At 68.2% G+C, this 45,955-nt stretch carries 48 protein-coding genes and 2 tRNA genes; 31 read left to right on the top strand and 19 right to left on the bottom strand.

Annotated elements, in window-relative coordinates; genetic code table 11:
• The 6 genes from VGE49_RS05190 to VGE49_RS05215 all read left to right on the top strand — a co-directional run.
• On the top strand, positions 1-452 hold a 452-nt coding region (locus tag VGE49_RS05190; RefSeq protein WP_331033504.1), incomplete at its 5' end, for a murein hydrolase activator EnvC family protein.
• Between the two features lie 146 nt (positions 453-598).
• The gene (gene yajC / locus VGE49_RS05195; RefSeq protein WP_292082982.1) at positions 599-913 is read left to right on the top strand and encodes a preprotein translocase subunit YajC; all 315 of its coding nucleotides are present in this window, start codon (positions 599-601) and stop codon (positions 911-913) included.
• Between the two features lie 41 nt (positions 914-954).
• Entirely contained in the window at positions 955-2,553 is a 1,599-nt protein-coding gene (gene secD / locus VGE49_RS05200; RefSeq protein ID WP_331033505.1) for a protein translocase subunit SecD, read from the top strand.
• Entirely contained in the window at positions 2,553-3,524 is a 972-nt protein-coding gene (secF, locus tag VGE49_RS05205; protein ID WP_331033506.1) for a protein translocase subunit SecF, read from the top strand. Before secD ends, secF begins: the two co-directional genes overlap by 1 nt.
• Positions 3,525-3,616: 92 nt before the next feature.
• Positions 3,617-4,237: a hypothetical protein gene (locus VGE49_RS05210; RefSeq protein WP_331033507.1), complete on the top strand. Its 621-nt coding sequence runs from the start codon at positions 3,617-3,619 to the stop codon at positions 4,235-4,237.
• 40 nt (positions 4,238-4,277) lie between these two features.
• The gene (locus tag VGE49_RS05215; protein ID WP_331033508.1) at positions 4,278-4,904 is read left to right on the top strand and encodes a squalene/phytoene synthase family protein; all 627 of its coding nucleotides are present in this window, start codon (positions 4,278-4,280) and stop codon (positions 4,902-4,904) included.
• On the opposite strand, the gene VGE49_RS05220 is transcribed toward VGE49_RS05215, so the two are convergent.
• Complete coding sequence (locus VGE49_RS05220) at positions 4,901-5,392, bottom strand: MarR family winged helix-turn-helix transcriptional regulator (RefSeq protein WP_331033509.1); 492 nt, start codon at positions 5,390-5,392, stop codon at positions 4,901-4,903. The two genes, VGE49_RS05215 and VGE49_RS05220, sit on opposite strands and share 4 nt — an antisense overlap.
• Before the next feature lie 68 nt (positions 5,393-5,460).
• On the opposite strand from VGE49_RS05220, the gene VGE49_RS05225 reads away from it, so the two are divergent.
• Entirely contained in the window at positions 5,461-6,666 is a 1,206-nt protein-coding gene (locus VGE49_RS05225) for an MFS transporter (protein ID WP_331033510.1), read from the top strand.
• An 18-nt stretch (positions 6,667-6,684) separates the two neighbouring features.
• Here the strand turns inward: VGE49_RS05225 and trmFO are convergent, their stop codons facing one another.
• Complete coding sequence (trmFO, locus tag VGE49_RS05230) at positions 6,685-8,091, bottom strand: methylenetetrahydrofolate--tRNA-(uracil(54)-C(5))-methyltransferase (FADH(2)-oxidizing) TrmFO (RefSeq protein WP_331033511.1); 1,407 nt, start codon at positions 8,089-8,091, stop codon at positions 6,685-6,687.
• Positions 8,092-8,208: 117 nt separating this feature from the next.
• Here trmFO and VGE49_RS05235 point away from each other — a divergent pair, with 117 nt between their 5' ends.
• A complete protein-coding gene (locus VGE49_RS05235; RefSeq protein WP_331033512.1) occupies positions 8,209-9,135 on the top strand; it encodes a hypothetical protein in 927 nt (308 codons plus the stop codon).
• 22 nt (positions 9,136-9,157) lie between these two features.
• Positions 9,158-10,045: a hypothetical protein gene (locus tag VGE49_RS05240; protein ID WP_331033513.1), complete on the top strand. Its 888-nt coding sequence runs from the start codon at positions 9,158-9,160 to the stop codon at positions 10,043-10,045.
• 39 nt (positions 10,046-10,084) lie between these two features.
• Here the strand turns inward: VGE49_RS05240 and uvrA are convergent, their stop codons facing one another.
• Positions 10,085-13,024, bottom strand: a complete 2,940-nt coding sequence (uvrA, locus tag VGE49_RS05245) for an excinuclease ABC subunit UvrA (protein WP_331033514.1) — start codon at positions 13,022-13,024, stop codon at positions 10,085-10,087.
• Between the two features lie 100 nt (positions 13,025-13,124).
• Complete coding sequence (locus VGE49_RS05250; RefSeq protein ID WP_331033515.1) at positions 13,125-13,649, bottom strand: group III truncated hemoglobin; 525 nt, start codon at positions 13,647-13,649, stop codon at positions 13,125-13,127.
• Between the two features lie 125 nt (positions 13,650-13,774).
• Here VGE49_RS05250 and VGE49_RS05255 point away from each other — a divergent pair, with 125 nt between their 5' ends.
• Positions 13,775-13,924: a hypothetical protein gene (locus VGE49_RS05255; RefSeq protein ID WP_331033516.1), complete on the top strand. Its 150-nt coding sequence runs from the start codon at positions 13,775-13,777 to the stop codon at positions 13,922-13,924.
• The gene (locus VGE49_RS05260) at positions 13,890-15,494 is read left to right on the top strand and encodes an ABC-F family ATP-binding cassette domain-containing protein (RefSeq protein ID WP_331033517.1); all 1,605 of its coding nucleotides are present in this window, start codon (positions 13,890-13,892) and stop codon (positions 15,492-15,494) included. Before VGE49_RS05255 ends, VGE49_RS05260 begins: the two co-directional genes overlap by 35 nt.
• Before the next feature lie 58 nt (positions 15,495-15,552).
• Here VGE49_RS05260 and VGE49_RS05265 read toward each other — a convergent pair whose 3' ends face one another.
• The 4 genes from VGE49_RS05265 to VGE49_RS05280 form a co-directional block, all read right to left on the bottom strand.
• Positions 15,553-17,136, bottom strand: a complete 1,584-nt coding sequence (locus VGE49_RS05265) for an EAL domain-containing protein (protein ID WP_331033518.1) — start codon at positions 17,134-17,136, stop codon at positions 15,553-15,555.
• Between the two features lie 64 nt (positions 17,137-17,200).
• Positions 17,201-17,641 (bottom strand): flagellar basal-body protein FlbY, encoded by a 441-nt coding sequence (locus VGE49_RS05270; protein WP_331033519.1) that lies wholly within the window; start codon positions 17,639-17,641, stop codon positions 17,201-17,203.
• On the bottom strand, positions 17,638-17,943 hold the full coding sequence (locus VGE49_RS05275) for a rod-binding protein (protein ID WP_331033520.1): 306 nt from the start codon (positions 17,941-17,943) through the stop codon (positions 17,638-17,640). The genes VGE49_RS05270 and VGE49_RS05275 overlap by 4 nt, the downstream gene beginning before the upstream one ends.
• Positions 17,943-19,061, bottom strand: a complete 1,119-nt coding sequence (locus VGE49_RS05280; RefSeq protein WP_331033521.1) for a flagellar basal body P-ring protein FlgI — start codon at positions 19,059-19,061, stop codon at positions 17,943-17,945. Before VGE49_RS05280 ends, VGE49_RS05275 begins: the two co-directional genes overlap by 1 nt.
• 181 nt (positions 19,062-19,242) lie before the next feature.
• On the opposite strand from VGE49_RS05280, the gene VGE49_RS05285 reads away from it, so the two are divergent.
• From VGE49_RS05285 to gltX, 3 genes are all read left to right on the top strand, one after another.
• Positions 19,243-19,668, top strand: a complete 426-nt coding sequence (locus VGE49_RS05285) for a flagellar assembly protein FliX (RefSeq protein ID WP_331033522.1) — start codon at positions 19,243-19,245, stop codon at positions 19,666-19,668.
• Between the two features lie 186 nt (positions 19,669-19,854).
• A complete protein-coding gene (gene dksA, locus VGE49_RS05290; protein ID WP_331033523.1) occupies positions 19,855-20,289 on the top strand; it encodes an RNA polymerase-binding protein DksA in 435 nt (144 codons plus the stop codon).
• A gap of 94 nt (positions 20,290-20,383) precedes the next feature.
• Positions 20,384-21,718, top strand: a complete 1,335-nt coding sequence (gene gltX / locus VGE49_RS05295) for a glutamate--tRNA ligase (RefSeq protein ID WP_331033524.1) — start codon at positions 20,384-20,386, stop codon at positions 21,716-21,718.
• Positions 21,719-21,796: 78 nt separating this feature from the next.
• On the opposite strand, the gene VGE49_RS05300 is transcribed toward gltX, so the two are convergent.
• Positions 21,797-22,090, bottom strand: coding sequence for a DUF8200 family protein (locus VGE49_RS05300; protein ID WP_331033525.1), 294 nt, complete (start codon positions 22,088-22,090; stop codon positions 21,797-21,799).
• 117 nt (positions 22,091-22,207) lie between these two features.
• Positions 22,208-22,813 (bottom strand): LOG family protein, encoded by a 606-nt coding sequence (locus tag VGE49_RS05305; RefSeq protein WP_331033526.1) that lies wholly within the window; start codon positions 22,811-22,813, stop codon positions 22,208-22,210.
• A 148-nt stretch (positions 22,814-22,961) separates the two neighbouring features.
• Here VGE49_RS05305 and VGE49_RS05310 point away from each other — a divergent pair, with 148 nt between their 5' ends.
• The 3 genes from VGE49_RS05310 (at position 22,962) to VGE49_RS05320 (ending at position 25,121) form a co-directional block, all read left to right on the top strand.
• Positions 22,962-23,636 (top strand): hypothetical protein, encoded by a 675-nt coding sequence (locus tag VGE49_RS05310; protein ID WP_331033527.1) that lies wholly within the window; start codon positions 22,962-22,964, stop codon positions 23,634-23,636.
• A gap of 261 nt (positions 23,637-23,897) precedes the next feature.
• Positions 23,898-24,551, top strand: coding sequence for a YoaK family protein (locus VGE49_RS05315; protein ID WP_331033528.1), 654 nt, complete (start codon positions 23,898-23,900; stop codon positions 24,549-24,551).
• Positions 24,552-24,713: 162 nt separating this feature from the next.
• On the top strand, positions 24,714-25,121 hold the full coding sequence (locus VGE49_RS05320; protein ID WP_331033529.1) for a DUF2177 family protein: 408 nt from the start codon (positions 24,714-24,716) through the stop codon (positions 25,119-25,121).
• On the opposite strand, the gene VGE49_RS05325 is transcribed toward VGE49_RS05320, so the two are convergent.
• Genes VGE49_RS05325 through VGE49_RS05335 form a run of 3 tightly spaced genes read right to left on the bottom strand, consistent with a single transcriptional unit; the run spans position 25,118 to position 27,131 of the window.
• Positions 25,118-25,921, bottom strand: coding sequence for a DUF1295 domain-containing protein (locus VGE49_RS05325; RefSeq protein ID WP_331033530.1), 804 nt, complete (start codon positions 25,919-25,921; stop codon positions 25,118-25,120). The genes VGE49_RS05320 and VGE49_RS05325 overlap by 4 nt on opposite strands.
• Positions 25,918-26,556: a cadmium/peroxide/UV radiation responsive anti-sigma factor ChrR gene (chrR, locus tag VGE49_RS05330; protein WP_331033531.1), complete on the bottom strand. Its 639-nt coding sequence runs from the start codon at positions 26,554-26,556 to the stop codon at positions 25,918-25,920. The genes VGE49_RS05325 and chrR overlap by 4 nt, the downstream gene beginning before the upstream one ends.
• A complete protein-coding gene (locus tag VGE49_RS05335; RefSeq protein WP_331033532.1) occupies positions 26,553-27,131 on the bottom strand; it encodes a sigma-70 family RNA polymerase sigma factor in 579 nt (192 codons plus the stop codon). Before VGE49_RS05335 ends, chrR begins: the two co-directional genes overlap by 4 nt.
• A gap of 163 nt (positions 27,132-27,294) precedes the next feature.
• Here VGE49_RS05335 and VGE49_RS05340 point away from each other — a divergent pair, with 163 nt between their 5' ends.
• The 4 genes from VGE49_RS05340 (at position 27,295) to VGE49_RS05355 (ending at position 31,641) form a co-directional block, all read left to right on the top strand.
• Positions 27,295-28,632, top strand: coding sequence for an NAD(P)/FAD-dependent oxidoreductase (locus VGE49_RS05340; protein WP_331033533.1), 1,338 nt, complete (start codon positions 27,295-27,297; stop codon positions 28,630-28,632).
• A complete protein-coding gene (locus VGE49_RS05345) occupies positions 28,629-29,432 on the top strand; it encodes a DUF1365 domain-containing protein (RefSeq protein WP_331033534.1) in 804 nt (267 codons plus the stop codon). Before VGE49_RS05340 ends, VGE49_RS05345 begins: the two co-directional genes overlap by 4 nt.
• 90 nt (positions 29,433-29,522) lie before the next feature.
• Entirely contained in the window at positions 29,523-30,692 is a 1,170-nt protein-coding gene (locus VGE49_RS05350) for a cyclopropane-fatty-acyl-phospholipid synthase family protein (protein WP_331033550.1), read from the top strand.
• Positions 30,693-30,885: 193 nt separating this feature from the next.
• On the top strand, positions 30,886-31,641 hold the full coding sequence (locus VGE49_RS05355; protein ID WP_331033535.1) for a DUF3313 family protein: 756 nt from the start codon (positions 30,886-30,888) through the stop codon (positions 31,639-31,641).
• Positions 31,642-31,674: 33 nt separating this feature from the next.
• On the opposite strand, the gene chrA is transcribed toward VGE49_RS05355, so the two are convergent.
• Together chrA and VGE49_RS05365 are read right to left on the bottom strand one after the other, a co-directional pair.
• A complete protein-coding gene (gene chrA / locus VGE49_RS05360) occupies positions 31,675-32,895 on the bottom strand; it encodes a chromate efflux transporter (protein WP_331033536.1) in 1,221 nt (406 codons plus the stop codon).
• Positions 32,896-32,998: 103 nt separating this feature from the next.
• On the bottom strand, positions 32,999-34,312 hold the full coding sequence (locus VGE49_RS05365; RefSeq protein ID WP_331033537.1) for a metal-dependent hydrolase family protein: 1,314 nt from the start codon (positions 34,310-34,312) through the stop codon (positions 32,999-33,001).
• A 254-nt stretch (positions 34,313-34,566) separates the two neighbouring features.
• On the opposite strand from VGE49_RS05365, the gene VGE49_RS05370 reads away from it, so the two are divergent.
• Positions 34,567-35,136: a cytochrome b gene (locus VGE49_RS05370; protein ID WP_331033538.1), complete on the top strand. Its 570-nt coding sequence runs from the start codon at positions 34,567-34,569 to the stop codon at positions 35,134-35,136.
• Between the two features lie 73 nt (positions 35,137-35,209).
• Here the strand turns inward: VGE49_RS05370 and VGE49_RS05375 are convergent, their stop codons facing one another.
• Entirely contained in the window at positions 35,210-35,899 is a 690-nt protein-coding gene (locus tag VGE49_RS05375; protein WP_331033539.1) for a VIT1/CCC1 transporter family protein, read from the bottom strand.
• Between the two features lie 171 nt (positions 35,900-36,070).
• Between VGE49_RS05375 and VGE49_RS05380 the strand changes: the two genes are divergently transcribed.
• From VGE49_RS05380 to VGE49_RS05390, 3 genes are all read left to right on the top strand, one after another.
• Positions 36,071-37,666, top strand: coding sequence for an MBL fold metallo-hydrolase (locus tag VGE49_RS05380; RefSeq protein WP_331033540.1), 1,596 nt, complete (start codon positions 36,071-36,073; stop codon positions 37,664-37,666).
• 57 nt (positions 37,667-37,723) lie between these two features.
• Positions 37,724-38,323, top strand: a complete 600-nt coding sequence (locus VGE49_RS05385; RefSeq protein WP_331033541.1) for an NAD(P)H-dependent oxidoreductase — start codon at positions 37,724-37,726, stop codon at positions 38,321-38,323.
• A gap of 131 nt (positions 38,324-38,454) precedes the next feature.
• Positions 38,455-39,873 (top strand): pyridoxamine 5'-phosphate oxidase family protein, encoded by a 1,419-nt coding sequence (locus tag VGE49_RS05390; protein ID WP_331033542.1) that lies wholly within the window; start codon positions 38,455-38,457, stop codon positions 39,871-39,873.
• A gap of 27 nt (positions 39,874-39,900) precedes the next feature.
• Here the strand turns inward: VGE49_RS05390 and VGE49_RS05395 are convergent, their stop codons facing one another.
• Positions 39,901-40,668 (bottom strand): SDR family NAD(P)-dependent oxidoreductase, encoded by a 768-nt coding sequence (locus tag VGE49_RS05395; RefSeq protein WP_331033543.1) that lies wholly within the window; start codon positions 40,666-40,668, stop codon positions 39,901-39,903.
• On the opposite strand from VGE49_RS05395, the gene VGE49_RS05400 reads away from it, so the two are divergent.
• Entirely contained in the window at positions 40,573-41,256 is a 684-nt protein-coding gene (locus tag VGE49_RS05400; RefSeq protein ID WP_331033544.1) for a cation-transporting P-type ATPase, read from the top strand. The two genes, VGE49_RS05395 and VGE49_RS05400, sit on opposite strands and share 96 nt — an antisense overlap.
• A 157-nt stretch (positions 41,257-41,413) precedes the next feature.
• On the opposite strand, the gene VGE49_RS05405 is transcribed toward VGE49_RS05400, so the two are convergent.
• Positions 41,414-41,488, bottom strand: a tRNA-Asn gene (locus VGE49_RS05405).
• Positions 41,489-41,598: 110 nt separating this feature from the next.
• Between VGE49_RS05405 and VGE49_RS05410 the strand changes: the two genes are divergently transcribed.
• On the top strand, positions 41,599-42,408 hold the full coding sequence (locus tag VGE49_RS05410) for a TrmH family RNA methyltransferase (protein WP_331033545.1): 810 nt from the start codon (positions 41,599-41,601) through the stop codon (positions 42,406-42,408).
• A 64-nt stretch (positions 42,409-42,472) separates the two neighbouring features.
• The gene (locus VGE49_RS05415) at positions 42,473-42,658 is read left to right on the top strand and encodes a hypothetical protein (RefSeq protein WP_331033546.1); all 186 of its coding nucleotides are present in this window, start codon (positions 42,473-42,475) and stop codon (positions 42,656-42,658) included.
• Positions 42,659-42,708: 50 nt separating this feature from the next.
• Here the strand turns inward: VGE49_RS05415 and VGE49_RS05420 are convergent.
• Positions 42,709-42,782: transfer RNA gene (locus tag VGE49_RS05420), tRNA-Cys, on the bottom strand.
• A 134-nt stretch (positions 42,783-42,916) separates the two neighbouring features.
• On the opposite strand from VGE49_RS05420, the gene VGE49_RS05425 reads away from it, so the two are divergent.
• The 3 genes from VGE49_RS05425 to VGE49_RS05435 all read left to right on the top strand — a co-directional run bounded on the left by VGE49_RS05425 (position 42,917) and on the right by VGE49_RS05435 (position 45,907).
• Positions 42,917-43,546 carry a protein-L-isoaspartate O-methyltransferase family protein gene (locus tag VGE49_RS05425; protein WP_331033547.1) on the top strand — a complete coding sequence of 210 codons (630 nt, stop codon included), beginning with the start codon at positions 42,917-42,919 and terminating at the stop codon, positions 43,544-43,546.
• 137 nt (positions 43,547-43,683) lie between these two features.
• Complete coding sequence (locus VGE49_RS05430) at positions 43,684-45,165, top strand: TolC family outer membrane protein (protein ID WP_331033548.1); 1,482 nt, start codon at positions 43,684-43,686, stop codon at positions 45,163-45,165.
• A 163-nt stretch (positions 45,166-45,328) separates the two neighbouring features.
• Positions 45,329-45,907 carry a DUF2497 domain-containing protein gene (locus VGE49_RS05435; RefSeq protein WP_331033549.1) on the top strand — a complete coding sequence of 193 codons (579 nt, stop codon included), beginning with the start codon at positions 45,329-45,331 and terminating at the stop codon, positions 45,905-45,907.
• Positions 45,908-45,955 lie beyond the last annotated feature (48 nt).

The raw sequence follows: 45,955 nt of genomic DNA on the forward strand, positions 1-45,955 counted from the left end.
CCCTGCCGCCGCCGCCGCGGACGCCGGCCGCCGCCGCGCCTGCCCAGGGCGCCGCCGTGGGCCAGGCCCTGGCCATGCAGTGGCCCGTGCGCGGCGACATCCTGCGTCGCTTTGGTCCGGTCGGGATGGGCGAGCGCAACAACGGCGTCAATATCGGCGCCGCCGCCGGGACCGAGGTCAAGGCCGCCGCCGCTGGCCGGGTGGCCTATGTCGGCGATCTGGTGGGGCAGGGGCTGACCGTCCTGATCGCTCACCGCGACGGCTGGCGCACCGTTTACGGTCATCTGGGCTCGGCCACCGTGCGCGACGGCGCCGAGGTCCGCGCCGGCCAGGCCATCGGCACGGTCGGCCTGACGGCGGGCGACGGGCGCCCCTCGATCCACTTCGAGACGCGTCAGATGCGCGGCGATGATCCGGTCGCGATCGACCCGCTGACGGTTCTGCCGCGCTGACGAGGACCGCCCGGCGTGTCCGGGCGGCATCGCTTGAGGTCAAGAGACGTCAGGCCGCGTTGCAAATCGGCACGGCGCGCCCTAGTTTCCGCGCCTCAATTTAATGGGGCCCCCGTTTCGAGGTCGGCCCGGTTCGGGGAGTTTCCATGCCTACTGGTTCCGAAGGCGGCCTGATGGCCATCGTGGTGCAGATCGCGCCGATCGTCGCGATCTTCATCCTGTTCTACTTCCTGATGATCCGCCCGCAGCAGAAGCGGATGAAGGCTCACCAGGCCCTGATCGCCGGCGTCAAGCGCGGCGATGAAGTCGTCCTGTCGAACGGCATGGTCGGCAAGGTGACGCGCGTCGAGGACGCCGAGGCCATGGTCGAGATCTCGCAGGGCGTGAACGTCCGCGTGGTCAAGGCGATGATCGCCGAAGTGCGCAACCGCACCGCCATCGCCGCCAACGACAAGGGCTGAGCGGCTCTCGCCGCTGACGCCCGCCCGAAAAGAGCCCTGACATGATTCAGCTTTCGCGCTGGAAAATCGTCCTGGTCGTGCTGTCGCTCGTTTTCGGGCTGCTGCTGGCCTTTCCCAATGTCCTGACGCCCGCGCAGCGCGAGGCTCTGCCCGGCTGGCTGCCCAAGAACGGCCTGAACCTGGGCCTCGACCTTCAGGGCGGGTCCTACCTGTTGCTGGAAGTCGACGTGCCGGCGATGCGCGCCAAGCGCGTCACCAATCTGGTCGAAGACGTTCGCGTCACCCTGGCCGAGCAGAAGATCCCCATCGGCGGCCTGCAGCGCGAAGCCGGCGGCGTGGTCGTGACGATCGGCGAGGGCGCGCAATACGACGCCGCCCTGACGGCGCTGCGGAACCTGGCCCAGGCCGGCGCCCCGCAAGGCCAGGCGGACCGCGTTGTCACCCGCCTGGGCGACAACCGTATCCGCTTCGCCTTCACCGACGCGGCCCTGGCCGCCATGGGCGCGACGGCGGTGGATCAGTCGATCGAAGTCGTCCGTCGCCGGATCGACAGCACCGGCACCAAGGAAATCTCGATCACCCGCCAGGGCGCCGACCGCATCGTCGTCCAGGCGCCGGGCGAGAGCGACCCGGCCAAGCTGGAGGCCGTCATCGGCCAGACGGCTCAACTGACCTTCCAGATGGTCGATGTCAGCCCGAACGGCCTGGCGGACGCCATGGCCGGCCGGGTGCCGCCGGATTCCGAACTGCTGGTGGGCGAAGACGGGGTCACGCCCTATCTGGTCAAGAAGCGGGTGCTGGTGTCGGGTGAAAACCTGACTCGCGCCGGCGTCGGCTCGGATCAGAACGGCCGCCCGGCCATCGACTTCCGCTTCGACGGTCAGGGCGCGCGTCGCTTCGCCGAAGCGACGACCCAGAACATCGGCAAGCCCTTCGCCATCATCCTGGACGGCAAGGTCATTTCGGCCCCGACCATTCAGGTGCCGATCACCAACGGTTCGGGTCAGATCACCGGCAACTTCACCATCGAGTCCGCCGCGACCCTGGTGAACCTGCTCAACGGCGGCGCCCTGCCGGCGCCGCTGAAGGTCGAGGAACGTCGCGTGGTCGGCGCCGAACTGGGCGCGGACGCCATCAAGGCCGGTCAGGTTTCGACCGCGGTCGGCGCGGCCATCATCGTCCTGTTCATGATCCTGTCCTACGGCTTCCTGTTCGGTGGGATCTCGGTCATCGGTCTGATGCTGAACGGCATCCTGATCGTGGCGGCCATGTCGCTGTTCCAGGCGACCCTGACCCTGCCCGGCATCGCCGGTCTGGTCCTGACCTTCGCGGTGGCCGTCGACGCCAACGTTCTGATCTATGAGCGGATGCGTGACGAAGCGCGGGCCGGCCGTTCGGTCATCGCCTCGATGGACGCAGGCTTCAACAAGGCCATGGGCACCATCATCGACGCCAACCTGACCACCCTGGTCGCGGCGCTGATCATGTTCGCCTTTGGCGCCGGCCCGGTGCGCGGCTTCGCCTGGACGCTGACCATCGGCGTGTTCACCTCCATGTTCTCCTCGGTGATGGTCGCCCAGGTCCTGCTCGGGTACTGGCTCAAAGTCGCCAAGCCCAAAAAACTGCCGATCGCGGAGTGATGGCGATGCGTGGATGGCCCCTCATCAAACTGCTGCCGCACAAGACGAATTTCCGTTTTGTCCGGTACGCCCTGCCGGCGGGCATCCTGTCCGCCGTGCTGTGCGTCGCTTCGCTGGTCGCCTGCTTCTACCCCGGCCTTGAAATGGGCATCGACTTCAAGGGCGGCGCGGTCATGGAAATGACCGCCCCGGCCGGCAAGTCGATCGACGCCGGCAAGGTGCGCGAAGCGATGAACAACCTCGATCTGGGCGAGGTCCAGGTCCAGAACATCGACGGCGACCAGCGCGCCATCGTCCGCTTCCAGGTCCCTGAAAACGAGGATCAGACGGCGGTCGTGACGCGGGTTCAGAAGGGCATCACCGACGCCGTCGGTCAGGTGACGTTCTCGGGCACCAGCGTCGTCGGCTCCAAGGTGTCGGGCGAGCTGTTCAGCAGCGGCCTGATGGCGCTGGGCGCGGCGATCGTGCTGATGTTCGCCTATATCTGGTTCCGCTTCGAGCCGCAGTTCGGCTTCGGCGCCGTGGCCGGTCTGGTGCACGACGTGATCCTGACCTTCGGCCTGATTGTCCTGTTCCGGCTGGAGTTCAGCCTGAACATGGTGGCCGCCATCCTGACCGTCATCGGCTATTCGATGAACGATACGGTCGTGGTGTTCGACCGCCTTCGCGAGAACCTTCGCAAGTACAAGACCATGCCCCTGCGCGAGGTGATCGACCTGTCGATCAACGAGACCCTGTCGCGGACCATCATCACTGGCGTCACCGCCGTCATGGTGCTGGCGGCGCTGGCCGTGTTCGGCGGCGAGGCCCTGTTCGGCTTCTCCATCGCCCTGATGGCCGGCATCATCATCGGCACCTATTCGTCGATCTATGTCGGCGCGCCGATCATCCTGCTGTGGGGCGTCAAGCGCGGCGGCTCCATCGACGAGGACGCCAAGCCGGTCAAGTTCGGCATGGCCAGCCGCCCCTAAGGGGCCGGTTCACCTGAAAATGCTCCTCCTTCCCCCCGACGGGGAGGGAGGAGTAAGGTCACGCTTCCTGATTCCGACCCGGGGAGGGGCGCATGGCCAAACTGCTTTCCAACTTCAGAACGACTTTCCTGCTCAGCATCCTGCTGGCGGGGGTCATGATCTTCGCCTTCGGCCGCATCGCGCCGGGCGGTTTCGATCTCGGCTTCGCCCAAGCGGCCTTCCGCTGGGTCCACGTCGTGGCCGGCATCCTGTGGATCGGCCTGCTCTACTATTTCAACTTCGTGCAGATCCGGGTCATGCCTGCGATCCCGGCCGAGTTGAAGCCCGCCGTCAGCAAGCACATCGCGCCCGAGGCCCTGTTCTGGTTCCGCTGGTCGGCGCTGGTGACGGTGCTGGCGGGGATCGCGGTCCTGTTCACGCGCGGCCACGCCTATGCCCACGAAGTCCTGACTTTCGGCCTGGCTGGCGGTCTGAACGCGGGCGACCAGCAGTTCACCCTGATGGGGATCGGCGTCTGGCTAGCCATCGTCATGTTCCTGAACGTCTGGGGCGTGATCTGGCCGAACCAGAAGCGCGCCCTGGGCATCGTCGCCGTCGACGACGACAGGAAGGCCAAGGCCGCGCGCATCGCCATGCTGGGCAGCCGCACCAACCTGCTGCTGTCGCTGCCGATGCTGACTTCGATGGCCATGTATCAGACCCTGTTCGGCTGAGGCTTGCGCCATTGCGCGCAATGGCCGATGGCCTTGCGCAATGACTGTTGATCTCGATGCCCAGGTCCGCGCCGCCGACCCCGACCGCTGGCTGTCCAGCCGGTTCGTGGCCGACGAACAGGCGCGCGCGGACCTGATCGCCCTCTACGCCTTCGAGGCGGAGCTGCTGGCCATTCCCACGCGCGTCACCCAGCCCATGCTGGCCGAGATGCGCTACACGTGGTGGGCCGAGCAGATGGAGGGCGTCTTCGCCAATACGCCGCGCGTCGGCCATCCGGTGCTGGAGGCCCTGACCGCCGCCGTCGCCCGGCATGGTCTGGAGCGCGCGCCGTTTGACGCCCTGATCGAAGCCCATATCGGTCGGGTGCATGGCGAACCACACGACCTGGACGCCTTCTATGTGGGCCCGATGCAGGTCGCTGTGCGGATGCTGGCGGGCGCGGAGCATGAGGCGGCGGTCGTCGAGGTCGGGCGTCTGTGGGCCCTGTCGCAGACCGGCCGAGCCGACGAGGCGAGGGTGCTGCGGCCCGCCGTCAACGCGGCGCTCAAGACTCTGCCGACCTCAGCTTTTCCCGCGACGGCCCACGCTGCGCTCGCGGGCTTTGATCACCCCGAGCCGGTCAAGCGGTTGCGCCTGTTGTGGGCGGTGCTGCGCGGCCGCGTCTAGTCGCAGAGGCCGCCGATCAGGCGGGCCAGCAGGGCGTTCAGGGTCTTCTGCTCATCGAGCGACAGCGGCGCGAGGATGTCTCGCGCCGCTTCTTCATGATGGGGCATGATGGTTTCGATCAGGTCGAAGCCCTTGTCGGTCAGGCGCACCAGGGTGGCGCGACGGTCGGTCGGGTGGGGGCGGCGCTCGACCAAACCCGCCTTCTCCAGCCGGTCGATGCGGGCCGTCATGCCGCCGGACGACATCATGGCGGCCTCGAACAGGGCGGTCGGGGTCAGGCCTTCGGGCGCGCCCGAGCGACGCAGGGTCGCCAGGGCGTCGAACTCGCCCTGTTGCAGGCCGTAGCGGGCGTAGAGCGGCGCCTGGCGTTCCCGCGAGACCAGGATGGAGGCCTCGTGCAAGCGGCCCAGCGCCTCCATCGGCAGCATGTCCATGTCGGGACGCTGGACGGCCCATTGGGCGGCGGCGCGGGAGGCTCTGTCGGGCATGAGTTGTCTTGACATCGAGATACTTGAGGTCGAGAGACTAGCGCGATTTTCCAGTGGAGTCCTGTCTGATGACCGCACGGTCCGAAACCGAACCGGCGCGCGGCGCGTCCTTGCTGCTGCTGGCGGCCATCTTCACCCTGGCGCTGAACCTGCGTCCGGCGATGGCCGCGGTCGGGCCGCTGCTGGACCTGATCGAGGGCGCGACGGGGATGGATTCCACCGCCGCCAGCCTGCTGACCACCCTGCCGGTGGCGATGATCGGCCTCGGCGCCCTGTCGATCCGGCCGCTGCGGCGGCGGCTGGGCGAGCGTCGCGGCATCCTGCTGGGGGCGCTGCTGATCGGCGGGGCCTGTCTGGTGCGGGCGTCGCTTAAAGACACGGCGGGCCTGATCGCCAGCGCGGCGGTCGTGGGCGTGGGCGTGGCACTGATCCAGGCCCTGGCGCCGGTCGTGATCAAGCGGGCCTTCCCGACGCGGTTCGGCACGGTGATGGCCGTCTACACCACGGGCATCATGGGAGGCGCGGCCATTGCGGCGGCCACGGCGGCGGGCCTGGCCGAGACGGTCGGCTGGGCCTGGACGCTGGCGCTGTGGAGTGCACCGGCCTTCGTCGCGGCGGTCGTCTGGCTGATCGCCGCGCGCGATCCGGCGGCCGAGGAGCCCGACCGGGCGGCCGTGGCCGAGACGACGCACCCGGAAATCCCCTTCTGGAAACAGGGCCGAGCGTGGAGCCTGATCCTGATCATGGGGCTGGGGACCTCGGCCTATACGCTGGTGCTGGCCTGGCTGCCGCCCTTCTATGTCGATCTGGGGCAGGCGAGGGCGACCGCGGGTTATCTGCTCAGCGGCATGACCGGGGCCGAGGTGGCGGCGGGGATCATCGTCTCGATGGTCATCGCGCGCTTCCCGGATCGGCGCGGGCCGATCCTGACGGCGCTGGGTCTGGCCCTGATCGGTCTGGCGGGACTGGTGGTTGCGCCGGTCGCTCTGGCGGTTCCGGTCGTGATCGTCATGGGGCTGGGCATCGGGGCCATCTTCCCCCTGACCCTGATCCTGGCCATGGACCAGATCGACGATCCGAGCCGGTCCGGTGATCTGCTGGCCTTCGTTCAGGGCGGGGGCTACATCATCGCCAGCCTGTCGCCCCTGGCTGCGGGCCTGTTGCGCGACCACATGGCCGATTTGACCGGGGCCTGGGTCCTGATGGGCGTCGGCGTCGTCGTTCTGGGCGTGATGACGCTGCAGTTCCGGCCGGGCCTGCCCAGACTGCGCTGAGGCGACCCGGCCTATCGCTCAGGCGTCGCGCCAGGCCTTCAGCGCCTCCATGGCGCGGATGGATTGCAGACGCTTCTTGGCCCGGCCGCGTTCCTTGGGATGGATGCGCTTGCCGTTTTCGTCGACCTTGGGGGCTTCCAGCGGCGGCAGCAGGCCGTAGTTGATGTTCATCGGCTGGAACTTGGAGCCTTCCAGATGGCCGCCGGTGATGTGCTCGACCAGGGCGCCCATGGCGGTTTCCGGCGGCGGGGCGGACAGGTCGCGGCCCAGGGCCTGGGCCGCGGCCAGACGGCCGGTCAGCAGGCCCATGGCGGCGCTTTCGACATAGCCCTCGACGCCCGTGACCTGACCGGCGAAGCGCAGGCGCGGCATGGCCTTCATGCGCAACTGCTTGTCCAGAAGTTGCGGGCTGTTCAGGTAGGTGTTGCGGTGCAGGCCGCCCAGGCGCGCGAACTGGGCGTTCTGCAGGCCGGGGATCATGCGGAAGGTCTCGGCCTGCGCCCCGTGCTTCAGCTTGGTCTGGAAGCCGACCATGTTGAACAGGGTGCCCAGGGCGTTGTCCTGACGCAGTTGGACGATGGCGTGGGCCTTGACCGTCGGGTTGCGCGGATTGGTCAGGCCGACGGGCTTCATCGGGCCGTGGCGCAGGGTCTCGCGGCCGCGCTCGGCCATGACCTCGATGGGCAGGCAGCCGTCGAAATAGGGGACGTTCTCCCAGTCCTTGAACTCGGCCTTGGGGCCCCCCAGCAGGGCGTCGATGAAGGCGTCGTACTGCTCCTTGTCCATCGGGCAGTTGACGTAGGCGGCTGCGTCTCCCCCCGGGCCTTCCTTGTCGTAACGCGACTGACGCCAGGCGATGTCGAAGTCGATGCTGTCGGCGTGAATGATGGGGGCGATGGCGTCGAAGAAGCTTAGGCTTTCCTCGCCGGTCATCTTCAGGATGGCGTCGGCCAGGGCGGGCGAGGTCAGCGGGCCGGTGGCGACGATGACGTTGTCCCAGTCCTCCGGCGGTAGGCCGGCGATCTCCTCGCGCACGACGGTCACGAGGGGGTGGGCTTCCAACTTGGCCGTCACGGCCTGGGAGAAGCCGTCGCGGTCCACCGCCAGGGCGCCGCCCGCCGGGACCTGATGGGCGTCGCCGCATTCCATGATGATCGAGCCCAGCGCCCGCATCTCGGCGTGCAGCAGGCCGACGGCGTTGTATTCCCAGTCGTCCGAGCGGAAGGAGTTGGAGCAGACCAACTCGGCCAGACCGTCCGTCTGGTGGGCGTCGGTCTTGATGCCCGGCACGCCGCGCATTTCATGCAGGATGACGGGCACGCCCGCCTGGGCGATCTGCCAGGCGGCTTCGGAGCCGGCGAGGCCGCCGCCGATGACGTGCACAGGGGCGGGGATGGGCTGGGGAGTGGAAGCTGCGTTCGACATGGCGGCCTTCTAGCCGTCCCGGAGCCGTCCGTCAGCCTGTCTTCCGCACCGAGGCTGCGGCGGGGTGGCGCGTGCTATATGGTCTGGCTTAAAGACGGCGGTTCACAGGAGCCAGTCATGACTACGGCGTTTTCCATCGGCGAGGCCCTGGCCTCTGGGTTCAGGCTGACGCGGCGCAGGCCGCTGCGGGTCTGGGCGTGGGGCGTCGTGTCGGCTGCGCCGTCGCTGCTGTTCGGGGCTCTGATGCTGCGAATGTTCGGCGCGGTTTCGATGGAGGCGATGGCGTCCGAGGAGCCCTCGGCCGCCTTCGTCGGGCAGATGATGCAGTTTCAGGCCTGGTCGGGGCTGGCGAACATCCTGCAGGCCCTGATCTGGGTGGTGGTGACGGCCGCGATCTTCCGGACCGTGTTGTTCCCTGAACGCGCGGCGCGTTTCGCCGGGCTGAAGCTCGGCATGGACGAGGTGCGTGTCGCCGTCGTCGCCTTGGCCATGATCGTCGGCTTCTACGCCGCCGCCATCGTGATCGCCCTGGTCGCCTTCGCGGTCGGCGCCGGCTTGTGGTTCGTGTCGGAGGCGGCGGCGGTGGCCCTGGGCCTGCTGACGGCGCTGGCGGCGGGGCTGGCCGTCTGGGGCGTGCTGCTGCGGGCCTGCCTGATCATGCCGGCCAGCGTGGCTCTGGGCGACTTCGCCTTCGTGCCGGGCTGGAAGCTGTCGAAGGGGCAGGTGTTGCGGCTGCTGGGGCTGAGCCTGGCCATCGTCGCAGTCGTGCTGGCGATTGAAGCGGCGTTGCTGGCGGTCATTGCTGCGGTGCTGTTCCTGCTGGCCGGGATTAACGTCTTCAGCCTGGCGGCCATGCTGGAGCAGGGCGCGCCGCCCGAGGTCGATTGGGGCGTTCTGATCCCCTGGGCGCTGGCGGCCTTCGTGCCCCTGTCCTGGCTGCAAGGCTTCCTGACCACGGTGATGGCGGCGCCCTATGCTCAGGCGTGCCGGTCGCTGCTGGCGCAAGCGCCGCAGGACGAAGCGCGTCCGGTTGCGCTAGGCTGAGCGGGAATCGAGGACGACCTGCATGATCTTTCCCGCCACCGACTGCGCCTTTGAAGGTTTTCGCCTGACGCGCCGCGCGCCCGTCGCCGTGCTGCTTTGGGCGGCGGCCTACGCCGTCTTCTTCGGCCTGCTGTTCCTGCTGGTGGGCTCGCACTTCGCCACCATCCTGTCGATGGTCTCGCAGATGGAGGGGCAGGCCGAGCCGTCGCTCGAGGAGATGCAGCCGCTGATGCAGGCCTATGGCGTCATCGTCGCCTGGGCCGCGCCGCTGGGCCTGCTGTTCAGCGCGGTGATCAGCACCGCCATCGCCCGCTCCGTCATCCGGCCCGAGGATCGCAAGTTCGGCTACATGCGCGTCGGCAAGGACGAGCTGCGCGTGCTGGGGGCCAGCCTGATCGTCGCCCTGATCATGTTCGGCGTGACCGTCGTCGGCTTCATGCTTGTCAGCCTGGTCGCCGCCCTGGCGATGACCGCGCCGGCGCTGTGGCTGGCCGTGGTGCTGCTGTCGCTGGCGCTGTTGGCCGTCGCGATCTGGCTGTCGGTGCGGCTCAGCCTTGTGGTCCCTGCGACCTTCGCCGAGGGGCGGATCGCCGTGAAGTCGGCCTTCGCCATGACGGGGCAGAAGACTTTTTGGCCGCTGTTCGGGATGGCGATCATCGCCTGGGTCATGGCCATGCTGGTCGGCCTGCTGGGCTCGGCCGTGGCGGCCCCGCTCAGCCTGATGGTCGGCGGCGCCGAGCGTCTGGTCGGCATGGAAGGGGCCAGCGTTCCCAGCCTGCTCAGCGCCCTGGGGCCGATGCTGGCCGTGTCGCTGGTGGTCAACGCCGTGATGTCCGCGGCGCAGATCGTCATCATGTATGCGCCGTTCTCGGCCGCCTATCTGCACCTCAGGGGCGCATCGCGCGCCTGATGCGGCCACGGCGAGGATAGGGAGGCCTGATCGATCCGGTCAGGCGCTCTTGCGGGCGCGGGCTTTCTTCTCTGCCTTCTGAACTTCCGGCAGGGCGGCCACGCGCGCCTTGCGGCGCTCTTCGTGGCGGTCCAGCACCTCCTTGAGGTATTTGCCGGTCCAGCTGGCGGCGTTGTCGGCCACCTGCTCGGGCGTGCCGAAGGCCACGATCTCGCCGCCGCCGTCGCCACCCTCGGGACCGAAGTCCAGCAGGTAGTCGGCGACCTTGATGACATCCAGGTTGTGCTCGATGACGACGATGGTGTTGCCGTTGTCGACCAGTTCCTGAAGCACCTCCAGCAGCTTGCGGGTGTCCTCGAAATGCAGGCCGGTGGTCGGCTCGTCGAGGATGTAGAGGGTCTTGCCGGTGGCGCGGCGGGCCAGCTCCTTGGACAGCTTGACCCGCTGGGCCTCGCCGCCGGACAGGGTGGTGGCCGGCTGGCCGACCTTGACGTAGCCCAGGCCCACGCGCTCCAGCGTCAGCATCTTGTCGCGGATCGAGGGCACGGCGTTGAAGAAGCGCGCCGCCTCTTCAACCGTCATGTCCAGAACGTCGGATATGCTCTTGCCCTTGAAGACAATTTCAAGGGTTTCTCGGTTGTAGCGTTTGCCCTTGCAGACGTCGCAGGTGACGTAGACGTCGGGCAGGAAGTGCATCTCGATCTTGATGACCCCGTCGCCCTGACAGGCCTCGCAGCGGCCGCCCTTGACGTTGAAGCTGAAGCGGCCTGGGCCGTAGCCGCGCGCCTTGGACTCCGGCAGGCCCGCGTACCAGTCGCGGATTGGATTGAAGGCGCCGGTATAGGTGGCCGGGTTCGAGCGCGGGGTGCGGCCGATCGGCGACTGGTCGATGTCGATGACCTTGTCGAACTGCTCCAGCCCCTCGATCCGGTCGAAGTTGGCGGGGGCGTCGGAGGCGTTGTGCAGGCGACGCGCGGCGGCCTTGTAGAGGGTCTCGATGGTGAAGGTGGACTTGCCGCCGCCGGACACGCCGGTGACGCAGGTGAACAGGCCGACCGGGATCTCGCCGGTGACGTTCTTCAGGTTGTTGCCGGTGGCGCCGCTGATCTTCAGCATCCGCTTGCGGTCGACCGGACGGCGGCCCTCGGGCGGCAGCTCGATCTCGCGTGCGCCGGTGAGGTACTGGCCGGTCAGGGAGTTGGGGTTGGCCATCACCTCGGCGGGCGTGCCCTGGGCGCAGATTTCGCCGCCGTGGACGCCGGCGGCCGGGCCCATGTCGATGACGTAGTCGGCGGTCAGGATCGCCTCCTCGTCATGCTCGACCACCAGGACCGAGTTGCCGAGGTCGCGCAGGCCCATCAGGCTTTCCAACAGGCGGGTGTTGTCGCGCTGGTGCAGGCCGATGGAGGGTTCGTCCAGCACATAGAGGACGCCGGTCAGGCCCGAGCCGATCTGCGAGGCCAGACGGATGCGCTGGCTCTCGCCGCCCGACAGGGTGCCGGAACTGCGTGACAGGCTGAGGTAGTCCAGGCCGACGTTGTTCAGGAAGCGCAGCCGGTCGGTGATCTCCTTGAGGATGCGGCGGCCGATCTCGCGCTGCTTGTCCGTCAGGTGGTCGTCCAGGGTGGTGAACCACAGATAGGCCTTGGAGATCGACAGCCAGCTGATCTCGGCGATGTCGGCCCCGCCGACCTTGACGGCCAGAGCCTCGGGCTTGAGGCGCTTGCCGCCGCAGACCTCACAGGGCGTCTCGGACTGATAGCGGCCCAGCTCCTCGCGGACCCAGGCGCTGTCGGTCTCGCGCCAGCGGCGTTCCAGGTTGGGCAGGACGCCTTCGAAGGCCTTGGCGACCTCGTATTTGCGGGCGTTGTCGTCGTAGACGAACTTGATCTTCTCGCCGCCCGAGCCGTGCAGGATGACCTTCTGGGCCTGTTCCGGCAGGTCGCGCCAGGCCTTGTCCATCGAGAAGCCGTAGTGCTGGGCCAGCGACTGCAGGGTCTGGGTGTAGAGCGGCGAGGGACCGCGCGCCCAGGGGGCCACCGCCCCCTTGTGCAGGGTCTTGTCGCGGTCGGGGATGACCAGATCGGCGTCGAAGGCCAGCTTGACCCCCAGGCCGTCGCAGGTCGGACAGGCGCCGAAGGGGTTGTTGAACGAGAAGAGCCGCGGCTCGATCTCGCTGATGGTGAAGCCCGAGACGGGGCAGGCGAATTTCTCGGAAAAGACGATGCGGCGCGGCTCTTCGCCCTCGGCGGCGCTCGCCCATTCGGCGGTGGCGATGCCGTCGGCCAGGTTCAGCGCCGTCTGGATGCTGTCGGCGTAGCGCGGCTCAAGACCTTCTTTGGTGACAATACGATCCACGACGATGTCGATGTCGTGCTTGAACTTCTTGTCGAGCGCGGGGGCGTCCTCGATGGCGTAGAATTCGCCGTCGATCTTCAGCCGTTGGAAGCCCTGACGCTGCCACTCGGCCATCTCCTTCTTGTACTCGCCCTTGCGGCCGCGAACGACGGGGGCCAGCAGCAGGATGCGCTCGCCGTCGGGCAGGGCGGTCAGCTTGTCGACCATCTGGCTGACGGTCTGGCTTTCGATCGGCAGGCCGGTGGCGGGCGAATAGGGCACGCCGACGCGCGCCCACAGCAGGCGCATGTAGTCGTGGATTTCCGTGACCGTGCCGACGGTCGAGCGCGGGTTTTTCGACGTCGTCTTCTGTTCGATGGAGATGGCCGGCGACAGGCCCTCGATCAGGTCCACGTCCGGCTTGCCCATCAGTTCCAGGAACTGGCGCGCATAGGCGCTCAGCGACTCGACGTAGCGACGCTGGCCCTCGGCGTAGATGGTGTCGAACGCCAGAGAGGACTTGCCCGACCCCGACAGCCCGGTCATCACGACCAGCTTCTCGCGCGGAATATCGACGTCCACGCCCTTGAGATTGTGCTCGCGGGCGCCGCGAACGCGGATGAAGTTGTGCTTTTCGGTCATGGAATCCGGGAACGCGGAAGACCCCGGAACGGTCCGGGGCGACGACGCTATATGGGGATCAATTCTCCCGAAACAGCAAGAACAATATGAGAACTTTTGCTCAGGCGCCGGGCGTCCAGGCGGGCTCGGGGCGGCGGTAGCGTTCGCCGGGGCCGACCAGGACGCCGTTGGCGTTGGCGACGCCCAGTTCCAGGCTCTCAGCTATGCGGCGGGCGCGGACGATGAAGTGGTCGGCGGCGACGGGCGGGCAGAGGTCGCGGGCGGTCGCCTCGAAGATCTGCAGCCAGCGGTCGAAATGGCGGGCGTCGATGGGCAGGGGCAGGTGTTTCGGCATGGGCCGGCCCTGATAGACGCCGGTGGACAGGGCGACCGAGGACCAGAAGAGCTTCATCTGCTCCAGATGCGGATCCCATTCCTTGATCCGCTCGGCGAAGATCGGGCCGATGAAGTCGTCGTCGCGAACGCGGGCGTAGAAGCCCTCGACCAGGGCGTCGATCAGGGCCTCGTCGATGCCGGTCTCGTCGCGGATCCGCTGGACGGCTTCGGCCCGGCGGGCGGCGGCCTCGGCCCGGTCGGGGGCTGGCTTGTCGATGCGGAAGGCGACGGTTCGATCGGGCGCGGTCATGGCCTGAAGATAGGCGCGCCGCGCTGCGTTGCAAAAGCGCAGCAGGAGAATTGGGGTTGCGCTGCGAAAGATCAGGACCCATCCTTTCATTCAGCCAACGTATTTGACGAGGAGGCACGACGATCATGATCAGCGCTCTGGAAATCGGTTTCGCCCTTTCCGCTCCGCTCTTCGTGCTCGCCTATGTCCTCGCTCAACCCAAGCCTCAGCCCGTCCGCATCCGCGCCAAGGCTAGCTATCGTGACGCTCAGCAGCGTCGCGGCCCGCACGCCTGACGGCTGCACCCTTTTCGATAATCTGAGCCTCGCCTTCGGGCGCGAGCGCACGGCCGTTGTCGGCCGCAACGGCGTGGGAAAGACCACGCTGCTGCGGCTTGTCGCCGGTCTGGCCGAACCCGCCGAGGGCACGGTGGCGCGCGCGGGAAGCGTGGGCTGGCTGGCGCAATCCTATGAGCCTGCGCCCGGCGAGACCGTGGCCGAGACTCTGGGCGCCGCGGAGCCTCTGGCCCTGCTGGAGCGGGTGCTGGCGGGCGAGGGCACGGTCGAGGACATGGCCGAGGCTGACTGGACGCTGGAGGCCCGATTGGACGAGGCGCTGGCCCAGGTCGGGCTGAAGGGATTGGCGCTGGATCGCCCTACAGGCGGCCTGAGCGGCGGCGAGCAGACGCGGCTGCGGCTGGCGGGCCTGATGCTGGCCGCGCCGGACCTGATCGTGCTGGACGAGCCGACCAACCATCTGGACGCCGAGGCGCGGGCTCTGGTGGCCGAGGTCGTCGGGCGCTGGCCGGGCGGGGTGCTGACCGTCAGCCACGACCGGGGCCTGCTGCGGCGGATGGATCGGATCGTCGAACTGTCGAGCCTGGGCGCGCGGACCTATGGCGGCGGCTGGGACCTCTATGTCGAGCGGCGCGACGCGGAGCGGGCGGCGGCGGAACGCGATCTGGAAACGGCCGAGCGCGAGGTCGGCCGCGCCGCGCGCGAGGCGCAGACGGCGCTGGAGAAGAAGGCCAAGCGCGACAAGGCGGGGCGGGCGCATCGGACGGGGACGTCTGATCCCAAGATCCTGCTCGACGCCAGGGCGCAGCGGGCCGAGGAAAGCGGAGCGCGCGAGGGGCGGCTGGCCGAGCGCCGTCGCGCCGAGGTCGAGACGCGATTGACCGAGGCGCGAGAGCGGGTTGAGCAGGCGCGGCTGCTGTCCGTGCCCATGCCGCCCACGGGATTGGCGGGGGGCAAGACGGTGCTGGCGTTGGACGGCGCGGAGTGGCGCAGCCCGGAGGGGAGAATGATCCTGGGGCCGGTGTCCCTACGGCTGACCGGACCGGAGCGGGTGGCGATCACGGGGCCGAACGGGGCGGGCAAGACGACGCTGCTGAAGCTGATCGCGGGCGACCTGGAGCCCACGGCGGGGCGGATCGAGCGCCCCGTGGCGGCGGCCCTGCTGGATCAGGCGGCGGCGATCCTGAAGCCGGAGGAGACGCTGATCGAGGCCTGGCGGCGGCTGAACCCGGAAGGGACGCCGAACGAGGCCCATGCGGCGCTGGCGCGGTTCCTGTTCCGCAACACGGCGGCGCAGCGGACGGTGGGGACGCTTTCAGGCGGGGAGCGGCTGAGGGCGGCGCTGGCCTGCGTGATGACGGGGGCGCGGCCGCCGCAACTGCTGATCCTGGACGAGCCGACCAACCATCTGGATCTGGATTCCATCGCGGCCATCGAGGCGGCGCTGGCGGCCTATGACGGGGCGTTGGTGATCGTCACCCATGATCGGGACTTTATGGACAATGTCGGGGTCGATCGGGAGGTCCGGCTGGAGCGGGATCTTGGCGCTGGCGGTGGCCTAGGCGGGTGAAACGCCCTGAGGCCCCGGCAATCCCTGAAATTCATTGGGATCGGCGCGCCGAACTCGATCAGCCCCAGGCTTCGACCACGCCTTGGCGGCGGGCGCGGGAGGAGACGGGGCCGGTCGTGACGGGTTCGGCTTCGGCGCGGCCGAAGAGCCAGCCCTGACCATAGCCGACGCCGAGAGCCTGAACGGTCTGGGCTGCTTCCTCGGTTTCAATCATCTCGGCGATGGTGGTCAGGTTCAGCGAAGCGCAGAGGTCGACCAGATGGCTGACCATGGTCCGGGCGCGCTCGTCGCCGTCGATCTGGCGCACGAAGCCCCCGTCGATCTTGACGGCGTCGACCGACAGACCGTGCAGATAGTCGAAGGCGGCGGAGCCTGCGCCGAAGTCGTCGATGCAGACCTTGATCCCGGCGTCGCGCAGGGCGCCCAGGCGACGATTGGCGGCGGCGATATCGGCCAGGGCGGCGGTTTCCGTCACCTCGACGATCAGGCGGCGGCGGTTGTCAGGCTCGGCCGCCGTCATGCGCAGCAGGGCCGCGACGTAGGTGTCGTTGGCCAGGGAGGCGCCGGAGACGTTGATGGCCACCTTCAGCAGGCCCGAGCCGGGCTGACGCAGGCGGTGGACGATCTTCTCGGCCACGGCCAGATCGAAGCTCTCGATCAGGGCCAACTCCTCGGCCATGCGGATGGCGGGGGCGGGGGCGCCGCCTTGGCCGAAGCGGGCCAGGGCCTCGAAATGGTGCACGGCGCGCGTCTTCAGATCGACGATGGGCTGATAGAAGAGGTTGAATTCCCGGTCGCGGACAATGCCGCGGAAACGGTCGGCGTCCTTGAGCGTGCGCGACAGGGAATCGGCGAAGCTGAGCTCGGGCTGGGCGCCGTCGTCCTTGAGGCAGCCTTCGATGGCGAAACGCATGGCGCGCAGGGCGCACAGGGCGTCGGAGCCGACGGAGACCTGGCTGGCGCGGGTCGACAGCTCCAGCCCCTCGGCCAACCCCGCCTCGCGCACGGCGGCCGCCAGATCACGGTCGTCCACGGCGTCCTTGAGCAGGGCGTAACGGGTGGGCGTCAGGCGACCGGCGCTGATCCCGTCGTGAGAAGCCGACTGCAGATGGGCGGAGATGCGGGCGGCGACGCGTTCGCTGGCGGCGTCGTTGGCGGCCGTCAGCCCCTGAACCTCGATGAAGGCCAGGGCGAGCCTTTGCAGCGCCGCGCCGGTCTTGTCGGCCAGGCTGTCCCGGGCGAGGTCCATGAAGGTCGCGGCGTCGGCGATCGCGGCGACGCCGGCGTTCAAGGCAAAGGGCGCGCCGTGATAGATCAGGGCGCCGGAAACAGCGGGCGCCAGTTCCGGCAGGATGAAGGCGCGGAACAGGGCGCGACGGACGCGGCCGTCGCCGCATTCCAGCAGGATCTCCAGGGGTTCGCTTCGCTCGCCGGCGGCCAAGGCGCGCGTGGTCTCGGCGACGGCGTTGCGGCTGGAGGGCGCCAGCAGGGCGCTCAGCGGCTGGCCGATCCATGAGGCGGCCCCTTGCCCGGCGACCGGTCCCGCCCCCAGGGCGAAGGCGACCTGGCCGGCGCCGTCCACCTCGATCAGGGCGTCGGCGGCGGCGAAGGCCATGCCAAGCAGACGGGATTTCTGGCTCATGGCCGAACCTTGCGTCGCGGACGTTAATAAAACACAGATATCAGAAAATAACCGGGTCGCCGGCCTATGCTTTCCGGTTGAGGGCCACGGCGCGACCGTCGCCCTCTGTGGCGCGACCGGAGGCCCCGTAGCCGACGCCCTGGGCGCGGGCCCCGGCGACTTCGGCGGCGATGGTGCGGACCAGACCTTCGGACACCTGACGGGCGGCGTCGACGGTCGAGGCGTGTTCGGCCAGGACGGCTTCGAAGGCCTCGGTCGCGGCGATCAAGGCGTCGCGGTCGGCGGCGGGGATGACGGACAGGAAGGCGGGCGACGCCTTGGCCTGGGCGGATTCACGCCGATAGAGGTTGGCCAGGTCCTGGGTCTCGGCCATGCTCGCGGCCACGTCCTGGGCGCGATGGGCGCGGAAGGCGTCGCGCTCGGCGGCGAGACGGTCGGTCAGGGCCTGGGTCAGATTGATCAGTTGGCGCGCGCGCAGGGTGGAGGTCTCGACATCGGCGGTCACGCGGGCTGTTCCTGCATCTTGAGCATTTCGGACATGACGGTATTGGCCAGGCCGACGCCGCCGGCCTTGACCGTCTGCTTGGCCATGGCGTCGATCAGGAAGCTGCGCCACGTGGCCTCGCCCTCGCCGCCGCCGAATGGGCCGTCCGTCTGAAGGCCCTCGAACATGGGTTTGAGCATCTGCGACAGGAAGCTGGCCTCGAAGGCCTCGGCGGTTTCGCGCATCTGCTGCGGCGACTGGCCGCGTCTTGCGGTCGCGTCGGTGGGGCGCAGCAGGTCCGCAGAGACGGAGACGGCGTCCATTACATCACCTCGATGTCGGCTTGCAGGGCGCCGGCGGTCTTGATGGCCTGCAGGATGCTGATCATGTCGCGCGGGCTGACGCCCAGGGCGTTCAGGCCGTTGACCAGGGTCGATAGGGAGGCGCCGCCGTTGACGATGCGCATCTGGCGGCCGGTTTCCTCTTCGACGTTCACGTTCGACTGGGGCACGACCACGGTCTGACCGCCGCGGCTGAAGGGCTCAGGCTGGCTGACTATAGGGTTTTCCTGGACCGAGACAGTCAGGTTGCCCTGGGCGATGGCGACGGTGGAGACGCGCACGGCCTCGCCCATGACGATGACGCCGTTGACTTCGTCGATGATGACCTTGGCGGGGGCGTCGACCTGGACGGGCAGGTTCTCGACCCGGCTGATGAAGCCGGCCATGCCGAAGTTCTGGGGCGAGCGGACGGCGACCACCGTGCCGTTCTCGGCGAAGGCGCTGTTGGGATAGGACTGGTTGATCGCGGCGGCGACGCGCTGGGCCGTGGTGAAGTCCGGGTTGCGCAGGGTCAGACGCACGATGGGCATGGCCGACAGGTCAAAGCCGGTCTCGCGCTCGACCACGCCGCCCGAGGCGATGCGGCCGGCGGTGGGCACGCCGCGCGTCACCGAGGAGCCCGAACCGCCCGAGGCCGAGACGGCGCCGGTCTGAACGGACCCTTGCGCCACCGCATAGATCTCGCCGTCCGCGCCTTGCAGCGACGTCACCAGCAGGGTGCCGCCCAAGAGGCTTTTGGCGTCGCCCATGGCCGAGACGCTGACGTCCAGGCGCGAGCCGGGGGTGGCGAAGGGGGGCAGGTCGGCGGTGATCATGACCGCCGCGACGTTCTTGGTGTTCAGGTTGGCGCCGCGGATATTGACGCCCTGGCGCTCCATCATCCCTTCCAGCGACTGGCGGGTGAAGGGGGAGTTGCGCAGCGAATCGCCGGTGCCGTTCAGGCCGACCACCAGGCCGTAGCCGACCAGTTGGTTGGTGCGGACGCCCTCGATCGAGACGATGTCCTTGATCCGCGACTGGGCCTCGGCCGCGTTCGGCGCCGCCGCCAGAATCAGGGCGGCGGAAGCGGAGGCGAGGAGGGCGGTGAGCAACTTCTGCATACGACAGACGTCCTGTTGAGGCGTTCGGGGTTAACCATGCGAAGTTCGTGCCGTAAAAAATGTCGTTTAATTTCAGCGGGCGCGGCGGGCGTTCTGTGGCTCCGGCGGCAGATTCTGCCGGGGCGTTAACCAAGCGGTGACGGTCGTGGCTGATGGTCGAGATTGATCGGGAGCATTGATCATGAAGGTCACGGGCCCCTCGGGCGCTACATCGACGCAAGGTTCGCGCCCCGCCAAGGCGGCGGGCGGTTTCAGTCTGCCCGCCAGCGGCGCGGCGTCAGGCCCGGCCTCGGCGGCCGCGACCAGCGCCGCGTCCAGCGTGGCGGGGGTTTCCGCGCTCATGGCCCTGCAGGGGGTCGAGGACGCGACCGAGCGTCGTCGTCGGGCGATCCGGCGCGGCGGCGGGCTGCTGGACCGGCTGGACGAGCTGAAGCTGGCGATGCTGAACGGTCAGGACGGCGCGCCGGCGCTGGAGCGGCTGGCGCGCAGTCTTCGCGAAGAGCGCCCCGAGGATGCCGATCCGGGCCTGAAGGGCGTGCTGGATCAGATTGATCTGCGCGCCGCCGTGGAGATGGCCAAGGCCGAAGCGGCGCGCGCGCGGGCCTAGAAGTCGCGGGAAACGTGCTCGAAATCCCTGTTTCGAGCGCCAAGTGCGGATAATTTGCCACACTGACCGCGCGTTAATGAAGCTCTGCCATATCACGGACTCGCGAACGCCATTGCCGCGACTCTCGAGCTTGCCTATACGGCCCATGCGCCGCAGGGGGGCGCAGACATATTGAGCGTGAGTGCGATGAACGCATTAGCGTCTGTGATCGAGGGGGGCACGGTCCAGTACCGGCCCACCGACGACGAGCCGTTTATGAACGAGCGGCAGTTGGCCTATTTCAAGGCCAAGCTTCTGGCGTGGAAGGATGACATCCTTCGCGAATCCAAGGGCACTGTCGTAAATCTGAAAGCCGAAACCGAAAACCACCCGGATTTGGTGGACCGGGCCTCGTCGGAATCCGACCGGGCGCTGGAGCTTCGGACTCGCGACCGGCAACGCAAGCTGATCTCCAAGATCGAGGATGCGCTGCGTCGGATCGAGGACGGCTCCTACGGCTATTGCGAGGACACCGGCGAACCGATCGGCCTGGGCCGACTGGAAGCCCGCCCGACGGCGACCCTGTCAGTCGAGGCCCAGGAGCGGCATGAGCGCCGCGAACGGGTCCATCGCGACGACTGATCGCCAAGTTTGGCGACTGATTGGGCGGATCGACTTGACTTGACGGGGCGGCGGCGCGACCAAGCCGCCTTCCTATCGAGGTCGTTGATCCCCCATGTCCGTCAAGGTTCGTTTCGCCCCGTCGCCCACGGGTAAGCTGCACGTCGGCAATGTCCGCACCGCTCTGGTGAACTGGCTGTTCGCCAAGGGGCAGGGCGGCTCGTTCGTTCTGCGCATCGACGACACCGACCTGGCCCGCTCGACGCAGGAGTTCGAGGACGGCATCGAGACGGACCTGACCTGGCTGGGTCTGGTCTGGGACGAGCGTTACAACCAGTCCAAGCGGTTCGACCGCTATGAGGAGGCCGCCGCGCGCCTGAAGGCGTCGGGCCGCCTTTACGCCTGCTACGAAACCGCCGAGGAACTGGATCGTCGCCGCAAGGTGCAGCTGTCGCGCGGCCTGCCGCCGATCTACGACCGCGCCGCCCTGGACCTGACCGAGGTCGAGAAGGCCGCCTATGAGGCCGAGGGCCGACGCCCGCACTGGCGCTTCAAGCTGGAAGGCAAGCGCGTCGCCTGGGAAGACCTGGCGCGCGGCCACGCCGAGGTGGACACCGCTTCGATGTCGGACCCGGTGCTGATCCGCGAGGACGGCCTGTTCCTCTATACGCTGCCGTCGGTCGTCGACGACATCGACATGGACATCACCCACATCATCCGGGGCGAGGACCACGTCACCAACACCGGGGCCCAGATCGAGATCTTCGAGGCCCTGGACGCCAAGGTTCCGGGCTTCGCCCACATGCCGCTGCTGGTCGGCGCCGACGGCGCGGCCCTGTCCAAGCGTCTGGGCTCGCTGTCGATCAGCGACATGCGCGACCAGGGCTATGAGCCCATCGCCATCACCAGCCATCTGGGCAAGATCGGCACCTCTGACAATCTGGAGATCGCGGCCTCGGTCGAGGCTCTGGGGCAGTCCTTCGCCTTCTCCAAGATGGGCCGTTCGCCGGCGCGTTACGACACCGCCGACCTGGACCGCCTGAACGCCCAGGCCCTGCACGCCATGACCTATGCCGAGGCGCAGCCGCGTCTGGCGGCGCTGGGCGTCGATCTGGGCGAGGTCTTTTGGGACACGGTCCGGGGCAACCTGAACAAGTTCGCCGACGTGGCCGAGATGGCCCGCATCGTCACCGGCCCGGTGACGCCGGTGATCGAGGACGCCGCCTTCGCCGCCGCGGCGCTGGAGGTCCTGCCCGAGGTCATCGACGCAGGAGCCTGGTCGGCGTGGACGGCGGCGGTGAAGGAAAAGACCGGCGCCAAGGGCAAGGGCCTGTTCATGCCGCTGCGTCTGGCCCTGACCGGACAGGCGCACGGACCGGACATGGCGGCCATGGCCCCGCTGATCGGGCGCGACGCCATCGTGCGGCGCCTGAAGGGCGAGGCGGGCTGAGCCTTCAGGCATGGCCGGATACAACAAAGGCCGCCTTCTCGCGAAGGCGGCCTTTTTCGTTTGAGCGTGGCGGCTGGATCAGCCGGCGTTGCAGGTCGCCAGGGCCTGTTCGTCCAGGGCTTCGCCCTTGTAGCTGAAGGCCGTGACCGGGCCGAGTTTGGCGACCACGCGGCGGCAGGCGCGCGCGGCAGGCTGGCTGGCGCCGCCCGAGGCGGTGCAGGACGCGCCTTCGCAGCGCCAGGCGGCGCCGTCGACGATGACGCGGCCGGACGGAGCCTTGGCGGCGTCAGCCAGGGTCAGGCTGGTGGCCGGGGCGTTGGCGAAGGCCGGGGTGGCCGCGAACAGAAGGGCGGCGGCGAGAAGAGCACGCATGGCTAAGTCTCCGATATGGGCAGGGCGCACGCCCTTGTGACGTCATAGTCCGTTTTTTTTAAAAACTGTCAACGCAGTTTCAATGCAACGGATCGACGTTTACTGACCCACGTTTACTTACCGACGATCATGTTTCAAGTGCGGCGTTTCCTCGGCCATTTTCATGGCGGCGACGGCCTCTTCGACCGTGTCGACGCTGATGTAGGCGTCCAGGAAGCTGGCCGGCGTCATGCCTTCTTCGACGCTGTGGCGGATCAGGGCGAAGTAGTTTTCCCAAAACCCGTTCAGGTTCAGGAAGATGACCGGCTTGGCGTGCAGGTCCAGACGCTTCCACGACAGCAGCTCGATGGCTTCTTCCAGGGTGCCGATGCCGCCCGGCGCCACGACGAAGACGTCGGATTGATCGTACATGAGTTGCTTGCGCTCGTGCATCGAGGTGACGACCACGGTCTCCACGTCGTCGAACAGGCGTTCGCGGCTGCGCAGGAAGGCGGGCATGATGCCGACGACCCGGCCACCCGCTTCGTGCGCCGCGCGCGCCGAGGCGCCCATCAGGCCCACGCCGCCGCCGCCGTAGACCAGTCGCCATCCGGCCTCGGCCGTCGCCTTGCCGAAGGCGCTGGCGGCCTGAACGTACTGCGGATCCGCCCCGTCGGACGAGCCGCAGAACAGGCAGACCGAGCGGCCTTCGAAGGGGGCGATGGTGGCGGGCGGCAAAGACATGGGGCCTCGATACAGGAAGGGAGACAGGGCGGCATCGACCGCGCTATCTGACTAGTACAGGCATATCGCTACGCGGGTCAGGATGAAACGTCGGATTGTCGTCGCAGGGATCGGGATCGTCTTGGGCCTCGGGGCCTGCCGCGCGCCCGTGGAACGATCCGGCGGCGAGGAAGCGCCGCAGGACGGCGGCTGGACGGCTGCGCCTCGCATCAGGGCTGTCGAGCGTGAGGGGGCCGGGTTGATCGTTCACGGCGAAGCGCCGCCCGGAGCCAGGGTGGTGCTGCGAGGCGGTCAGGATGCGGCTTTCGCGGCGGGGGCCGACGCCTTCGGACGTTTCGACGTGCGTGTCGGCGCCCCGTCTTCGCCCATGCTGCTGACGCCCGAGGTTCAGATCGGTCAGTTTACCGCACCGGGACCCGAGCGGCTGATGTTGGTCGGCAAGGGGACGCTTTTTGCAGCGATGTTGGTCGAGGGCGGCGCCAGTCGGCGTCTTTCCGCAGGCCCGGCGCTCGATTCGGTGGATGGCGACGGTCGAGGGGTTCTGGTCTCTGGTCGCGCCGCGCCGGGCGCGCGCCTGACGGTGTCGGGCGGCGGCGGCGCGGCCGTGGAGGTCAGCGTCGATCCCAGCGGCCGCTGGACGGCGGCTCTGACAAACATAGGCGACCATCCGACCAGCATTCATGTCGGCGACAGGTCGTTCGCCTATCCGGGCCCCGCCGGCGAAGAGGCCGTCGGCCGTATCGAGCGGGCGGGCGCCGGCTGGCGTTTGACGCGCGCCCTGTCGTCGTCGGCGCGGCAGACCAGTTGGTTCCCGGACGTCTAGGCTCGATTTACGTTTGATTAACCAAACAGGTCGATCAACGATCTCGTCTTCTTTTCGAGGACACCCACCATCACCGAACGACTTTATGCCCGACGCGAAACGCGTCGGGCTTTTTTCGGCGCCTTGCGCAAATGACGGGACCTGCGTCAGCCGGCAGAGCAGGCGTGTTCGGCGTAGAGGATTGCGCCATCTGGAACGCAATATGGGAGAAGAGGGCGGATGGCGGGGCTGGTCTTCGCCCAGTCCGGTCTCTAGCGTGTGATGGTGCGTCACTATCCACGACATTTACGGGTCCTGGCCGTTGGACTGGCGGGACTGGCCGGCTTCGTCGACGCCATCGCCTTTCTGCAGCTCGGCGGCTTCTTTGTTTCGTTCATGAGCGGCAATTCGACTCGTCTTGGTGTCGGCCTGGTTCAGGCGGGGGGTGTCGCCGCAACGGCTGCGGGTCTTGTCGTCAGCTTCGTAGCCGGGGTGGTTCTGGGATCACTCACGGGACGCCGGGCTGGTTTCCGACAACGTTCCGCGGTGCTCGCCCTGGTCGTCTTGCTGTTGACCGCGGCGGGTCTGGTCCAGAACCTTGGACAGTGGCTGGCGGGGGGGCTGCTGCTGGCGATGGCGATGGGGGCTGAGAACGCCGCCTTCGAACGCGACGGACAGGCCAGCTTCGGAGTGACCTATATGACCGGGGCGCTTGTCCGCGTGGGGCAGGGCTTGGCGACGGCGGCGACCGGCGGAGATCGTTGGGGCTGGACGCCCTACCTCTTTCTCTGGCTGGGCCTGGTCGGAGGCGCCTGGGCAGGGGCTCTGGCTTTCGCGTTCGCAGGCGGCGCGTCGGTTTGGATCGCGACCCTTTGCGCCGCTCTGCTTTTCACCGCTTCACTGTCGGCCGAAAGAGTTTCTCATAAGGGGCTGTAGTGTCGGGTTAAAGTATCTGTTGTCTTGACGTGTGGCGTTCGCCGGCGGCGGCAGCCCGCGCCCAGAGCCGGTTTCCGACGCGTGTCGGTCGCACGCGGCCAGGATGATCCATCCATAGGAGCGTTCCATGCGTATTGGCCAGGATACTGACGGAGCTGCGCCATGACCATCGCGATCGCCTATCTTCTGACCCTGACCGTCTTCGCCGTGATCGATACGGCCTGGCTGGGAAGCATGGGCGACCGGCTGTATCGACCCTTGATCGGGTCCATGCTGGCGGAGAACTTCCGGTTGGCGCCCGCCGTGGCCTTCTACGCCCTCTACGCGGCCGGGCTGACAATCTTCGCGGTCCTGCCGGGCCTGGCCGACGGCGGGTGGAAGAAGGCGCTGCTATGGGGCGGACTGTTCGGTTTGTTCGCCTACGGGACCTATGACCTGACCAATCTGGCCACGCTGAAGACCTGGAGCCTGAAGCTGTCGCTGATCGACATGGCCTGGGGCGTCTGCGTCAGCGCCGGCTCGTCCGCGATCGCCTGCGCTATCGCGACGCGGCTGTCGCGCGTCATCTAAGGCTTGGGCGGGCGAAGGAAAAATTCGCTGGTGCGCGCGGCGTAGGCGGCGAAGGCTTCCGGGCGCGATCGTCGCATATGGGCCTCCAGCAAGGGGACGCCCGAAACCCGCGTCAGCAGCCAATAGATGTAGGCGGGGCCGGTCAGCGCCAGCCAGCCCCACGGCCAGGCGCCGCCGAGGTCGATGGCGAACACCGGCCAGGCGCACCAGCCCAGCCATTCGAAGAAGTAGTTGGGGTGCCGCGACCAGGCCCAGAGGCCCACATCGCAGATGCGTCCCCGGTTGGCGGGATCGGCCTTGAAGGCGGCGAGCTGACGGTCGGCGAGGCCTTCGCCCAGAAGGGCGACGGCGAAAATCAGGGCGGCGAGACCGTCCTGCGGCGTCGGGCCGGCGGTCGGATTGCGCGCGGCGACCAGCACGCTGAGCGCCAGGAAGGCGGCGGCGCCGGCTTGAAGCATCAGGAAGCCGAACATCCTGGCCTGGAAGTTCGCGCCCCATTGGATGCGCAGCCGGGCGTAGCGGGCGTCTTCGGTCTCGCGGGCGGCGCGATGGGCGATGTGCAGGCCCAGCCGCAGGCCCCACAGCCCGATCAGCAGGGCGGCAAGCCACTGTCTTGCGGTAGGGGCGGACGTGTCCAGCGGAACCAGGGCCACGCCGACGCCGGCCAGGCCCAGGCCGAAGGACCAGAAGGCGTCGGCCCAGCCGCCCTGACCTGTGCGACGCTGGACCAGCCAGGCCGCGCCCATGACCAGAACGAGAAAGAGCCCCGCCGCGCCCCAGAGCGGCAGCAGGCGGATCACAGCCGCACGAAGGGCTGCATCAGGCGCCCCAGCCAGCCGTCGAGCTGGATCTCGCCATCGAGGGCCACGACGCAGAGGCAGGGTTCGTCAGACACCACGCGCGGCTGGTGCAGGACGTCGTGGTCGGCTTCTTCCAGATCGCCGACATCGAACCTTTCGGTCTCGGTGGCGTAGGCGCCGGACAGGACGCAGGTCAGTTCAACCCCGCCGTGAGTGTGACGCGGCGTTTCGCGGCCGGGATCGATCTTCAGCAGGATGACCCGGCAGGCGCCGTCGCGCGGGGCGTGAACATCGCGGGCGCGGATGCCAGGCCCGATCCAGCGCCAGGGACCGAGGGCATAGCGCCGCAGCGGCTCGGGCAGTTCAGGCATGTCGTTGAGCGGGCGCGGAACAATCGTCTCGCCGGCGTCGGTCTCGATCCGGGCCAGGGCGTGCGCCAGGGCGTCGTCGGACAGAGCGACTGGCGCGGCATCAGCCAGGAATTCTCCGCCGACCGCCTGAAGCCGGCGCACCCAGGCGTCGTTGGCGGGGCGCAGGGCCAGGTGGGCGGCGACGACCACGGCCTCGGGCGGGCTGAGGGTCCCGGCCGCATAGGCGAGCAGCCGCTCTTCGGACGGGTTGCGGTTCGGGTTCATCGGGGCGCCTCCCCGGAAGTTTCGAGGATGAGACGGAGCTTGATCATGGCGTTGCGGATGCGGGACTTTACGGTGCCCAGGGGCAGGTCGAGCCGCCGGGCGATTTCGGAATGGGGGCTGTCCATGAAGAAGGCGAGGCGCAGCACCTCGACCTGATCGGGCTTCAGGCGGGACAGGGCGGCGCGCACCCGTTCCGCGTCCTGGGCGGCGCCCAGGATATCGTCCGGTTGAGGCGGCTCGGCATCGATCAGGTCGATTTCCGGCGTCGGCAGGGGGCGAGCGTCGCGACGCAGCATGTCGAGCCGACGGTTGCGGGCGATGGTGAAGATCCAGGTCGCGGCGCGCGCCTTGCGGGCGTCGAACAGATCGGCCTTGCGCCAGACCGTCAGCATGGCGTCCTGGGCGAAGTCCTCCGCGGCGGCCGCAGTGGCGCCCGACTTGATCAGCCAGGCCTTTAAACGCGGCGCATAATAGCTGAACAACTCGGCGAAGGCCTCGCGATCGCGCCGCAACGCCACAGCCTCGATCAGGCGATCATGCGCAAAGGCGTCCGACAACGGCCCGTCGGCGCTCATGCTGCGGGCGATCCTGACGGACGATGTGACAGTGGCGGCCTCGGCATTCATGCAGCCTAATACGCTTCGGGAAAAAGTCTGGATCATTCGCAATCCGATCGCGATCAGGCTGCGTAATCCGATGGAGCCTGCAAGCCTTTCGCAGGCGTGTTCCGGAGCCGTCATGCCGCATTCGCCTGTCCGTTCTTCCGACCGCCCGCTGAGGATCGCCGTGGTCGGATCGGGAGTCGCCGCCCTGTCTTCGGCCTGGCTTCTGTCGCAGCGGCACAAGGTGACGCTTTATGAAAAGGCGGATCGTCTGGGCGGCCATTCCCATACGGTGACGGCCGGCGTCACGACGGGTGAGGTCGCGGTGGACACCGGCTTCATCTGCTTCAATGACGCCACCTATCCCAATCTGATCGCCCTGTTCGCCCACCTAGGCGTTCAGACCCGTGCGACCGACATGTCCTTCGCCGTGTCGATGGACGGTGGTCGCTTCGAATACGCCGCACCCGGTTTGTTCGCCCAACGCCGCAACCTGCTGCGCCCGCGCTTCTGGTCCATGCTGGGCGAGATCATGCGTTTCTATCGCGAGGCGCCGATTGATCTGGGCGGTCTGACCGATCCCAACCTGACGCTCGGCGACTATCTCAAGCGCCAGGGTTTCAGCCAAGCCTTCCGTGACGACCACCTGCTGCCGATGGCGGCGGCGATCTGGTCCTCGCCGGCCCATACCCTGTTGGACTATCCCGCCGAGGCCTTCATTCGGTTCTGCGGCAACCACGGCTTGCTCAGGCTGGTCGGGCGGCCGCTGTGGCGCACCGTCGAAGGCGGCAGCCGGGTCTATGTCGAGCATCTGGCGCGGGTCATCGACGACGTGCGGCTGGATCACGGCGTGACCGCGGTGCGCCGGGTCGAGCAGGGGGTCATGGTCCACGACAGCCAGGGCGGCGTCGAGCGGTTCGACCATGTCGTCATCGGCGCCCACGCCGATCAGGCCCTGGCCATGCTGGCCGAGCCGACGGATCGGGAGAAGCAGGTGCTGGGGGCCTTCCGTTACAGCCGCAACCTGACGGTGCTTCATACAGACGTCGGCCTAATGCCGCGACGTCGCCGGGCCTGGGCCAGCTGGAACTACATCGGCGCCGAGGATGGCCTGTGCGTGACCTACTGGATGAACAGGCTCCAAGCCCTGCCGGGGCAGGATCTGTTCGTCACCCTCAACCCGCCGCGCCCGCCCAAGCCCGACACCCTGCTGCGCAGCGAGCTGTACGAACACCCGATCTTCAATCCCGCCGCCATCCAGGCGCAGAAGCAGCTGTGGAGCCTGCAGGGGCAGGGCGGCGTCTGGTTCTGCGGCGCCCACTTCGGCGCAGGCTTCCATGAGGACGGCCTGCAGTCGGGACTGGCCGTGGCCGAGCAACTGGGCGGCGTGCGGAGGCCATGGTCGGTCGATAATGAGAGCGGCCGCATTCACCTCTCGCCGTCGTTGCCCAACGTCCTGGAGACGGCTGCGTGACCCAGACCTCCGCCCTCTATCGCGGCGGCGTCATGCATCGGCGGCTGCGGCCGAAGGCGCACCAGTTGAACTATCGCGTCTTCTGGCTGCTGCTGGATCTGGCCGAGATCGACGGGCTGGACCGGCGGCTGCGCCTGTTCTCGCGCAATCGTTTCAACCTGCTGTCCTTTCACGACCGGGACCACGGCGACGGCTCCGGGGCGGCGCTGCGGCCCCAGATCGAGGCCTTCCTGGGTCGTGCGGGGATCGACATCGGCGACGGTCCCATCCGCCTGCTGACCATGCCGCGCATGCTCGGCTACGTCTTCAATCCGATCAGCCTCTATTATTGCCATCACGCCGACGGTCGTCTGGCGGCCATGGTCTATGAGGTGACGAGCACTTTCGGCGTTCGCCACGCCTATGTCGTCCCGGTGCCGGAGCCGGACCAGGCGGCCGGCCTGATCCGGCAGGGCGCGGCCAAGGCCCTCTATGTCTCGCCCTTCATGGGGATGGAGATGGACTATGTCTTTCGCGGCCATGCGCCCGGCGCCCTTCTGGACTTGACGATCGACGGCGTGGACGCCGAGGGCCTGTTGATCACCGCCGCCATGTCCGGCGAGCGTCGTCCGCTTGTGGACGGGGCGTTGTGGTCGGCGGCGGCGGCCTTGCCCCTGATGACCCTTAAGGTCATGGCCGCCATCCACTGGGAGGCGTTGAAGCTCTGGATCAAGGGGGTGCGCCTGACCCGTCAGCCGCCACCGGCTTCAGAGCCTGTCACCATCCAGCGTCGGGCTCACGAGAGCCGTCTCGCGCGTTGACCCTGCGCCATCCCGAACAGAAGGCCGACTGACCTCATGACCACCACCTTTTACGGCGAGCGAACCGGCCGGTCGACGGCGTCTCCGATCATGGGGCTGTTTCTGCGCCTTCTGTCGGCCAACTGGAGCTGGGGGCGGCTGACCCTCGTCCTGCCGGACGGCGCACGCCATCAGTTGACGGGCGTCTCGCCAGGCCACGCCGCCGTCCTGACCATCCGTGATCCTCGCTTCGCCGCCCGGGTGCTCAAGAACGGGGATATCGGCTTTGCGGAAGGCTATATGGCGGGCGAGTGGGACACGCCCGACCTGGCGGTCCTGCTGGAGACCCTGGTCAACAACTACGACCACATCCGGCGCCTGTTTGACGGCAATCCGCTGATGAATTTCGTCAACTGGGTGGGCCACCGGATGAACCGCAACAGCCGTCGCGGGTCGCGCCGTAATATTCATGCCCATTACGACCTGGGCAACGCCTTCTATGCCGCCTGGCTGGACCCTTCGATGACCTATTCGTCGGCGCGGTTCGAGGCGCCGGGGCAGTCGTTGCAGGACGCCCAGCGCGCCAAGTACGCCTCTCTGGCGCGCATGATGGACCTGCAGCCGGGGCAGAGCGTGCTGGAGATCGGATGCGGCTGGGGCGGCTTCGCCGAGTTCGCCGCGCGCGAGGTCGGGGCCGTCGTCACGGGCGTCACCATCTCGCGCGAACAGCATGACTACGCCCGCCGTCGCCTGTTCGAGGCGGGACTGGCCGAACGGGCCGACATCCGCCTGATCGACTATCGCGACGTGGAGGGGCGCTATGACCGCGTCGCCTCGATCGAGATGTTCGAGGCGGTGGGGCGCGAATACTGGCCCACCTACTTCCAGAAGGTCCACGACGTCCTGACGCCCGGCGGACGGGCGGGTCTGCAGATCATCACCATCCAGGACGAGTTGTTCGACGAATACGACGCCCGCACTGATTTCATCCAGAAGTACGTCTTTCCCGGCGGCTCCCTGCCGTCCGAGGCCAAGATGGGGCCTGTCCTGGCGCGGGCGGGCTTGAGCCAGACGAACGCCGAGCGTTTCGGCGTCGACTATGCCGACACCCTGGCCGAATGGGCGCGGCGTTTCGAAAGCGCCTGGGGCGAGATCGTCCGAACGGACGCCGGCTTCGATGACCGCTTCCGTCGTCTCTGGCGCTTCTATCTCGCCTATTGCGAGGCCGGCTTCCGGTCGGGCCGCACCGATGTGGTCCAGATGGCGCTGCAGCGCGCCTGAGTCTCAATCGCGAATCCCGAGGGCCCTGAAACGCGCCTCCATTCTTCTTGTCGCCGCGGCGGCTTCTGGCGTGGCCCGTCCCGGCGCCTTCCCTAAATCCGATCACCGAGGCCGTGCGTAGTTCCCTGTAGAAGAGGGAGAGGCGACGATGGCGGGCAAGGGGTTTCGCGGGTTGGGGGCGGCGGCTCTGGCTATGGCCACAGGCGCTTGCGCCAGCGGAGCCGCGCCGTCGAACGCCGGCTTTTTGACGACCTATGAGGGGCTGACGCCGCGCACGGACGTGGTGCGCGCCTCCGTTGCGCAGAGTCGCGACGAGGCGCTGGCCTCGACCATCACCCGGTTGTGGGTGGCCCCCGCCGAGGTCTTCGGCGTCACGGACCCTGTGCTCTCTGACGACGATCGGCGAGCCGTGCTGAACGAGGTCGATCGACAGCTCTGCTACGAACTGAGCGAGCGGTTCGAGATTTCGGAGCAGCCAGACCCCCAGGCCGGGACGGTGCGCGTGGGCGTCACCCACATCCGGCCGACGCATCAGGCCGGGTCGGCGGCGGCGGCCGTCGCCAACTTCTTCATTCCTGGACCGATCAAGGTGCGGGCGCCCGGCGGGACGGGCGGCCTGGGCGCGGAGGCAGAGCTCCTGACGCCGGACGGTCGTCAGGCCGCCGCCATCGTTTGGCGACGTGACGCCATGGTGGTGGGAACGGACAAGCCGTCGCTGTCGCGCATCGGCGACGCTCACCAGTTGGCCGAGCCTCTGGGCGACATGGTGGGCGACGCCCTGGCTCCGAGCGAGCGAGAAGCGCGGTCGATACCTGATCCGGACCCCTGTCGGCGGTTCGGCCCGCGCGTGCGGGTCGAGGGAATTCTCGCCGGCTTCGCCACGGGCCTTTACGAGCCGGCGCTGAGCGGAGGGCGCGCCCCCTCTGAGGGCGAGAACGAGCGGGACTGACTGGTTCCCTTTTCTCCCTGGTCGAGGCGGGAACTAGAGCCGCCAGAAGGCCGCGACGCCCGCCGCGCCGGCCAAGACCAGAATGACGGGGATCGCCATCGGCGCTCGCCAGCGCCAGGCGGCCGTCAGGGCGACCCCGAAGATCGCCAGCGCGATCGGCCAGGACGGCGCCGTCTCGAGGAGGGAGGCGCCGAGTTGAAGGACGGTGGCCAGGATCAAGCCGACGACCGCAGCGGCCACGCCGTCCAGCAGGGCGTGCAACGACCTGTTCTCCAGGATCCGTTCCAGGCGGTCATAGAAGATGAGGGAGAAGCTGAAGGCCGGCAGGAAGACGCCCGCCGTCACCGCCAGCGCGCCCGGAAAGCCGCCGCCGGCGTAGCCGACGAAGGTCCCGAAGATGATGAGGGGCGCCGGGATCACCTGGGCCAGGGCGACGCCGTCCAGGAACTGGCCGTCGCTGATCCATCCGCCTCTCGCGGCGTCGGATCGCATGACCGGAATGGCGGTGTAGGCGCCGCCGAAGGTCAGCAAGCCCGCCTTCAGGCCGGTGAAGAAGAGGGAGGCGATGGCCGCGCTCGCCGACGCTTCATGCGCCGCCATGGCGGGCGACGCGCCGTGGCTGTCGAGCCAGAAGCGCGCGGCCGCGCCGATCGAGAGGGTCATGACGAAGAGCGCCGCCGCTTCAAGCCGACGTCCCCCCTGGGCAAGGGCGTAGGCCAGGCCGGCCATCGGCAGGATCAGCCAGAAAGTCACGCCCAGCAGGAAGGCGGCGCAACTCGCGGCGCCGATGATCCAGAGACCGCGATCAGACAGGATATGCCGGCCGATCCGGTGCGCGGCCCTTATGATCACGGCCAGGACGGCGATCTGAATTCCGAGCAGGGCGCTGGTCATCCAGTCCGGCTTCACGCCGATCGAGAAGTAGAGCCAGGCCAGACCCAGCATCAAGACCAGGCCGGGCAGCATGAAGCCGAGTCCGGCGAGCATCCCGCCGATCCGGCCTTTCGCTCTCATGCCCAGATGGACGCAGAGTTCATGGGCTTCAGGACCGGGAAGCGCCTGGAGGACGGCGAGCAGCCGATTGAACCGCGCGTTCGACATCCACTGGTCTTCGTCGATCAGCTTGCGTCGGATCATGGCGATCTGGGCGACCGGACCGCCGAAGGCCAGGGCGCCGAAACGCAGAAACTGCAGAAAGAGGGCGACGTAGCTCAGGTGCGGGGGGCGAGGTTCGGCAGGGCCGTCGGACGTCATCTGAACTCCGCCTGGACGCTCGACGTTGACTGTCGTCGCGGAGCACTATGGCTTGTTCCGAGAGCGATCAAGTCCCTGTTCAGGTCGGCGCGGGCGGCCGGGCTCAGGCGGCTTCCAGAGAGTTCTTGTAGATGCGTCCGCCCTTCATGATGATCCGCAGGTTGGCTTCGGGGTCGGCCACGAGGGAGATGTCCGTCAGCGGATCGCCGTCCACGACCAGAAGATCGGCGTGGGCGCCGGCCTGGATGATCCCCACCTTGCCGGGATAGGGGTTTCGCTCGCCAGACATGGCCAGCAGTTCGGCGTTCCGACTGGTCGCCATGAGCAGGACTTCGTCGCTGGAGTACCAGCGCGTCATCTGGGCGAGGACCGCGCCCTGGTTCTTCGTCATGGCGGGGTCGAACAGCATGTCGGTTCCCCAGGCGGTCTTGAGGCGGTGCTTCTTGGCCAGTTCAAAGGCGGCGTCCGTTCCCGCGAACATCACGCGCTGCTTGGCCTGATTGGCCGAACCCTCGGGATACCGATTGGCGTAAGGGCCTCCGACGAAGGCTTGCGACGAGAACCACACGCCTTCGCCAGCAATCATGCGGGCCGTCTCCTCGTCCAGCATCTGGCCGTGGTCGATACAGCGCACGCCCCCGCGCATCGCCGTCTGCATGGCGCGTGGCGTATAGGCGTGGACTGTCACATAGGTCCCCCAGTTGTCGGCGCAGTCGACGGCGGCGCGGAATTCCGCCTGGGTGTACTGGGCCACATCGATCGGATCATAGGTCGAGGCCACGCCTCCGCCCGCGGCCAGCTTGAGCTGGCTGGCGCCGAGCATCAGCTGCTCCCTGGAGCGTTTCAGCACCTGCTCGGGGCCGTCTGCGATAGCGCCGGCGCCGAGAATCTCGCCACGCGACAGGGGGGCGCCGGGCGCGCTCGGCACCTCATAGGGCATGCGGAAATCGCCGTGCCCGCCTGTCTGGGAGATCATGGCGCCGGAAGGCCAGATCCGGGGGCCTGGCGTCAAACCGGCGTCGATGGCGCGCTTGAGGCTGAAGGCCGGTCCGGCTAGATCCCGGATGCTGGTGAAGCCGCGCATCAGGGTGCGCTCGGCTTCATGCGCTGCCGTCAGGGTGACGAGGCCGAGGTCGGCGGTCATCAGTTCCATCATCGACATGGCGCACAACATTGAATGCCAGTGAGCGTCGATCAGCCCGGGCATCAGGGTCCGACCGCCGCAGTCGATGATTTGCACGCCCTCCGTCGGCCTGTCGTTTCCTATCAGCACCGCCGCGATCTTGCCGTCTTCGACCAGGACGCTGCGGTCGTCCTGCAAACGCGCCGTTGCGCCGTCGAAGAGGCGTAAACCGGTGAAGAGAAGGGGCTTGTCCGGCGCGTCGGCGAAGGCCCGTCCCGCAGCGCACGCCGCCATCCCGCCTCCCAGAGCGCCGAGCACATGGCGACGAGATATCGGCCCTGGGGCGACGAGGGCCTGGTTTGATCCTGCCATGACGTCTTCCTGCTTAAGCTAGGGGGAATGGCCTCTTAACGGTAACAATGTTTGTTGAGTTCCGGGGGCCTTCGACGCTTGGCAGACCGGGGATGCGGCGGTGAAGGCGGCGGAAAGCTTGACGGTGGCGCGTTCAACGCTGACACCATGAAGCTCGCGCATTCAGGAAGAGCTTCATGATCACTCGCTTCGCTGAGAAGGATCGCTACAACGCCGTCGCGGCCGGCCTGCACTGGCTGATCGCCGCCCTTCTCTTCGCGGAGATCTATGTCGGATGGACCTTTGGCGACCTGGAGCGCGGTGCGGCGCGAGATCTCTGGTTTGACTGGCACAAGACCCTGGGGCTCACGATCCTGGGCCTCAGCGTGGTGCGACTGGGCTGGCGCATGGCCAGCCCGCCGCCGCCCCTTCCGGCACGGACGCCGGGCTGGGAACGGGTCGCGGCGAGCCTCAGCCACTTCGGCTTCTACGTGATCCTGATCGGCCTGCCGCTGACGGGCTGGGCGGCGGTGTCCACGGGGCGGGCGGCCCTGACCAGCGACATGATGAGCCTGGCCGGCGGCCTGTCGTGGCCGCTGCTTCCCGGGCTGCCGCTGACCCTGCATGAACCCATGGAAGGGGTTCATGAGCTGCTGGTGAAGCTGACCTACGCCCTGGTCGTCCTGCACGTCGCGGCGGCCTTGAAGCATCAGTTTCTCGACAAGGGTCGGATGGCCGGCCGGATGTGGCCGTTCCCGCGACGCTGAGGCGCTTTCGGTCGCCGGGCGCCTTCAGGGGGAGGCCCACGGTCGGGGTCTGGCGGTCGGGGGACGTCTCTGATCAGGCGGCGACACCGAACAGGCGGCCGACGCCTGCGGTGATGGCCATGGCCAGAGCCCCCCAGAAGACCACCCGCGCCACGGATCGGCCGATAGGCGCGCCTCCAGCCCCGGCGCCCAGGGCGCCTAGCAAGGCGAGACCGATCAGCGCCGATCCGGCGACCCACAGGGCCAGGTCGGTCATGGGCGCGATCGCCGCGACGACCAGGGGCAGGGCGGCCCCGGCCGAGAAGGTCACGGCCGAGGTGATCGCCGCCTGTATGGGACGGGCGGTGGTGATCTCGGATATGCCGAGCTCATCGCGGGCGTGGGCGCCGAGGGCGTCGTGGGTCATCATCTGTCTGGCCACTTCCGAAGCGAGTTCGGGGGCGACTCCTCGAGCGGCGTAGATTTCGGCCAATTCACGCACCTCGGCCTCATGGTCTCCGGCCAGTTCCGAGGTCTCGCGGGCGAGATCGGCCTTCTCGGTGTCGGACTGGGAACTGACGGAGACATATTCGCCGGCGGCCATGGACATGGCGCCGGCGGCGAGGCCCGCGACGCCGGCGATCAGGACCGCTCCATGGCTGGACGCCGCGGCGGCCACCCCCACGACCAGACTCGCGGTCGAGACAAGCCCGTCATTGGCTCCGAGCACCGCCGCCCTGAGCCAGCCGATACGCTCAACGCGATGGGACTCGCTGTGACGCATTTCTCGTTTCCCCGACTGCCGCCGACAGCAGACGCCCAAAGCGCTGCTGTGGCAAGTCACGAGGAGAACGGGCGGCGGGCGCGAGTTGGGCTTTGGGGCGCGAACGTCGTTCCATGACGACGGAGCGGATGTGTGTCATGATGGAAGGTCAATACCGCACGGAAACGGCCCATGAGCCTGTCCCTTGCTTTCCACGGCGCGGCGGAATGCGTCACCGGATCCTGTGCGCTGGTCGAAACCGGCGGCGCGCGCTTCCTGGTGGATTGCGGGCTGTTTCAGGGATCAAAGTCGCTCAAGGCGCTGAACCACGACGCCTTTCCGTTTGACGTGACGTCCATTGACGCTGTCTTTCTGACCCACGCCCACATCGACCATTCCGGCCTTCTGCCCAAGCTGGTGCGCGCCGGCTATCGCGGTCCCGTCTACACCACCCGGGCCACGCGCGATCTTTGCGAGGTCATGCTGGCGGACGCCGCCGAGATCCAGGAAGGCGACGTCGCCGATCTGAACCGGCGCAACCAGAGGCGCGGCATCGACCAGGTGGAGCCCATCTATACGGTGGCGGACGTGGCGCCGACCTTGCGGCTGTTCCAGACGGTGAAGTTCGGCGAAATGATCGAGCCCCTGGCGGGCGTTCAGGCGCGATGGTGGCCGGCTGGCCATCTTCTCGGCGCGGCCTCGATCGAGGTGGCGGTCATGGACGAGGGCAAGCCGGTGCGGCTCCTGTTCTCGGGGGACCTGGGCTCCGGCCGCCAGCCCTTGCTGCCGACGCCGGACGGACCGGTCGGGGTCGATCACGTCATTCTGGAATCCACCTACGGCGACCGCGCGCGCCAGGATCTGACGCCCGAGGCGCGCCGACAGGTCCTGGCGGAGGAAATGCGACAGGCGAAGGCGGCCGGTGGGCCGTTGCTGATGCCGACCTTCGCGGTGGGGCGGGCTCAGGAGTTGATCCTCGACCTGCTGGCGGTGATGCGTGACGAACCCGAATTGGCGAGCGAGATCTTCCTGGACTCGCCCTTGGCGATTGAGGCCACGGACGTCTTCCTGAGGCGGGGCTGGAACCTCGAGGCGGAAGAGAACCCTTATCTCGAGCTTCGCCACGCGCCGCGCCTCCACTATCTGATGCGGCCGCGGGAGAGCGACGGGCTGGAGCGGCTGCGTGACTGGCACGTCATTCTGGCGGGCAGCGGCATGTGCGACGCCGGCCGTATCCGGCGGCATCTGAAGCGGCTGCTCTGGCGGCGCGAAACGACCGTCCTGATCACGGGCTTCCAGGCGGCGGGGACGCTGGGCCGGGTGTTGCTGGAAGGCCGACGTCTGGTCCGCATCCAGGGCGACGACGTACGGGTCAATGCGCGCATCCGCGAGATCGACGCCTATTCCGCCCACGCCGACGCGGTCGGTCTGGTCGCCTGGCTGAAGGCGCGTCAGCCGGTCGGCGGGAAGGTCTTTCTGGTGCACGGGGAGCCCGACGCCCGCCTGGGACTGGCGGCCCGGCTGGTCGAGGCGGGGATCGACTCCAAGGCGATCGTGGCGCCGGTCCTGGATGAAGCCTTCGTCCTGAGCGCGACCGAGGCCCTGACGTCCGAGACTCCTCGACGGCTGACGCCCGGCGCGGCGGGACGGCCCGACTGGCGCAACGGTCGTGCGGAGTTCCTCGGCGACCTCAACGAGGCGCTGCAGGGCGCACCGGACGACGCCACGCGCGAAGCCCTGATCGCGCGGCTGCTCGAAGCGCTCAAGCCGCCCGGTTCCGGCGGCTGAGAGCCGACGCAGCCGCGTCCGCACTTCAGGAAGTCTGATCTGACCGAGGAGGCTCGAATGAAACAGGTTCTGATCGTCGCACACCCAAGGATTCGAAGCTTCACCATGGCCATGGCCGAGGCCTATGCCGGGGCGGCGCGCGGGGAGGGCGTCGAGGTGGTTCTTCGTGATCTCTATCGCCTGGGCTTCGATCCGCTGCTGCAGGCCGACGAACTGCCGGACCATGAGGGCTTTCAGCCGCGCGGCGACGTCTTGAGCGAACGCGCCGTCATCGGCGACGCCGATGTCTTCGCCTTCTTTTATCCCCTCTGGTTCAACGCGCCGCCAGCCATGCTGAAGGGCTATGTCGAGCGGGTCTTCGGCATGGGGTTCGGCTATTCCCGGTTCGGCCTCGAGGGCAATCAGCCGCTCCTGTCGGACCGCAAGCTGGTCAGCTTCACCAGCTCGGGCGCGCCGCAGCAGTGGGTGGAGACCAGCGGCGCCTGGGACGCCATGCGCAGGCATTTCGACGACCATCTGGCGGCCGTCACCGGGCTGGAGCTGATCGGCCACCACAATATCGGAGAGGTGGCGCCGGGCATGAGGGACGATGTCGTCGCCGGGCATGCCCGGACCGTGGCCGAGACGGCCGCCAGGATCGCCCACGGCGGGCGCTGACCTGGAGGCGAGCGGGTTCCCGTGATGGAACCCCCGATGTTCAGGAGTTGAGGAGGTCAGACCATGTCCAGCGTGTTTCTCGTCTTTCCTGGCGCGCGTCGCGATTGCCGGGTTTCGTCCGGGGTCGAGACGTGAGCGCGCCCGGTCCCCTGTCCGGTCGGGCGTCGCGGGAGATCATCGCTCTGCTTGAGCGTGAGCGCCTTATGACCCTGGCCTGCAATCGCGCCGATGGATGGCCGCAGGCGACGACCGTGGGCTACGTCAACCAAGGGCTGGACCTCTATTTCAAGATCGCGCGCGACAGCCAGAAGTTCGCCAACCTCAAGGCCGATCCGCGGGCCTCAGCGGCCATCCGCCTGTCGGGACCAGACTGCGGCGACGGCGTCGGCCTGTCCATGGCGGGAGAGGTCGTCGAGGTGACGGACCCTGCCGTCGTTGAAAGCCTGGAGCGCGCCGTCGTCGAACGCTTCCCCGGCGTCGACGTTCATTGCCCTTCCGGCCGTCCGGCGGCGCTCATGCATTTCCGGCCGATGATCGTCTCGACGGTAGGGGTCGCCAAGGGATGCAGCGATCCCGAGACCTTCGTCCTTGCGAGCGTTGGGCCCAAGGTCGTTCCGGCCCTTCCCGGCGGTCCGCCGCCGACCAGGGCGCCGATCCCGGGCCTGATCGACCATGGCGTCGAGCGCGGCCAGGGTCTCAAGCGACTGGTCGCGCTTGCATCCGGCGGCCCCGGGGACGAGCGCGCCATGGCCTTCGCGGCCAGACTGGCGGTTCAGTGGGACGCCAGGGTCGACGTCGTGCCGGTCTATTCGAGTTCGGCCGCGGACATGATCGCGCTCGGCATGACTCTGGGGGCCTCGCTGTCCCAGACGGCGGTCGGCGAGCTTGCGGCGGCTGAAAGGGAACTGCAGCATCGCATCGATGCGGTCGCGCGGACGGCGGCCAAGGACGCTGGCGCGATGTTCGGGGACGGCGACGACGTTCCGCGCCTGTCGGTCCTCACACGCGGACTTCGGCCGGCGCTGGCTATGTCGCGCCACTCCGCCCTGGCCGATCTGATGGTGGTCGCGCACGACAGTTCGAAGGACAGCGCCATGCATCGCCATCTCGGCGAGGCCCTCCTGGCCTATGGCGCGCCCGTGCTGGTGACGCGTGGCGATCCCCGTCGGCTCACGGGGCCCGCCGCCATCGCCTGGGACGGCAGTCCGCAGGCGGGACGGGCGGTCCGCGCCGCCCTGCCGCTTCTGGCGATGGCGAGCGCCCTTCACATCCTGCAGTGCGTGACGGGGCTCGACATGCAGGCCCATGATCCCGACGCGGACCGGCTCAACCTCTATCTGAAGCTGCACGGCATAGACGGCGGCGACGTCATTCTCGTGGAGGGCGAGAATGAAGGCGCGGCTCTGCTCGCGGCGGCGGAAGCGCGGGAGGCGGGCCTGTTCGTGGCCGGCGCCTGGGGCCACTCAAGGGTTCGGGAGACCGTCTTCGGCGGCGCGACGCGAACCTTCCTTCAGCGAGAGGAAGGTCCCAGCCTGTTGTTGGCGCATTAGACGGGGCCGATGCGGGGCGGATCGAACTCACCGGGCCGTATAGCCGCCGTCGATGACGAGTTCGGCCCCGGTGACGAATTTCGCCTCGTCCGACGCCAGGTAGACGGCGCCCCAGGCCACGTCGTCCCGCTCGCCCATGTGGCCGAGCGGATGCAGCGCCGCCGCCGCCTTCCGCGCGGCCCCGGGGTCGGCCTGGCGCGCCAAGTGATGCTCCACCATGGGGGTCTGGATGTAACCGGGGTGGATGGAGTTCACCCGGATGCGGTCGGCGGCGTAGAGCAGGGCGTCAGTCTTGGTCATCAGCCGCACCGCCCCTTTCGAGGCGTGATAGGGCGGCACGTCCGCCCCTCCGACCAGGCCGTAGATCGACGACAGATTGATGATCGAACCGCCGCCAGCCTGGCGCATGAGGGGGACGGCGTGCTTCACGCCGAAAAAGACCCCCTTGACGTTGACGCCCTGGACCCAGTCCCACTCGGCCTCGGTGATCTCGTGGGTGGGTTTGTCGGCGCCGGAAACCCCCGCGTTGTTCACCAGGATGTCCAGCCGCCCGAACCGGGCGGCGGCGGCCTCGATCGCGACGCGGACCGCTTCTTCGCTCGAGACGTCGCAGCCCCAGGCCTCGCATTCAAACCCACGGGCGACGAGCGCGACGGCGGACGCACGAGCGTCGTCCTCCAGGCGGTCGAGAAGGGCCACATGAGCGCCTTCCTCGGCCATTCGCGTGGCAATGGCCTGGCCCAGGCCCATGGCGGCTCCGGTCACGACGGCGACCTTGCCTTTCAGGCGTTGCATGGCGGCTTCTCCACTGCAGCCCCGGTCTGCGAAACCGGCGCGCGGCGGATGCGTTCCGCCCTTGACCCGCGGGGAAGCCGCTATGGCGCCGACCGATCGTCTGTCCGAGCCTCCACGGACGCCTGCCTCCAGATCGGACGCGGCGGCGTGGGGCGCGAAGCCGCTCGGCGTTTCGCCCGGTTCGGACCCAATGAAATTCGCAAGCCTCGCGGCCGCAGCCTGACGGCCGTCACGATCGGCGCCTTGCGCGAGCCGATGATCCTCCTGCTTCTGACGGCCACCGGGCTCTATCTCGTGTTCGGCCATAGGGTCGAGGGAATGTTCCTGGCCGCGGCCCGCGTCGCCTTGCTTGGCCCCGAGGCGGCTGCGAGCGGCATGGTCACGGTCACGGCCCCCGCGTCGGGCTATGTCACCCGGGTGCTGCAGGACAGCGCGCGGACGGTGGCCGCCGGCGCGCCGCTGATCGAAGTCGGCGATCAGAACGGGCTCGAGGCCGCCGTTGAACTCCCGTCCCAGGGCGCGGTGAGAATCCGCGAGGGCATTGAGGCCGAGGCCGTCGAGGGACTGAAGCGCGGCGGGGCAGAGTGAAGCAGCGTTCGTGAGGCGCAGCGCGATTTCGCGCGCCGACAGCGAGGCGGCGCGCTTCAGAACAACCGTGAAGCTCAGGAGCGTCAGGATCGGTGGGAGGCAAGCCCAATGGGCTGAATATCAAGCCTGACGATTTTATGGGCTTAATGCCCCCGAGTGGCTCCGCGGGTAGGATTCGAACCTACGACCAGCCGATTAACAGTCGGCTGCTCTACCACTGAGCTACCGCGGAACGTCCCCTCGGGGGAGGCCGCCGTATAGCAGCGCCTTTTTGATTCATGCAACGGGTAAAGTGCAGAAAACGCCGAAATTTATTCGACGGGCTGCGCTAGAAGGCTGGGCATGAATTTGATCCGTGTTTCCGACGCCGCCGATGCTCGCATTTCCGCCTTTCGCGATGTGAAGGAGCGTGACCTGACGGGGCGTCAGGGCCTGTTTGTAGCGGAAGGGGAGGTGGTGCTGCGCGTGCTGGCGTCGCCTGCGTCGCGCTGCGCGCCGGTCGCGGTGCTGATCGCGGAGAAGCGGCTGGAGGGTCTGCGGGACGCGCTGGAGCGCCTGCCGCAGGACGTGCCGGTCCATACCGCTCCGCAGGACGTGCTGGACGCTATCGCCGGCTTCCACCTGCACCGGGGCATATTGGCGCTGGGGCGCAAGCCGGAGCCGCCGGGCCTGGAGGCGTTTCTGGCCGGGCTGCCGGAGCGCGCCGTGGTGGTGGGCGCCTGCGGCATCGGCAATCACGACAACATGGGCGGCCTGTTCCGCAATGCGGCGGCGTTCGGGGCGGCGGGGCTGCTGCTGGATGCGACCTGCTGCGATCCCTTCTACAGGAAGGCGATCCGGGTGTCGGTCGGGGCGGCGTTGCGGACTCCCTTCGTCGAGGGCGTGACGGCGTCGGCGATGGTCGACGCGCTGGAGGCGCGCGGATTCGAGGTTCTGGCCCTGACGCCGTCGGCGACCGAGATGCTGTCCCAGCTCAAGCCCGCCCCGCGCACGGCGATTCTGCTGGGGTCGGAGGGACCCGGTCTGCCGGCTGAAGTCATCGCGCGCTGTCGGCCGCTGGCGATCCGCATGTCGGGCGGATTCGATTCCCTGAATGTCGCCACGACCAGCGCGGTGGCGCTGCACCACCTGACCACTTCTGGCATGGCTTGAGGCCGTCGGCGCGGAGCCGAAGGCGGTCAGAGGCGTTGGCTCTCTGAAATCGAGGGAGAGCGACATGAGCCTGCCGATGGCGTTGCTTCTGGTCGGCGCGCTGGCCTTTGTGGTCGCAGGCGCGGGATTCGCCTTTGTGCAGCCGCGTCGCTTCACGGATCGGGACGCGGATGGCGAGCCGGATGCGACGCCCGCAGAGATCGAGGGGGCGCGCAAGGACGACGGCTGGAATCGTGGTGACGAAGGCTAGCGCCAGAAACAAGAAAGCCGCCCCGAAGGGCGGCTGACTGTTTGTCGCGATGGAGGCCTGACCGGGAATCGAACCCGGGTGCAAGGATTTGCAGTCCTCTGCGTCACCACTCCGCCATCAGGCCATATGGGTCTCGAAACCGAGCCCCGAACCATCGCGAGGGGCGTCAGCTATCAGATCGGATTGTCGGCTGCAACGCACGGACCTATAAGCGCCGCAGATTTATTCGCTTACGCCGACCTGAAGGACCTCGGAACCATGGATTTCGCCGCTGCACGCAAGGTCATGCTGGACTCGCAAGTCCGTGTGAACGACGTCACGGACCGTGACCTGCAGGCCGCATTTGGCGCTGTCGAGCGCGAGCGTTTCTGCGCCGCCGACCGCGCCTTCTCCGCCTATGCCGACATCGAACCGGAAGTCGCGGGCGACCGTCGCCTGATGCTGCCGCGCGATCTGGGCAAGCTGATGCAGGCCCTGGACGCCCGCGCCGGTGAAAAGGCCCTGGTCCTGGCCGGTCCCTACGCCGCCGCTGTGCTGGCCCGCATGGGGCTGACGGTCACGGTTCAGGATTCGGACGCCGCGGTGTTCGAGGTCGCGGGCGCGGCCCTGGCCGACGAAGGCGTTTCGACCGTGGTCGCGCCGCTGAGCCAGCCGCAGGGCGAAGGCTATGACCTGATCGTCAGCGAGGGCGCCGTGCCGGTGCGTCCCGAATCGTGGATCGCCGCCCTGCGCCCCGGCGGCCGTCTGGCCGTGGTCGAACGCGCCGGGCCGATCGGCAAGGCGGTGCTCTATGTGCGTGGCCGCGAAGGCGTTTCGCGTCGCGAACTGTTCGACGCCGCGCCGCCGGTTCTGGCGGAACTGATTCCCGCGCCCGCCTTCGCGCTCTGAGCTTGAGGGCGGCGCGACGGAGACGCGCATCGGCTGCGTGAAAAAAACTTAACTGGCGCAGGGCGGGCAGAGCCTCCAACTACGCCATTCAGGCATTACGGGGCGCGCCGTTGGGGGCGTCAGGCAGGAATAGGTTCATGTTGAAACGCTCGCGCGCGCTCGCTTCGGTCGCTCTGATCGCTCTGGCCATGGGGGCCGGCGCGGCTCCCGCCGGCGCCGAGACCCTGCAGGAAGCGATCGGCCTGGCCTATCGCACCAACCCGACGCTGCTGGCTCAGCGCGCCAATCAGCGTGCGCTGGACGAGACCATCGTTCAGGCGCGTTCTGGCCTTCGCCCGACCATCAGCGCCTCGGCCGGGGTCGATTACAGCCGCGTGGACACCGACGCCCTCGGCGTGGTGGAAAGCGACGGCGCCACGGCCAGCGTCAGCCTGGCGCAGAATATCTGGACCGCCGGCCGCACCGCGCGGGGCATCGACGCCGCCGAAGCCAATGTCCGCGCCGGTCGCGAAAACCTGCGCGAAATCGAGCAGCAGGTGATGACCTCGGTCATCCAGGCCTATGCCGACGTGGTGCGGGACATGGAGATCCTGCGCATCCGCCAGGAAAATCTTACGGTCCTGCGCCGCCAGCTGGACGAATCCAACGCCCGCTTCGAAGTGGGCGAGATCACCCGCACCGACGTGGCTCAGTCCGAGGCCCGTCTGGCCCAGTCCGACGCCGATCTGGCCAACGCCCAGGCCCAGCTGTCGGTGTCGCGCGCGGCCTATGCCGCCGTCGTCGGCCAGGCGCCGACCAATATGGAAACCCTGCCGGTCCTGCCGGGCCTGCCGGCCGACTTTGACGGCGCGCTGGACGTGGCCCTGGTCGAGAACCCCGGCGTTCGCGCCGCCGCCTATGCCCTGCAAGCCGCCGAGGCCAATGTGGCGGCAGCGCGCTCCGAGTATCTGCCGTCGGCGCGTCTGACCGCGTCTTACGGCGGCACGGCGAACGACTTGTCGGGCTTTGACCTGACCGATCGCACCAGCTTCACGGCCGGCGCCACCGTCTCGGTGCCGCTGTTCACCGGCGGTTTGAACCGCTCGCGCGTGGCCCAGGCCCTGGAACGCGCCAACGCCGCCCAGATCACCGTCGAGGGCGAGCGTCGCGGCGTGCTGCAGACCGTCAGCTCGACCTACGCCCAGACGGTCGCCGCCAAGTCGACCCTGCAGGCTGGAGAGCAAGCCGTTCGGGCCGCCTCGGTCGCCGCCGAGGGCGTGCGTCAGGAGGCCCAGGTCGGCCTGCGCACCACGCTCGACGTGCTGAACCAGGAGCTGGAGCTGCGCTCGGCCCAAGTGACCCTGGCCAGCGCCCGTCGCAACGAATACGTCGCCCAGGCCCAACTGTTGGCCGCCATGGGCCGTCTGGGCGGGCCGAACCTGGATCCGTCGATCGCCGCCTATGACGCCGAGGCCAACTATAACTCGGTGCGCAACCGCGGCGGTTTGCCGTGGGACGGCGCGGTCGAAGCCCTGGATCGCGTCGCCTCGCCCTCGACCAAGCCTGCGGCCGACGCCGAAGACGCGCCGATCGACGCTCAGTTGAAGGGTGAAATCGTCCGCACCGCCCCCGGCAATTGATCCGGGATTAGCCTGACAGGCGAAAAACGTCCGTTGATTCCGACGGGCGTTGGTGCGACGACAGAGGCAAGGGGAGGGCGAGTCTGTTTGTCCGGCCCTGATCGTCGCCCGCCGCCCGGCGCCTGTCGGCGGTCCCTACAGGTTCAGCCCTCAAGGTTCTGCCATGACCGACCAGACCGCCCAGGAACCGACGATGGAAGAGATTCTGGCGTCGATTCGCCGGATCATCTCTGAAGACGACGCCCCGGCCGAAACCGCCGCCGCCGCGCCGGAGCCGGTTGTCGAGATCGCGCCTGAGCCCGTGCTGGAGGCTGCGCCTCTGGTCGCGGAACCGGCGCCCGTCGAGGACGAGGTGCTGGAACTGACCGAGCGTTACGAAGCGCCCGTCGCCGAATCGATCGGCGATCTGGACGTGGCCGACGTGGCGCCGTTCCCGGCCGCCCAGCCTGATCCGGCGCCCGCGCCGGCCGCCGCGCCTGATTATGATTCCCTGGTCGGCGAGAGCGCCGCCGCCAGCGCCGCCTCGGCCTTCGCCGGTCTGGCCGCCACCTTCCAGAAGCCGGAAGCGCCCGCCGCATCCGCGCCGCAGGACCTGCCGTTCGTCAGCGGCAATACGGTCGAGGCCATGGTCCAGGCCATGCTGCGGCCCATGCTGAAGGACTGGCTGGACGCCAACCTGCCGGGCATCGTCGAGGCCCAGGTACGCAAGGAAGTAGAACGCATCGCCCGCAACGCCGGCTAGCCCTTCGCTTCACCAGACACTAAGTCACTGAGGGCGGCTCCGGCGGGG

Origin of the sequence: Brevundimonas sp., assembly GCF_036405315.1 — a bacterium.
GTDB lineage: Bacteria > Pseudomonadota > Alphaproteobacteria > Caulobacterales > Caulobacteraceae > Brevundimonas.

What these genes read in the sequence shown, in the direction of transcription:
- yajC (WP_292082982.1), top strand. Translation starts at nt 599, where the DNA reads ATGCCTACTGGTTCCGAAGGCGGCCTGATGGCCATCGTGGTGCAGATC.
- secD (WP_331033505.1), top strand. Translation starts at nt 955, where the DNA reads ATGATTCAGCTTTCGCGCTGGAAAATCGTCCTGGTCGTGCTGTCGCTC.
- secF (WP_331033506.1), top strand. Translation starts at nt 2,553, where the DNA reads ATGGCGATGCGTGGATGGCCCCTCATCAAACTGCTGCCGCACAAGACG.
- VGE49_RS05210 (WP_331033507.1), top strand. Translation starts at nt 3,617, where the DNA reads ATGGCCAAACTGCTTTCCAACTTCAGAACGACTTTCCTGCTCAGCATC.
- VGE49_RS05215 (WP_331033508.1), top strand. Translation starts at nt 4,278, where the DNA reads ATGACTGTTGATCTCGATGCCCAGGTCCGCGCCGCCGACCCCGACCGC.
- VGE49_RS05220 (WP_331033509.1), bottom strand. Translation starts at nt 5,392, where the DNA reads ATGCCCGACAGAGCCTCCCGCGCCGCCGCCCAATGGGCCGTCCAGCGT.
- VGE49_RS05225 (WP_331033510.1), top strand. Translation starts at nt 5,461, where the DNA reads ATGACCGCACGGTCCGAAACCGAACCGGCGCGCGGCGCGTCCTTGCTG.
- trmFO (WP_331033511.1), bottom strand. Translation starts at nt 8,091, where the DNA reads ATGTCGAACGCAGCTTCCACTCCCCAGCCCATCCCCGCCCCTGTGCAC.
- VGE49_RS05235 (WP_331033512.1), top strand. Translation starts at nt 8,209, where the DNA reads ATGACTACGGCGTTTTCCATCGGCGAGGCCCTGGCCTCTGGGTTCAGG.
- VGE49_RS05240 (WP_331033513.1), top strand. Translation starts at nt 9,158, where the DNA reads ATGATCTTTCCCGCCACCGACTGCGCCTTTGAAGGTTTTCGCCTGACG.
- uvrA (WP_331033514.1), bottom strand. Translation starts at nt 13,024, where the DNA reads ATGACCGAAAAGCACAACTTCATCCGCGTTCGCGGCGCCCGCGAGCAC.
- VGE49_RS05250 (WP_331033515.1), bottom strand. Translation starts at nt 13,649, where the DNA reads ATGACCGCGCCCGATCGAACCGTCGCCTTCCGCATCGACAAGCCAGCC.
- VGE49_RS05255 (WP_331033516.1), top strand. Translation starts at nt 13,775, where the DNA reads ATGATCAGCGCTCTGGAAATCGGTTTCGCCCTTTCCGCTCCGCTCTTC.
- VGE49_RS05265 (WP_331033518.1), bottom strand. Translation starts at nt 17,136, where the DNA reads ATGAGCCAGAAATCCCGTCTGCTTGGCATGGCCTTCGCCGCCGCCGAC.
- VGE49_RS05275 (WP_331033520.1), bottom strand. Translation starts at nt 17,943, where the DNA reads ATGGACGCCGTCTCCGTCTCTGCGGACCTGCTGCGCCCCACCGACGCG.
- VGE49_RS05280 (WP_331033521.1), bottom strand. Translation starts at nt 19,061, where the DNA reads ATGCAGAAGTTGCTCACCGCCCTCCTCGCCTCCGCTTCCGCCGCCCTG.
- VGE49_RS05285 (WP_331033522.1), top strand. Translation starts at nt 19,243, where the DNA reads ATGAAGGTCACGGGCCCCTCGGGCGCTACATCGACGCAAGGTTCGCGC.
- dksA (WP_331033523.1), top strand. Translation starts at nt 19,855, where the DNA reads ATGAACGCATTAGCGTCTGTGATCGAGGGGGGCACGGTCCAGTACCGG.
- gltX (WP_331033524.1), top strand. Translation starts at nt 20,384, where the DNA reads ATGTCCGTCAAGGTTCGTTTCGCCCCGTCGCCCACGGGTAAGCTGCAC.
- VGE49_RS05300 (WP_331033525.1), bottom strand. Translation starts at nt 22,090, where the DNA reads ATGCGTGCTCTTCTCGCCGCCGCCCTTCTGTTCGCGGCCACCCCGGCC.
- VGE49_RS05305 (WP_331033526.1), bottom strand. Translation starts at nt 22,813, where the DNA reads ATGTCTTTGCCGCCCGCCACCATCGCCCCCTTCGAAGGCCGCTCGGTC.
- VGE49_RS05315 (WP_331033528.1), top strand. Translation starts at nt 23,898, where the DNA reads ATGGTGCGTCACTATCCACGACATTTACGGGTCCTGGCCGTTGGACTG.
- VGE49_RS05320 (WP_331033529.1), top strand. Translation starts at nt 24,714, where the DNA reads ATGACCATCGCGATCGCCTATCTTCTGACCCTGACCGTCTTCGCCGTG.
- chrR (WP_331033531.1), bottom strand. Translation starts at nt 26,556, where the DNA reads ATGAACCCGAACCGCAACCCGTCCGAAGAGCGGCTGCTCGCCTATGCG.
- VGE49_RS05335 (WP_331033532.1), bottom strand. Translation starts at nt 27,131, where the DNA reads ATGAGCGCCGACGGGCCGTTGTCGGACGCCTTTGCGCATGATCGCCTG.
- VGE49_RS05340 (WP_331033533.1), top strand. Translation starts at nt 27,295, where the DNA reads ATGCCGCATTCGCCTGTCCGTTCTTCCGACCGCCCGCTGAGGATCGCC.
- VGE49_RS05350 (WP_331033550.1), top strand. Translation starts at nt 29,523, where the DNA reads ATGGGGCTGTTTCTGCGCCTTCTGTCGGCCAACTGGAGCTGGGGGCGG.
- VGE49_RS05355 (WP_331033535.1), top strand. Translation starts at nt 30,886, where the DNA reads ATGGCCACAGGCGCTTGCGCCAGCGGAGCCGCGCCGTCGAACGCCGGC.
- chrA (WP_331033536.1), bottom strand. Translation starts at nt 32,895, where the DNA reads ATGACGTCCGACGGCCCTGCCGAACCTCGCCCCCCGCACCTGAGCTAC.
- VGE49_RS05365 (WP_331033537.1), bottom strand. Translation starts at nt 34,312, where the DNA reads ATGGCGGCGTGCGCTGCGGGACGGGCCTTCGCCGACGCGCCGGACAAG.
- VGE49_RS05370 (WP_331033538.1), top strand. Translation starts at nt 34,567, where the DNA reads ATGATCACTCGCTTCGCTGAGAAGGATCGCTACAACGCCGTCGCGGCC.
- VGE49_RS05375 (WP_331033539.1), bottom strand. Translation starts at nt 35,899, where the DNA reads ATGCGTCACAGCGAGTCCCATCGCGTTGAGCGTATCGGCTGGCTCAGG.
- VGE49_RS05380 (WP_331033540.1), top strand. Translation starts at nt 36,071, where the DNA reads ATGAGCCTGTCCCTTGCTTTCCACGGCGCGGCGGAATGCGTCACCGGA.
- VGE49_RS05385 (WP_331033541.1), top strand. Translation starts at nt 37,724, where the DNA reads ATGAAACAGGTTCTGATCGTCGCACACCCAAGGATTCGAAGCTTCACC.
- VGE49_RS05400 (WP_331033544.1), top strand. Translation starts at nt 40,573, where the DNA reads ATGAGCGCCTTCCTCGGCCATTCGCGTGGCAATGGCCTGGCCCAGGCC.
- VGE49_RS05395 (WP_331033543.1), bottom strand. Translation starts at nt 40,668, where the DNA reads ATGCAACGCCTGAAAGGCAAGGTCGCCGTCGTGACCGGAGCCGCCATG.
- VGE49_RS05410 (WP_331033545.1), top strand. Translation starts at nt 41,599, where the DNA reads ATGAATTTGATCCGTGTTTCCGACGCCGCCGATGCTCGCATTTCCGCC.
- VGE49_RS05415 (WP_331033546.1), top strand. Translation starts at nt 42,473, where the DNA reads ATGAGCCTGCCGATGGCGTTGCTTCTGGTCGGCGCGCTGGCCTTTGTG.
- VGE49_RS05425 (WP_331033547.1), top strand. Translation starts at nt 42,917, where the DNA reads ATGGATTTCGCCGCTGCACGCAAGGTCATGCTGGACTCGCAAGTCCGT.
- VGE49_RS05430 (WP_331033548.1), top strand. Translation starts at nt 43,684, where the DNA reads ATGTTGAAACGCTCGCGCGCGCTCGCTTCGGTCGCTCTGATCGCTCTG.
- VGE49_RS05435 (WP_331033549.1), top strand. Translation starts at nt 45,329, where the DNA reads ATGACCGACCAGACCGCCCAGGAACCGACGATGGAAGAGATTCTGGCG.